At 74.8% G+C, this 54,888-nt stretch carries 57 protein-coding genes, 1 tRNA gene, 1 other RNA gene and 1 riboswitch (1 of these 60 only partly in view); of the genes, 35 read left to right on the top strand and 24 right to left on the bottom strand.

The window, feature by feature from the left end; genetic code table 11:
* The 3 genes in view from ABIE39_RS06590 to ABIE39_RS06580 are tightly spaced (at most 55 nt apart) and all read right to left on the bottom strand, a layout consistent with a single transcriptional unit that may run on beyond the window.
* A protein-coding gene (locus ABIE39_RS06590; RefSeq protein WP_074803200.1) for a phosphatase PAP2 family protein crosses the window boundary here: on the bottom strand, positions 1–278 show its start. 418 nt of this gene lie to the left of the window's left edge; only the first 278 of its 696 coding nucleotides appear in the window; its start codon is at positions 276–278; the stop codon falls past the left edge of the window.
* Complete coding sequence (locus tag ABIE39_RS06585; RefSeq protein WP_175009278.1) at positions 278–976, bottom strand: phosphatase PAP2 family protein; 699 nt, start codon at positions 974–976, stop codon at positions 278–280. Before ABIE39_RS06585 ends, ABIE39_RS06590 begins: the two co-directional genes overlap by 1 nt.
* 55 nt (positions 977–1,031) lie before the next feature.
* Positions 1,032–1,427, bottom strand: a complete 396-nt coding sequence (locus tag ABIE39_RS06580) for a RidA family protein (RefSeq protein WP_074803194.1) — start codon at positions 1,425–1,427, stop codon at positions 1,032–1,034.
* A 191-nt stretch (positions 1,428–1,618) separates the two neighbouring features.
* Between ABIE39_RS06580 and ABIE39_RS06575 the strand changes: the two genes are divergently transcribed.
* Positions 1,619–2,116 (top strand): NUDIX hydrolase, encoded by a 498-nt coding sequence (locus tag ABIE39_RS06575; RefSeq protein WP_354050963.1) that lies wholly within the window; start codon positions 1,619–1,621, stop codon positions 2,114–2,116.
* A 46-nt stretch (positions 2,117–2,162) separates the two neighbouring features.
* Here the strand turns inward: ABIE39_RS06575 and ABIE39_RS06570 are convergent, their stop codons facing one another.
* The 5 genes from ABIE39_RS06570 to ABIE39_RS06550 form a co-directional block, all read right to left on the bottom strand.
* Positions 2,163–2,291 (bottom strand): hypothetical protein, encoded by a 129-nt coding sequence (locus tag ABIE39_RS06570; RefSeq protein ID WP_255179672.1) that lies wholly within the window; start codon positions 2,289–2,291, stop codon positions 2,163–2,165.
* A 192-nt stretch (positions 2,292–2,483) separates the two neighbouring features.
* Entirely contained in the window at positions 2,484–3,716 is a 1,233-nt protein-coding gene (locus ABIE39_RS06565) for an acetyl-CoA C-acyltransferase (RefSeq protein WP_354050961.1), read from the bottom strand.
* 115 nt (positions 3,717–3,831) lie between these two features.
* Positions 3,832–5,073 (bottom strand): acyl-CoA dehydrogenase family protein, encoded by a 1,242-nt coding sequence (locus ABIE39_RS06560; RefSeq protein ID WP_144722003.1) that lies wholly within the window; start codon positions 5,071–5,073, stop codon positions 3,832–3,834.
* 163 nt (positions 5,074–5,236) lie between these two features.
* A complete protein-coding gene (gene pnuC / locus ABIE39_RS06555; RefSeq protein ID WP_209828685.1) occupies positions 5,237–5,947 on the bottom strand; it encodes a nicotinamide riboside transporter PnuC in 711 nt (236 codons plus the stop codon).
* A 150-nt stretch (positions 5,948–6,097) separates the two neighbouring features.
* Positions 6,098–6,221: riboswitch (FMN riboswitch) on the bottom strand.
* Positions 6,222–6,328: 107 nt separating this feature from the next.
* Positions 6,329–7,087, bottom strand: a complete 759-nt coding sequence (locus ABIE39_RS06550; RefSeq protein WP_354050958.1) for a TetR/AcrR family transcriptional regulator — start codon at positions 7,085–7,087, stop codon at positions 6,329–6,331.
* 84 nt (positions 7,088–7,171) lie between these two features.
* Between ABIE39_RS06550 and ABIE39_RS06545 the strand changes: the two genes are divergently transcribed.
* The 3 genes from ABIE39_RS06545 (at position 7,172) to ABIE39_RS06535 (ending at position 12,148) form a co-directional block, all read left to right on the top strand.
* Entirely contained in the window at positions 7,172–7,633 is a 462-nt protein-coding gene (locus ABIE39_RS06545) for an MOSC domain-containing protein (RefSeq protein ID WP_175009272.1), read from the top strand.
* Positions 7,634–7,823: 190 nt separating this feature from the next.
* Positions 7,824–9,395, top strand: a complete 1,572-nt coding sequence (locus ABIE39_RS06540; protein ID WP_354050956.1) for a 3' terminal RNA ribose 2'-O-methyltransferase Hen1 — start codon at positions 7,824–7,826, stop codon at positions 9,393–9,395.
* A complete protein-coding gene (locus ABIE39_RS06535) occupies positions 9,392–12,148 on the top strand; it encodes a polynucleotide kinase-phosphatase (RefSeq protein WP_354050954.1) in 2,757 nt (918 codons plus the stop codon). Before ABIE39_RS06540 ends, ABIE39_RS06535 begins: the two co-directional genes overlap by 4 nt.
* A 42-nt stretch (positions 12,149–12,190) precedes the next feature.
* Here the strand turns inward: ABIE39_RS06535 and ABIE39_RS06530 are convergent, their stop codons facing one another.
* The 3 genes from ABIE39_RS06530 to ABIE39_RS06520 form a co-directional block, all read right to left on the bottom strand.
* Positions 12,191–12,451: a hypothetical protein gene (locus ABIE39_RS06530; RefSeq protein WP_175009269.1), complete on the bottom strand. Its 261-nt coding sequence runs from the start codon at positions 12,449–12,451 to the stop codon at positions 12,191–12,193.
* 177 nt (positions 12,452–12,628) lie between these two features.
* Positions 12,629–12,916 (bottom strand): hypothetical protein, encoded by a 288-nt coding sequence (locus ABIE39_RS06525; RefSeq protein ID WP_354050952.1) that lies wholly within the window; start codon positions 12,914–12,916, stop codon positions 12,629–12,631.
* Positions 12,913–13,548, bottom strand: coding sequence for a TetR/AcrR family transcriptional regulator (locus ABIE39_RS06520; protein ID WP_354050950.1), 636 nt, complete (start codon positions 13,546–13,548; stop codon positions 12,913–12,915). Before ABIE39_RS06520 ends, ABIE39_RS06525 begins: the two co-directional genes overlap by 4 nt.
* 142 nt (positions 13,549–13,690) lie before the next feature.
* On the opposite strand from ABIE39_RS06520, the gene ABIE39_RS06515 reads away from it, so the two are divergent.
* Positions 13,691–15,538 carry an ABC transporter ATP-binding protein gene (locus tag ABIE39_RS06515; protein ID WP_354050948.1) on the top strand — a complete coding sequence of 616 codons (1,848 nt, stop codon included), beginning with the start codon at positions 13,691–13,693 and terminating at the stop codon, positions 15,536–15,538.
* Positions 15,539–15,651: 113 nt separating this feature from the next.
* Positions 15,652–16,251: a dihydrofolate reductase family protein gene (locus ABIE39_RS06510; protein WP_354050946.1), complete on the top strand. Its 600-nt coding sequence runs from the start codon at positions 15,652–15,654 to the stop codon at positions 16,249–16,251.
* A gap of 39 nt (positions 16,252–16,290) precedes the next feature.
* Here the strand turns inward: ABIE39_RS06510 and ABIE39_RS06505 are convergent, their stop codons facing one another.
* Positions 16,291–16,491, bottom strand: a complete 201-nt coding sequence (locus tag ABIE39_RS06505) for a DUF2510 domain-containing protein (protein ID WP_354050944.1) — start codon at positions 16,489–16,491, stop codon at positions 16,291–16,293.
* Positions 16,492–16,627: 136 nt separating this feature from the next.
* Between ABIE39_RS06505 and ABIE39_RS06500 the strand changes: the two genes are divergently transcribed.
* The gene (locus ABIE39_RS06500; RefSeq protein WP_354050942.1) at positions 16,628–16,921 is read left to right on the top strand and encodes a hypothetical protein; all 294 of its coding nucleotides are present in this window, start codon (positions 16,628–16,630) and stop codon (positions 16,919–16,921) included.
* Between the two features lie 33 nt (positions 16,922–16,954).
* Here the strand turns inward: ABIE39_RS06500 and ABIE39_RS06495 are convergent, their stop codons facing one another.
* Together ABIE39_RS06495 and ABIE39_RS06490 are read right to left on the bottom strand one after the other, a co-directional pair.
* On the bottom strand, positions 16,955–17,848 hold the full coding sequence (locus tag ABIE39_RS06495) for an LLM class flavin-dependent oxidoreductase (protein ID WP_354050940.1): 894 nt from the start codon (positions 17,846–17,848) through the stop codon (positions 16,955–16,957).
* Positions 17,849–17,858: 10 nt separating this feature from the next.
* Positions 17,859–18,305, bottom strand: coding sequence for a hypothetical protein (locus ABIE39_RS06490; RefSeq protein WP_209828669.1), 447 nt, complete (start codon positions 18,303–18,305; stop codon positions 17,859–17,861).
* A gap of 49 nt (positions 18,306–18,354) precedes the next feature.
* Here ABIE39_RS06490 and ABIE39_RS06485 point away from each other — a divergent pair, with 49 nt between their 5' ends.
* The 3 genes from ABIE39_RS06485 to ABIE39_RS06475 all read left to right on the top strand — a co-directional run bounded on the left by ABIE39_RS06485 (position 18,355) and on the right by ABIE39_RS06475 (position 21,169).
* On the top strand, positions 18,355–18,654 hold the full coding sequence (locus ABIE39_RS06485; protein ID WP_354050938.1) for a Dabb family protein: 300 nt from the start codon (positions 18,355–18,357) through the stop codon (positions 18,652–18,654).
* Positions 18,655–18,810: 156 nt separating this feature from the next.
* Complete coding sequence (locus ABIE39_RS06480) at positions 18,811–19,734, top strand: LLM class F420-dependent oxidoreductase (protein ID WP_163188720.1); 924 nt, start codon at positions 18,811–18,813, stop codon at positions 19,732–19,734.
* A 100-nt stretch (positions 19,735–19,834) separates the two neighbouring features.
* On the top strand, positions 19,835–21,169 hold the full coding sequence (locus tag ABIE39_RS06475; protein WP_209828665.1) for a uracil-xanthine permease family protein: 1,335 nt from the start codon (positions 19,835–19,837) through the stop codon (positions 21,167–21,169).
* A gap of 78 nt (positions 21,170–21,247) precedes the next feature.
* Here the strand turns inward: ABIE39_RS06475 and ABIE39_RS06470 are convergent, their stop codons facing one another.
* The 3 genes from ABIE39_RS06470 to ABIE39_RS06460 are packed head-to-tail and all read right to left on the bottom strand — an operon-like array spanning position 21,248 to position 22,879.
* Positions 21,248–21,856 (bottom strand): GNAT family N-acetyltransferase, encoded by a 609-nt coding sequence (locus tag ABIE39_RS06470; RefSeq protein ID WP_175009262.1) that lies wholly within the window; start codon positions 21,854–21,856, stop codon positions 21,248–21,250.
* A 50-nt stretch (positions 21,857–21,906) separates the two neighbouring features.
* Positions 21,907–22,557: a LytR C-terminal domain-containing protein gene (locus ABIE39_RS06465; protein WP_043652283.1), complete on the bottom strand. Its 651-nt coding sequence runs from the start codon at positions 22,555–22,557 to the stop codon at positions 21,907–21,909.
* A gap of 25 nt (positions 22,558–22,582) precedes the next feature.
* Positions 22,583–22,879 (bottom strand): type II toxin-antitoxin system VapB family antitoxin, encoded by a 297-nt coding sequence (locus tag ABIE39_RS06460; protein ID WP_021480409.1) that lies wholly within the window; start codon positions 22,877–22,879, stop codon positions 22,583–22,585.
* A 229-nt stretch (positions 22,880–23,108) separates the two neighbouring features.
* Here ABIE39_RS06460 and ABIE39_RS06455 point away from each other — a divergent pair, with 229 nt between their 5' ends.
* From ABIE39_RS06455 to ABIE39_RS06420, 8 genes are all read left to right on the top strand, one after another.
* Positions 23,109–23,246 (top strand): hypothetical protein, encoded by a 138-nt coding sequence (locus ABIE39_RS06455; RefSeq protein WP_163188684.1) that lies wholly within the window; start codon positions 23,109–23,111, stop codon positions 23,244–23,246.
* Positions 23,243–23,332 (top strand): potassium-transporting ATPase subunit F, encoded by a 90-nt coding sequence (locus tag ABIE39_RS06450; RefSeq protein WP_061268977.1) that lies wholly within the window; start codon positions 23,243–23,245, stop codon positions 23,330–23,332. Before ABIE39_RS06455 ends, ABIE39_RS06450 begins: the two co-directional genes overlap by 4 nt.
* Positions 23,332–25,005, top strand: a complete 1,674-nt coding sequence (kdpA, locus tag ABIE39_RS06445) for a potassium-transporting ATPase subunit KdpA (protein ID WP_354050935.1) — start codon at positions 23,332–23,334, stop codon at positions 25,003–25,005. The genes ABIE39_RS06450 and kdpA overlap by 1 nt, the downstream gene beginning before the upstream one ends.
* A gap of 3 nt (positions 25,006–25,008) precedes the next feature.
* Positions 25,009–27,162: a potassium-transporting ATPase subunit KdpB gene (gene kdpB, locus ABIE39_RS06440; protein ID WP_354050933.1), complete on the top strand. Its 2,154-nt coding sequence runs from the start codon at positions 25,009–25,011 to the stop codon at positions 27,160–27,162.
* Between the two features lie 23 nt (positions 27,163–27,185).
* The gene (gene kdpC, locus ABIE39_RS06435; RefSeq protein WP_354050931.1) at positions 27,186–27,800 is read left to right on the top strand and encodes a potassium-transporting ATPase subunit KdpC; all 615 of its coding nucleotides are present in this window, start codon (positions 27,186–27,188) and stop codon (positions 27,798–27,800) included.
* 2 nt (positions 27,801–27,802) lie between these two features.
* The gene (locus ABIE39_RS06430) at positions 27,803–30,316 is read left to right on the top strand and encodes a sensor histidine kinase (protein ID WP_354050929.1); all 2,514 of its coding nucleotides are present in this window, start codon (positions 27,803–27,805) and stop codon (positions 30,314–30,316) included.
* Positions 30,313–31,023 carry a response regulator gene (locus tag ABIE39_RS06425; protein ID WP_086149780.1) on the top strand — a complete coding sequence of 237 codons (711 nt, stop codon included), beginning with the start codon at positions 30,313–30,315 and terminating at the stop codon, positions 31,021–31,023. Before ABIE39_RS06430 ends, ABIE39_RS06425 begins: the two co-directional genes overlap by 4 nt.
* A 132-nt stretch (positions 31,024–31,155) precedes the next feature.
* Positions 31,156–31,650, top strand: a complete 495-nt coding sequence (locus ABIE39_RS06420; RefSeq protein WP_086149779.1) for a hypothetical protein — start codon at positions 31,156–31,158, stop codon at positions 31,648–31,650.
* A 27-nt stretch (positions 31,651–31,677) separates the two neighbouring features.
* Here ABIE39_RS06420 and ABIE39_RS06415 read toward each other — a convergent pair whose 3' ends face one another.
* The 5 genes from ABIE39_RS06415 to ABIE39_RS06395 all read right to left on the bottom strand — a co-directional run bounded on the left by ABIE39_RS06415 (position 31,678) and on the right by ABIE39_RS06395 (position 36,233).
* Positions 31,678–32,505: a hypothetical protein gene (locus tag ABIE39_RS06415; RefSeq protein ID WP_209828653.1), complete on the bottom strand. Its 828-nt coding sequence runs from the start codon at positions 32,503–32,505 to the stop codon at positions 31,678–31,680.
* Between the two features lie 64 nt (positions 32,506–32,569).
* Positions 32,570–34,237: an ABC transporter permease gene (locus ABIE39_RS06410; RefSeq protein WP_354050927.1), complete on the bottom strand. Its 1,668-nt coding sequence runs from the start codon at positions 34,235–34,237 to the stop codon at positions 32,570–32,572.
* Positions 34,234–35,169, bottom strand: coding sequence for an ABC transporter ATP-binding protein (locus ABIE39_RS06405; RefSeq protein ID WP_354050925.1), 936 nt, complete (start codon positions 35,167–35,169; stop codon positions 34,234–34,236). Before ABIE39_RS06405 ends, ABIE39_RS06410 begins: the two co-directional genes overlap by 4 nt.
* Positions 35,166–35,858 carry a TetR/AcrR family transcriptional regulator gene (locus tag ABIE39_RS06400; protein ID WP_209828646.1) on the bottom strand — a complete coding sequence of 231 codons (693 nt, stop codon included), beginning with the start codon at positions 35,856–35,858 and terminating at the stop codon, positions 35,166–35,168. The genes ABIE39_RS06405 and ABIE39_RS06400 overlap by 4 nt, the downstream gene beginning before the upstream one ends.
* 289 nt (positions 35,859–36,147) lie before the next feature.
* Positions 36,148–36,233, bottom strand: a tRNA-Ser gene (locus tag ABIE39_RS06395).
* 167 nt (positions 36,234–36,400) lie between these two features.
* Between ABIE39_RS06395 and ffs the strand changes: the two genes are divergently transcribed.
* The 9 genes from ffs to ABIE39_RS06350 all read left to right on the top strand — a co-directional run bounded on the left by ffs (position 36,401) and on the right by ABIE39_RS06350 (position 46,007).
* Positions 36,401–36,497: signal recognition particle sRNA small type (ffs, locus tag ABIE39_RS06390), an RNA gene on the top strand.
* 530 nt (positions 36,498–37,027) lie between these two features.
* On the top strand, positions 37,028–37,930 hold the full coding sequence (locus tag ABIE39_RS06385) for a MetQ/NlpA family ABC transporter substrate-binding protein (RefSeq protein WP_175009253.1): 903 nt from the start codon (positions 37,028–37,030) through the stop codon (positions 37,928–37,930).
* Positions 37,931–38,100: 170 nt separating this feature from the next.
* On the top strand, positions 38,101–39,306 hold the full coding sequence (locus ABIE39_RS06380; RefSeq protein WP_209828644.1) for a methionine ABC transporter ATP-binding protein: 1,206 nt from the start codon (positions 38,101–38,103) through the stop codon (positions 39,304–39,306).
* The gene (locus tag ABIE39_RS06375; protein ID WP_108049735.1) at positions 39,306–39,968 is read left to right on the top strand and encodes a methionine ABC transporter permease; all 663 of its coding nucleotides are present in this window, start codon (positions 39,306–39,308) and stop codon (positions 39,966–39,968) included. The genes ABIE39_RS06380 and ABIE39_RS06375 overlap by 1 nt, the downstream gene beginning before the upstream one ends.
* Positions 39,969–40,115: 147 nt before the next feature.
* Positions 40,116–43,232: a DNA polymerase III subunit gamma and tau gene (locus ABIE39_RS06370; protein WP_354050922.1), complete on the top strand. Its 3,117-nt coding sequence runs from the start codon at positions 40,116–40,118 to the stop codon at positions 43,230–43,232.
* A gap of 47 nt (positions 43,233–43,279) precedes the next feature.
* Positions 43,280–43,876, top strand: a complete 597-nt coding sequence (locus ABIE39_RS06365; RefSeq protein ID WP_354050920.1) for an RNA polymerase sigma factor — start codon at positions 43,280–43,282, stop codon at positions 43,874–43,876.
* A complete protein-coding gene (locus ABIE39_RS06360; protein WP_354050918.1) occupies positions 43,873–44,739 on the top strand; it encodes a hypothetical protein in 867 nt (288 codons plus the stop codon). The genes ABIE39_RS06365 and ABIE39_RS06360 overlap by 4 nt, the downstream gene beginning before the upstream one ends.
* An 83-nt stretch (positions 44,740–44,822) precedes the next feature.
* Positions 44,823–45,422, top strand: a complete 600-nt coding sequence (gene recR, locus ABIE39_RS06355) for a recombination mediator RecR (RefSeq protein ID WP_021483478.1) — start codon at positions 44,823–44,825, stop codon at positions 45,420–45,422.
* A gap of 15 nt (positions 45,423–45,437) precedes the next feature.
* Positions 45,438–46,007, top strand: a complete 570-nt coding sequence (locus tag ABIE39_RS06350; RefSeq protein WP_061268027.1) for a DUF5063 domain-containing protein — start codon at positions 45,438–45,440, stop codon at positions 46,005–46,007.
* Between the two features lie 41 nt (positions 46,008–46,048).
* On the opposite strand, the gene ABIE39_RS06345 is transcribed toward ABIE39_RS06350, so the two are convergent.
* Both ABIE39_RS06345 and ABIE39_RS06340 read right to left on the bottom strand, forming a co-directional pair.
* Positions 46,049–46,552, bottom strand: coding sequence for an SRPBCC family protein (locus tag ABIE39_RS06345; RefSeq protein ID WP_354050916.1), 504 nt, complete (start codon positions 46,550–46,552; stop codon positions 46,049–46,051).
* Between the two features lie 92 nt (positions 46,553–46,644).
* A complete protein-coding gene (locus ABIE39_RS06340) occupies positions 46,645–47,010 on the bottom strand; it encodes an ArsR/SmtB family transcription factor (protein ID WP_354050914.1) in 366 nt (121 codons plus the stop codon).
* Positions 47,011–47,127: 117 nt separating this feature from the next.
* Here ABIE39_RS06340 and ABIE39_RS06335 point away from each other — a divergent pair, with 117 nt between their 5' ends.
* The 8 genes from ABIE39_RS06335 to ABIE39_RS06300 all read left to right on the top strand — a co-directional run bounded on the left by ABIE39_RS06335 (position 47,128) and on the right by ABIE39_RS06300 (position 54,708).
* A complete protein-coding gene (locus ABIE39_RS06335) occupies positions 47,128–47,943 on the top strand; it encodes a TSUP family transporter (RefSeq protein ID WP_255437278.1) in 816 nt (271 codons plus the stop codon).
* A gap of 96 nt (positions 47,944–48,039) precedes the next feature.
* Positions 48,040–48,570, top strand: a complete 531-nt coding sequence (locus ABIE39_RS06330) for a hypothetical protein (protein ID WP_061268025.1) — start codon at positions 48,040–48,042, stop codon at positions 48,568–48,570.
* A gap of 73 nt (positions 48,571–48,643) precedes the next feature.
* Positions 48,644–49,486 (top strand): DUF4097 family beta strand repeat-containing protein, encoded by an 843-nt coding sequence (locus ABIE39_RS06325; RefSeq protein WP_354050911.1) that lies wholly within the window; start codon positions 48,644–48,646, stop codon positions 49,484–49,486.
* Between the two features lie 36 nt (positions 49,487–49,522).
* Positions 49,523–50,359, top strand: a complete 837-nt coding sequence (locus ABIE39_RS06320; protein ID WP_175009247.1) for an ATP-binding cassette domain-containing protein — start codon at positions 49,523–49,525, stop codon at positions 50,357–50,359.
* Complete coding sequence (locus ABIE39_RS06315; protein ID WP_354050907.1) at positions 50,356–51,120, top strand: ABC transporter permease; 765 nt, start codon at positions 50,356–50,358, stop codon at positions 51,118–51,120. Before ABIE39_RS06320 ends, ABIE39_RS06315 begins: the two co-directional genes overlap by 4 nt.
* Before the next feature lie 157 nt (positions 51,121–51,277).
* Positions 51,278–52,072 carry a formate/nitrite transporter family protein gene (locus tag ABIE39_RS06310; protein WP_209828629.1) on the top strand — a complete coding sequence of 265 codons (795 nt, stop codon included), beginning with the start codon at positions 51,278–51,280 and terminating at the stop codon, positions 52,070–52,072.
* Between the two features lie 139 nt (positions 52,073–52,211).
* The gene (locus tag ABIE39_RS06305; protein ID WP_074804183.1) at positions 52,212–53,549 is read left to right on the top strand and encodes an aspartate kinase; all 1,338 of its coding nucleotides are present in this window, start codon (positions 52,212–52,214) and stop codon (positions 53,547–53,549) included.
* A gap of 25 nt (positions 53,550–53,574) precedes the next feature.
* Positions 53,575–54,708, top strand: a complete 1,134-nt coding sequence (locus ABIE39_RS06300; RefSeq protein ID WP_354050904.1) for an aspartate-semialdehyde dehydrogenase — start codon at positions 53,575–53,577, stop codon at positions 54,706–54,708.
* Positions 54,709–54,888: the final 180 nt, after the last annotated feature.

Below are 54,888 nucleotides of genomic sequence, written 5' to 3'. Positions count from 1 at the left end.
AGCAGCGTGCCGCCGATGATGAACTCGGTCGTGCCGATGAGGGAGAGCACGTCGGTGACGGTGTCCCAGAACGGCGTGCGCCGTTGCTCGAACCACCGGTTGACCGCGACCTCGCCCGGCAGGTCGCCGAGCGGCCCGGTGACGAGGAAGCCCGTCGCGACGATGACCACCCACAGCACCGCTCCCGGGAGGAACGCCCGCAGGCCGACGTCGCGCAGCACCTCCTTCGCCGTGGGGCGGGTCGTGTCGAGCTCGTAGCGGTGCACGAAGGGATGCATCAGACCTCGTTCCTGGGAGTGTCACCGGAGGGACGGCCGGACCGCGCGGCGGTCCACCCGTGGAAGCCGACGGCGGACGCCCCCGCGACCGCGCCGCCGAAGAGGATCCCGCCGACGACGTCGGACGGGTAGTGCGCGCCGAGCAGCACGCGGTCGGCCGCGGTGACGAGGGCGAGCGCCGTCGCGCCGCCGACCACCGCGACGCGGCCACGCCGCCCGAGCAGCGGCCAGACGAGCACGCTGAGCGTCACCCCGACCGCCGCCGCGTTCATCGCGTGACCCGAGGGGAAGCTCGCGCCCGGCACGGTCGACACGGCGTCCTCGAGGACGGGCCGCGCGCGGCCGACGACCTCCTTCGCGCCGAGCCCGAGGGCCCACGCGCCCCAGATGGTCCCGGCCGCCCAGGCCGCACGCGGCCCCAGGCCGTGGCGCCGCCACGCCCAGACGCACACGCCCATCGCGGCGAGGTTCATCCACCGTGCGGCGAGCGCCTCCTGCCCGACGAGGAGCGCGCGCTCGAGCGCAGGGCGCTCGCCGGCGAACCGGGTCGCCGCGGCGACGGCGGCGCGGTCCGCGTCCACGACGACCCCCGACTCCGCGCGCACGAGCCAGGCGAGCGCGAGCACGGGGAGCGAGGCCGCGACCCCGTACGCCGCGGCCCGCCACAGGGCGCGGTACGGGGTCCGGTCGGCTGGCACCCCCGGACAGTAGCGGCACCCCCGTGACGTCGCGCGCGGGAGCGGGTGCCTCGCGTCAGGCGGGGAGCGCCGCGACCGCCTCGATCTCGACGAGCGCGCCCGGCCGCGCGATCCCGACCCGCAGGACGGTCACGGCGGCGGGGTGCGGACCCCAGACCTCGCCGACGGCGGCGAAGCCCTCCATGAGGTCGGCCTCGGGGTCGAGGTAGACGGCGAGCCGCGCGACGTCCTCCGGCCCGGCGCCTGCCTCGGCCAGCACGGCGAGGACGTTGCGCAGCGCCTGCGCCGTCTGGGCCGCGATGCCGCCCTCGACGATCGCGCCGTCCGCGTCGGTGCCGTTCTGTCCGCCGACGTAGAGCGTGCGACCGGTCTCGACGATCGTGCCCTGCGAGAACGCCGGGTTGCGGTGCAGCCCGGCAGGATTGAGGTGCGTGACGCTCGGCGTGGTCATGGTCGTTCCCTCCTGCGGTCCCGGTCCTGGTGCTGCCGACGCTACGCCGTGCCTCCGACAGACCCCGACAGACCCCCGACATGCCCCCGAAGGTCCCCGACAGGCCCCCGGCACGCCCCCGAGACGCCCCCGGCGGGTGGTCCGCGCGGCTCCGACGGGCCGGTCCGGCGTCGGCTGTGTAGGAAGGAGGGGTGAAGCAGTCAGCAGGGCTCGTGCTCTACCGGTTCCGTGACGACGTCGTCGAGGTGCTCCTCGGGCACATGGGGGGCCCGCTGTGGGCGGGCAAGGACGCGGGCGGGTGGACGATCCCCAAGGGCGAGGTGGAGCCGGGGGAGGACGAGCACGCGGCGGCGCTGCGCGAGTTCGCCGAGGAGCTCGGCGTCCCGGCCCCCGCGGCGGAGGCGCCCGACCTCGACCTCGGCACCGTGCGCCAGCGTGCCGGCAAGCTCGTCGCGGCGTGGGCGCGAGAGGCGGACCTCGACGTCACCGCGATCTCCAGCAACACGTTCGCGCTCGAGTGGCCGCCGCGCTCGGGACGGATGCAGGAGTTCCCCGAGCTCGACCGGGCCGGCTGGTTCGCGCTCGCGCGGGCTCGCGGGCTCGTCGTCGCGGGCCAGGTCCCGCTGCTGGACCGGCTGGAGGAGCTGCTCGCGCGCGAGCCGGCGCAGAGCACGACGACCGAGGGATGACGAGAGCCCGGGACCGCGCGGCCCCGGGCCCGTCGAGCGGGAGGCGTCAGCCGAGCAGGTAGGGCGCCGCGGCGAAGCCTGCGGCGAGCCCGACGAGCGCGACGGCGACGGCGGACAGGTGCGAGCGGCGCGCACGGCTCGCGGTACGGCGGGCTGCGTCGGTCACGGTGGTCATGACGGTCCTCTCATGGGGGGCGGTTCCAGGGAGAGGGACCACGTCAGACGCGATCCATGACGCGAAACCCGGCCGTCGTGGCGCGATCTGCGTCACACCGCGGCCGCCGAAACGCGCCAACCCTGGTGCAGCATCGTGCACCAGGGTTGGTCGGCTCGCGCGGCGGAGCCCCGACGGGGCCCGCCCGGAGGGTCAGGCGCGCAGGACGAGCGCGTCCCCCTGGCCGCCGCCGCCGCACAGCGCCGCCGCGCCGACGCCGCCCCCGCGGCGACGGAGCGCGAGCGCGAGGTGCAGCGCGAGCCGAGCGCCCGACGCGCCGACCGGGTGGCCGAGCGCGATGGCGCCGCCGTCGGCGTTGACGACGTCCGCGTCGATGCCGAGGTCCGCGACCGACTGCAGCGCGACGGCGGCGAACGCCTCGTTGATCTCCACGAGGTCGAGGTCCGCCGCGGCGATCCCCTCGCGCTTCACGGCGGCCTCGACGGCCCGCGCCGGCTGGGAGTGCAGCGAGTTGTCGGGCCCCGCGACCTGGCCGGCCGCACCGATCTCGGCGAGCCACGGCAGACCGTTGCGCTTCGCGAAGGCGCGGCTCGCGACGACGACCGCCGCCGCGCCGTCGGACAGGGGCGAGCTCGACCCGGCGGTGATGGTCCCGTCCCGCACGAAGGCCGGGCGCAGGCGCTCCAGGGCCTCGAGCGTCGTGTCGGCGCGCACGCCCTCGTCGTGCTCGACGACGACCGGCTCGCCCCGCCGCTGCGGCACCTCGACGGGGGCGATCTCCTCGGCGAGCCGCCCGGCGTCGCGCGCCGCGGCGGCCCGCTGGTGCGAGCGCAGCGCGAACGCGTCCTGCTCGGGGCGGCCGATGCCGCGCGTCGCGCAGCCGCGGTCGGTGAGCTCGCCCATGACCTCGCCGCTGAACGGGTCGTTCAGGCCGTCGTGCGTGAGCGAGTCGGCCATCGTCACGTCCCCGAACGCGAACCCGGAGCGCGACCCGACGACGAGGTGCGGCGCGTTCGTCATGGACTCCTGGCCGCCCGCGACGACGACGCTCGCCTCGCCCGTACGGACCAGCCGGGCCGCGTCGATGATCGCGGTGAGGCCCGAGAGGCACAGCTTGTTGATCGTCACGGTGGGCACGTCCCAGCCGAGGCCCGCGAGGATCGCGGCCTGGCGCGCGGGGCCCTGCTTGGCGCCCGCCTGCACGACCTGCCCGACGATCACCGTGTCGACCTGCTCCGGCGCGACGCCCGAGGCTGCGAGCGCGCCGCGGATCGCGTGCGCGCCGAGCTCGGCCGCCGAGAGCGAGGCGAGCGCGCCGCGGAAGCGCGCGAAGGGGGTGCGCGCGCCGTGCAGGAGGACCGGGGTGACCTCGTCCTCGGGGGTGACGGCGGCGGCGTCGGGCAGGGGTCTGGCGTCGGTGCTCATGGGACTCCGATCCGGGGAGGGCGAGGAGACGGGGCGAACAGGAAGGAGCCCCGGCGCCGCGAGGAGGGGCGAGCGGCGCCGGGGAGCGGAGGGAGGGCGTGCGCCCTCGGGACCGTCAGACGAACGCGGAGACGCCCGTGATGTCGCGCCCGACGATGAGCGCCTGGACCGACTCGGTGCCCTCGTAGGTGTGCAGGGCCTCGATGTCGGCGAAGTGCCGCGCGACGCGGTTCTGGAGCAGGATCCCGTTGCCGCCGAGCAGGTCGCGCGCGCTCGCCGCGACCTCGCGCGCCCCGCGGGTGCACGTGTACTTCGCGAGCGACGCCTGCGGGCCGGTGAGCGTCCCCGCCTCGTCGAGCCGCGTCATCTGCGCGACGAGGAGCTGCAGCTGCGTGATCGTCGAGAGCATCCGGGTGAGGCGCTCCTGCACCATCTGGTTCGCGGCGAGCGGGCGCCCGAACTGGACGCGCTGCTTCGCGTACGCGACCGCGGCCTCGTAGCACGCGACCGCGTGCCCGACGGCGGCCCACGCCACCCCGAGGCGCGTCGCGAAGAGCACGCGCGAGGTGTCCTTGAACGACCGCGCGCCCGGCAGGGCGTTCTCGGCGGGGACGAACACGTCGTCGAGCACGACGTGCGCCTGCCAGATCGCGCGGAGCGACACCTTGCCTGTGATGGTCGTGCCCGTGTAGCCCGGGGTGTCCTGCGGCACGACGAACCCGTGGACCTGACCATCGCCGTCGTCGCCGACGAGGCGCGCCCACACGACCGTGATGTGGCCCGACGACCCGTTGCCGATCCACTTCTTCTCGCCGTTCAGCACGTAGCCCTCGACGCCGTCGCGCGTCTCCTTGCGCGCCGTCGTCTCGAGCGAGACGGAGTCCGAGCCGTGGGTGGGCTCGGTGAGCGCGAACGCACCGAGGATCTCCCCGCGCGCCATCGGCTCGGCGTACTTCGCCCGCTGCTCGTCGGAGCCGAGCATCTGGATGCTGCGCAGCGCGAGACCGCCCTGGACGCCGCAGATCGTCGCGACGGAGCCGTCGCCGCGCGACATCTCCATGGCGGCGAGGCCTGCCGCGAGCTGGCTCACGTGCGGACGACCGTCGACGTCGACACCGTCGCGCAGCAGGTCGAGCTCGCCCATGCGCTTGACGAGGTCGAACGGGACCTCGGCACGCTCCCAGTAGTCGTCGATGACGGGCAGCACCTCGTCCTGGACGAACTGCCGGACGCGCTGCAGGTGGGCGCGGTCCTCCTCGGTCGCGTCGGCGAACGCGCCGGCGTAGTCGAGGTCGAGCGGGGTCGCGAGGTCGTAGGTGGGCTCGGTGACGCCGGGCATGATCGGGGTGGTGGGCATCGGTGCTCCCCTGGGAGGGCGGCTGCGGTCGGTCGACCGTCCTCGACGCGGTTGCCCGGGGTGCAGGCCCGGCGTCGGCGGCGGTCCCTCCCATAGTGCAGCGATACCCCGTCTCAGTCAATCGAGACGGGGTATCGAGGTGGCTGGTCAGGGAGGTCGCGGGTCAGGCGGGCGCGCCCGCCGCTGCCGCGTCCGCCTCGGCTGCGGCGGCCGCGCGGCGGTTGACGCGCCACCACACGAAGAACCCGACGAGCGTGAACGCGCCGTAGAACACGTACATGAACGCGGACGCGTAGAAGCCGGCCGAGATCAGCAGGGGCACGCCCACGATGTCCACGGCGACCCAGACGAGCCAGAACTCGACCCAGCCCTTCGCCATGCCGTACGTCGCGAGCAGCGAGCCCATGAAGATCCACGCGTCGGCCCAGACGGGCTCGTACGACTCGAGCGCGCGGAACACGGGGGTCAGCAGCGCCGTGCCGCCCACGAGCGCGACGACGAGGAACGCGCGCTGGCGCCACGACGCCCAGCGCGGCACGACGGCGACGCCGTGGCTGTCCGCGTCGGCGTCGCCGAGCCGCGCCTGGGTCTTGCGCCACTGCACCCACCCGTACACCGAGACCACGACGAACATGACCTGGCGACCGGCCTGGCCGAGCAGGTTGACGGGGTTGGGCGTCGCGAACACCGCGCCGAGGAACACCGTGAGCAGCAGCAGGTTGCCGACGATGCCCACCGGCCACGCCCACACCTTGCGCCGCATGCCGCCCAGCGCCGACGCCAGGCCGAACCCGTTGCCCACGATCTCGCGCCACAGCAGGTGCTGGCCGCCGATCGTCAGCTGCGCGTCGAACAGCGCGTGGATCAGGTCCATCGGATGTCCTCGTCCTCCCGGGCACGAGCGCTCCGGGGTGAGGGCGGGCGGCGGGGCCGGGCGACGAGGGCCCGACGGCGTCGCTCACCACGGCGAGACCGCGCCCCGTCGCGCGGGCTCGCGAGAGCCCGGCCGAGGACGGCCGCGCCGCACGTGCTTCCTCCCATCCGGACTGTCACCGTCGGTCCTGGAGTTCCACCAGGTCAACCGCGCGTGGGCGCGGGTCGCGGACTGTCACCGCCGGCTCGGAATTGCACCGACCCCGGAGCACGTTCGTGCGTACTGCGTTCTGCAACCGCCGATGCTACTCGCGCATTCCCCGGGCACGGGACTCGCACCGCACCGTCCCACGGACTGGAAGGCGGGGCGGGGCGGGAGGGGTCAGGCCAGGGCGTCGCGGACGGCGCGCGCGACGTCGTCCGCGACGTCCTGCGCGTCCGCGTCCGCGTCCACCACGGTCACGACGACGCGGCGCGCCGCGGGCACGCCGTCCCCGCTGCGCTCCTGGGCGGCGCCGTCCGGCGCGGCGTACCGGCCGACGGCGGCGCGGCGCAGGTCCGCGAACGCCTCCTCGAGCTGGGGGCGCAGGTCCTGCTCGGGGGAGCGCAGCCACCGGCGCAGGAGCGCGTTGTGCACCGCGACGACGGACGCCGCGAACGCGATGGACGCCGTCGAGCGACGCTCGTCCGGCGGGAGCGCGTCGCGCAGGTACGCCGTGAACGCGCGCTCGTAGCGGTGGGTCGTGACGAGCTCGCGGTCGCGCAGGGCGGGCACCTGCTGGAGGAGCTGCCAGCGGGCCAGGGAGGTCTCGCGCTGCCCGACGTGGTGGTCGAACACCAGCCGCGCCGCGCGGCACACCTCGAGGTACGGGTCGACCGTCGGGTCGGGCGTGAGGTGACCTTCGGCGTCGGGCACGGGCCGCGTCGCGGCGAGCATGACGACGACCTCGTCGAGCAGGAGCTCGTGGTCCGCGAAGACCACGTCCTCCTTGGACCCGTAACGGCGGAAGAAGGTGGCGCGGCTGACCTGGGCGGCGTCGGCGATCTCCTCGACGGTCGTCTGCTCGTAGCCCTTGCGGGTGAAGAGCTCGATCGCTGCGTCGACGGCCTGGGCATGGGTGCGGCTGCGGACGTCGGTCATGCACCGGACGGTACACCGGTACCCGGCGCTCGCCCGGCCCGGGGGCGGTGGCCCGGCGGCGGCGCCGGGTGCGAGGCTGGTGCCATGCCGGACCAGCCCCGCGTGCACGCGATCCACGTCGCGAAGGCCCGTCGGCTGCCGACGCGGGTCGTCGCGTCGGTCGAGGCCGAGGAGGGCAGGGGCCTCGTCGGCGACCGGTACCACGGGTCGAAGCACCGGCACGTGACGATCCAGACGCTCACCGACCTCGCGGCCGCCTCCGCGGACCTCGGGCACGAGATCGACCCCGGTCTCACGCGGCGCAATGTCACGCTCACCCACGGCGACCTGCCCACGAAGCCCGGCTCGTTCCTGCGGATCGGGGACGTCGAGCTCCAGGTGCTGCGGATCGCCGCGCCGTGCCGGCTGCTCGACGACTGGATCGCGCCCGGCGCGATGCGCGCGATGCACGCGCGGGGCGGCGTCGTGTGCCGTCTGCTGTCGTCCGGCACGGTCCGGGCCGGCGACGTCGTGGTGTGGGACGAGGCGGCCGCCGGCGGGGCGTGAGCCCCGGGGCGGCCTCCGGTCCGACGGTGGCCGGGCGCGTGCCGTGGCAGCGGCGCCCGTGCTTCGACGGTAGACCCGGGATGGCCCCCGCGTCGACGGCCGGGGCGGGTGAGACGACGGCCGTCCACAGGCCCGGAGGTCGTCCACAAACCCGGTGCCGTGTGCCCCGCCGGGTGGCACTATGGCGGCCATGCTCGTGACCCTCGCCGCGACGGCGTCCCCCGGGACGCTCGACGACGCCACCGACCTCGGCTACCTGCTGCACAAGCACCCGGACCGGGCGCAGGTGTTCGACCTTCCCGTCGGCCGCGCGCACGTCTTCTACCCCGAGGCGACGGCGGAGCGGTGCGAGGCCGCGCTCTTGCTCGAGGTCGACCCGGTGGGGATCGTGCGGAACAAGCGGTTCGGCGGCGGCGACGCGTTCGCGCTCGCGCAGTACGTGAACGACCGCCCGTACGCCGCGTCGTCGATGGTCGCGGTCGCGCTCGGCAAGGTGTTCGCGACGGCGATGAGCGGCCGGTGCGACGCACGACCGGCGCTCGCGGACGCCCCGATCCCGCTCGACGTGCACCTGCCGTCCCTCCCGTGCCGCGGCGGTGCGGACCTCGCGCGCCGGCTGTTCGAGCCGCTGGGCTGGAGCGTCACGGCGACGGCGGAGCCGCTCGACCCGACGGTGCTGGCGTGGGGCGCGTCGCGCTACGTCGACCTGCGCCTGCGCGGCACCCGTCGGCTCGCGGACGCGCTCGCGCAGCTCTACGTGCTGCTGCCCGTGCTCGACGACGCGAAGCACTACTGGGTCTCGACCGACGAGGTGGACAAGCTCGTGCGCGCGGGCGGCGGCTGGCTCGCGGACCACCCGGAGCGTGCGCAGATCCTGCGCCGCTACCTCGCGCACCAGCGCCGCTACGTCGAGGACGCCACCGCGCGTCTCGCCGCGCTCGACGGGGACGTCCCCGAGGAGGACGCCGCACCCGCCGCCGGCACGCCGGCCGGCGCCGTCGCGTCGTCCGACGTCGGCCCGCAGGGCGCCCCGACGCGGGCCGGCGCCGTCACGGCGGGCGACGCCGAGGGTACGCCGGAGCCGCCGCTCGCGCGGCAGCGGGCCGACGCGGTGCTCGCCGCCCTGCACGACGCCGGGGCGCGGACCGTCGTCGACCTCGGGTGCGGCGAAGGCGCGCTCCTGCGCCGCCTCGCCGCGGACCGGACCTTCACGCGCGTGCTCGGGACCGACGTGTCGGCGCGCGAGCTCGAGCGGGCGGCGGCGCGCCTGCGCCTGCACGAGGCGAGCGACGCGGAGCGCGAGCGGGTGCGGCTCGTGCAGTCGTCGCTCACGTACGTCGACGACCGGGTGGCGGGGTTCGACGCCGCGGTGCTCATGGAGGTCGTGGAGCACGTCGACCCGTCGCGCCTCGACGCGCTCACGGCCGCGGTGCTGGGCCACGCCCGGCCGCGGACCGTCGTCGTGACGACGCCGAACGCCGAGTACAACGTCCACTACCCGAACCTGCTGGACGGGCCCGGGCGCGCGCTCGTGCGCCATCCCGACCACCGGTTCGAGTGGACGCGCGCGGAGCTGCGCGCGTGGGCGGACGCCGCGGGGGAGCGCTACGGGTACGCGGTCGAGCTGCGCGACGTCGGCCCCCTCGCCCCCGACGTCGGGGCGCCCACCCAGATGGCGGTGCTGACCCTCGTCGGGGACGCGGCGTCGCCCGACGCCGCGCGGGCCCCGGCCGCGGCACGGACCACGGAGGAGACCCGATGACCGGGCAGGCGACCGAGAGCGCGAGCCCGACCACGGGCGCGACGCCGACCCCGGCCCCGACCACAACCTCGACCCCGACCCCGACGCGCGAGCTGCGGGTGCCCGCGTCCAGCCTCGTGGTGCTCGTCGGCGTGTCCGGCTCGGGGAAGTCGACCTTCGCGCGCGAGCACTTCGGGCCGTACGAGACGGTGTCGTCGGACGTGTGCCGCGGGCTCGTGTCGAACGACGAGAACGACCAGGCGGCCACGCGGGCGGCGTTCGAGGTCCTGGAGACCATCGTGTCCAAGCGGCTGGAGGCGAACCTGCTCACCGTCGTCGACGCGACGAACGTGCAGCGCGAGGCCCGCGTGTCGCTCGTCGCGCTCGCCCGCGCGCACGACGTCCTGCCCGTCGCGATCGTCCTCGACGTGCCGGAGAAGGTGGCCGTGGAGCGGAACGCGGCGCGGGCGGACCGCGGGTTCGGCGCGCACGTCGTGAAGCGCCAGCGCGCGGCGCTGCGGTCGTCGCTGAAGAGCCTCCAGCGCGAGGGCTTCCGCACCGTGCACGTGCTGCGCGGGGCGGACGAGGTGGCGGCGGCGCGCATCGTGCGCACGCCCCTGCTCACCGACCGTCGCGACGAGCATGGTCCGTTCGACGCGATCGGCGACGTGCACGGCTGCCTCGACGAGCTGGTGACGCTGCTCGGGGCGCTCGGCTACGCCGTCGTGCGCGACGACGCCGGCCGGCCCGTCGACGCCGCGCACCCCGAGGGCCGGCGCGCGATCTTCCTCGGCGACCTCGTCGACCGCGGGCCCGACTCCCCGGGGGTGCTGCGGCTCGCGATGGGCATGGTCCGTGCGGGGCACGCGCTCGCGGTGCCGGGCAACCACGAGCACAAGCTCGTGCGGGCGCTCGGCGGGCGCGACGTCACGGTCTCCCACGGCCTCGAGACGACGCTCGCGCAGCTCGCCGAGGAGCCGGAGGAGTTCCGGCGCGAGGTCGAGTCGTACTGCCGCGAGCTCGTGTCCCACCTCGTGCTCGACGACGGCCGCCTCGTGGTCGCGCACGCCGGGCTGAAGGAGTCCTACCAGGGCCGCGCGTCGGGCCGCGTGCGCAGCTTCGCGCTGTACGGCGACACGACCGGCGAGACCGACGAGTTCGGCCTGCCCGTGCGCTACCCGTGGGCCGACGACTACCGCGGCCGCGCCACGGTCCTCTACGGGCACACGCCCACCCCCGAGGCCGAGTGGGTCAACAACACGATGTGCCTCGACACCGGGTGCGTCTTCGGCGGGAAGCTGTCCGCCCTGCGCTACCCGGAGAAGGAGGTCGTGCAGGTGCCGGCCGCACGCGAGTACTACGCGCCGGCGCGCCCCTTCCTGCCCGACGGCGCGGCCGGCCACGGAGCGCCCGCGCGCGCGGACGACCTGCTGAGCGTCACGGACGTGCTCGGCCGCCGCGGCGTCGAGACGGCGACGCACGGGCGCGTGACCGTGAGCGAGGAGCAGGCGGCGGGGGCGCTCGAGGTGATGAGCCGGTTCGCCGTGGACCCGCGCCTGCTGCTCCACCTGCCGCCGACGATGAGCCCGGTCGCGACCTCGACGCTGCCCGGCCTGCTCGAGCACCCGGACGGCGCGTTCGCCGCGTACGCGCGCGACGGCGTCGACCGCGTGGTGTGCGAGGAGAAGCACATGGGGTCGCGCGCCGTCCTGCTCGTCGCGCGCGACTCGGGGCCGGGTGGCTCCCGCGTCGTCGCCGAGCGGTTCGGGATCGAGGCGCCCGGTGCCGTCCACACCCGCACCGGGCGGTCGTTCCTCGACGGCTCGACGACGGAGCTCCTCCTCGCGCGGGTCGCCGCGGCCCTGGAGGCGGCCGGGACGTGGGACGCGCTCGGTGCCGACTGGGTCCTGCTCGACGCCGAGGTGCTGCCGTGGTCGCTCAAGGCCGACCAGCTCCTGCGCGACCAGTACGCGAGCGTCGGCGCGGCCGCGCGAGCCGTCATGCCCGCGGCGCTCGGGGCCCTCGCCGCGGCCGAGGCGCGGGGCGTCGACGTGGGCGACCTCCGTCGCCGGACGGCGCGGCGCGCGACCGACGCCGGGCTCTTCGTCGAGGCGTACCGGCGTTACCGCTGGGACACGGGCGCGGCCAGTGCTGCGGGCACAGGCCCGGTCGGTGACGGTGCGGGCGCCGACCCGCTGCGAGGCGTCCAGGTCGCCCCGTTCCAGGTGCTCGCGAGCGGGACGGCCGGGAGGCCGGGCTCGCCGGAGATCACGGGAGCGACGTACGCCGACCGCGACCACCTGTGGCACCTCGGCGTCGCGGACGCGCTCGTCGCCGCGGACCCGGCGCTGTTCCGGGCGACGCGGCGCGTGGTCGTCGACCTCGCCGACGACGCGTCGCGCGCCGAGGGCACGACGTGGTGGGAGGAGCTCACGGCGACCGGGGGAGAAGGGATGGTCGTCAAGCCGCTCGCCAACCTCGTGCGGCGGCGCGGGGCGCCGGGCAAGGGCGGCGGGCTCGTCCAGCCCGGCCTCAAGGTCCGCGGTCGGGAGTACCTGCGCATCATCTACGGCCCCGAGTACACCGAGGAGCGCAACCTCGAGCGCCTGCGCGAGCGGTCGCTGGGACGCAAGCGCTCGCTCGCGCTGCGCGAGTACGCGCTCGGTCTGGAGGCGCTGGACCGGGTCGCACGCGGCGAGCCGACCTGGCGCGTCCACGAGCCGGTGTTCGCGGTGCTGGCGCTGGAGTCGGAGCCGGTCGACCCGCGGCTCTGAACCGGGTCGCCCCGCAGCGGGCGCCTCGGGGGCCGGGGTGGGTCAGCCGCCGAGGAACGCCTTCATCGCGAGGGTCGAGAAGAGCACCGCGCCGGCGGCGACGGCCAGCGCGACGACCCAGCCGTTCGCCCGCTCGACCGGGGGGACGGCGGGCCGGCGCGCGGGGGCGGCGCCCCGGCGTCGGGCACGGGACGCGCGGCGCGCGGTGAAGCGCAGGCCGCGCGCGGCCGCGTGGGTGGACGGCTGCTCGGGTGAGCCGTCGTGGGCGGGGAACGCGGTGTCCCGGGCGGGGGTGGGGGTCACGGTGCGCCTCCGGAGGTTGGCCGGCGCCGCTGACCGGCGCCGTACGGCCAGTCTTCCCCGCGGCGCACCTCGGGCGCGTCGCCCGTCCGGTGGATCCTGCGGCCCACCGGGGTGCGACCTCCGGATGACGAGCGCGTGCTCCTCGTGGCCCGGTGGGTGCACCCCGCCGCACGACGGTCAGCGCGGCGCGTTCTCCTGGTACCGGGGCCTGCCGCCCCGGGCGGCGCGCTGGAGGTAACGGACCTCGCGCAGCGCGACGGCGGCAGCGACCACCAGGGGGACCCAGGCCCAGACGCGGCCGCGCAGCACGAGCACGAGGCACACGACCGCGACGACGATCCCGCCGAGCACGGTCGCGACGCTCGCCCAGCGCACGCCGGTCCGGACGTCGTCGGCGCGTTGCCACCAGCGGCGCATCCGCTCGCCGAGGCCGGGGCGGGGTGCCGGCCCCGGTCCGGCGCTCATGCGCGGGCCTCGCGCGTGAGGGCGACGCCCTCGATGCTGCGGACGGCCATGCGGAGCGCGTCGGCGCGCGAGATCTCGCCGTCGTCGGCCATGGACCACGCGTTGAACAGCATCCACCACAGCGTGCGGACGATCCACGCCACGCTGAGCTGGTCGTCGACGACACCGGCCTCCTGCCCGCGGCGCAGCAGCTCCCGCACCGGCTCCTCGGCCTGCTCGGCCTCGGCCCAGAACGCGGACTCGGCGTCGGCGAGCTCGGTGAACAGCACCATGTACCAGGGGCCGAGGTCGAAGTACTCGAAGGCGAGGCGGCGCAGCGCGGACGCCGGGGGCCCGTCGTCGAGCCGGGCGGCGGCGATCGCCGCGCGCGTGCGCTCGACGGTCTCGGCGCCGATCGCCTCGACGAGGTCGGCGCGCTCGGGGAAGTAGCGGTGGAGCGTCGTGCGGCCCACCTGGGCGGCCTGCGCGACGTCGGCGAGCGACGCGGACTTGTCCGTGCTGAGCACGGAGACCGCCGCGTCGAGGATCGCGCGCCGGGTGCGGGTGCGGGTGCCGCTCGGGGGCGGCGCGTCGGGAGCCGCTCGGGAGGGCGTGGCCGCAGGGGTGCCCCGCGCGCTCGTTCGTGCCGTCACGCGGCCCACGATAGCCCTCGTCGTCGCGGAACGCCGCTTGTCACTCGTGGAACAATCGTGTTCCACTAGGGGTGTCGAGCGCTCCGGTGCGCGACCGCCCGCACCGCGTCAACGACAGTTGACACGAGAGAGGATGTCAACCATGGTTGACGACATGTCCCCGACCGCTCCCAGCGGCCCCGAGGCTTCGCCGACTCCTCCCGACGGCACGCCCCGCCCGTTCCTCCCGCGCCTCGCGGTGCTGTGGCAGTTCGTCCGCCCGCACCGCCGGACCCTCCTGCTCGGCCTCGTGCTCGGTCTCGGCACGACGGCCGCGACCCTCGCCACGCCGATGGTCACCAAGTGGGTGCTCGACACACTCGGCACGGGGGCGTCGCTGACGCCGGCCGTGCTCACGCTCGTCGGGCTGCTGCTCGTCGGGCTCGTGCTCGGGCTGTGGCAGTGGATCCTGCTCGGCACGCTCGCCGAGCGCGTCGTGCTCGACGCGCGGTCGTCCATGGTGCGGCGCTTCTTCCGCGCGCGGATCGGCGCGCTCACGGGCCGCCCGACGGGCGAGCTCGTCACGCGCGTCACCTCCGACACGGTGCTGCTGCGCGAGGCGGCGTCGTCGAGCCTGGTCAACCTCGTGAACCTGGCGGTGTCCCTCGTCGGCACGGTGGTGCTCATGGGTGTGCTCGACCTCGTCCTGCTGGGCACGACCCTCGGGGCGATCGTCGTCATCGGCGTCCTCGTCGGCGCCCTCATGCCCCGCATCGCCAAGGCGCAGGAGAAGGCGCAGGAGTCGCTCGGCAGCCTCGGCGGCACGCTCGAGGGCGGGCTGCGCGCGATCCGCACCATCAAGGCCAGCCGCGCCGAGGGGCGCCAGATCGACCGGGTGCTCGACGACGCCCAGGACTCCGCGCGCCACAGCGTGCGGGCCGTGCGGACCGAGGCGGTCGCCTGGAGCATCGCCGGGGGCGGCATCCAGCTCGCGATCATCGTCATCCTCGCGCTCGGCGCGTGGCGCGTGGACCAGGGTCTGCTGGCCGTGTCGAGCCTCGTCGCGTTCCTGCTCTACGCGTTCCAGATCGTCGAGCCCGTCACGGGGCTGACGATGAACGTCACGCAGCTCCAGGCCGGGATCGCCGCCGCAGGCCGGATCCGCGAGGTCCAGGCGATCGAGCCGGAGGAGGACGACGACCCCGCCGCGCGTCGTCCTGCCGGGGTGGGCCCGGCGTCGGGCACGGTGGCTCCCCACGACGCGCCGCGTTTGTCGCTGCGCGGCGTCACCGCGCGCTACCTCCCGGGCGGCGAGCCCGTGGTGCGCGACCTCGACCTCGACGTACCCCCACGCGGCCAGGTCGCGATCGTCGGCCCGTCCGGGGCGGGCAAGACCACGACCTTCTCGCTCCTGCTGCGCTTCCTCCAGCCCGAGTCGGGGCAGATCCTCCTCGACGGCGTCCCCTACGACGACCTGACCTTCGACGACGTGCGGCGCCGCTTCGCGTACGTCGAGCAGGAGACCCCCGTCGTGCCGGGCACCATCCGCGAGAACCTGCGCCTCTCCGACCCCGCCGCGACCGAGGAGGCGATGTGGGCCGCGCTCGCGCAGGTCCGGCTCGAGGCCAAGGTGCGCTCGCTCGCCGACGGCCTCGACACGTCGCTCGTCGGGACGACCGTCTCGGGTGGAGAGCGCCAACGCGTCGCCCTCGCGCGCGCCGTCCTGCACGCGCCCGACGTGCTGCTCCTCGACGAGGCCACCGCACAGGTCGACGGGCTCACCGAGGCCGCCGTGCACGCCGTCATCGAGGACCTGGCCCGCGACCGCGCCGTCGTGACCATCGCGCACCGCCTGTCCACGGTCATCGACGCCGACGTCATCCTCGTCATGGAGGACGGGCGGGTCCGGGCACGGGGTACGCACCCCGAGCTCCTCGCGACCGACGAGCTGTACCGGGAGCTCGTCGCAGCCCTCCGCATCGCCACCGAGGAATCGCCCGCGCCGCGCTGACCCCGGCGCGCGCCGCGGGCTCGGCGTGGGCGATGAGTTCCGCGGCCGGGGACGGTCGGACGTGTCGGCAGGACGGACGACGGCGGTCGCGCACCGCGGAGGGCGAGGGTGGCATGGGGAACGTGACGTGCGACGTGGCGGTGTCGGTGGACGGGTACTCCTCGCGCCCCGACCAGACGCAGGAGCACCCGTTCGGCGCGGGCGTGGACCTGCACCGGTGGATGTTCGAGACGGCCGACGAGAACGCGGCCGAGATCGCCGCGATCGTCGACGCGGGAGCGTTCGTCATGGGCAGGAACATGTTCACGCCCGGGCGAGGGGAGTGGGACCCGGGCTGGCGGGGCTGGTGGGGCCCGGAGCCGCCCTACCACGCGCCGGTGTTCGTGCTCACGCACCACCCGCGCGAGCCGCTGGTCATGGAGGGCGGGACGACGTTCTTCTTCGTCACCGACGGCATCGGGTCCGCCGTCGCGCAGGCGCGGGCGGCGGCGGGGGACCGGGACGTCGCCATCGCAGGCGGGGCTGCGACCATCAACCAGGTGATCACGGCGGGGCTGCTCGACGAGCTCCGGCTGCACGTCGTGCCCCAGGTCCTCGGCCACGGCGACCGCGTGCTCGACGGCGTCCCGCCCCTCGCGCTGGAGACCGTCGCCGTCCGCGCGGCGTCCCAGGTCACCCACATGACCTACCGGGTGCGGGGGCCGCTCGGCTGACGGGTCTCGTGGCGCACGGCTCGCCCGGCGCGCGGGGCCTCAGCCGAGCACGGCGAGCAGGAGCGGCGCGGCGACGACGAGCACGACGACCGACCCCAGCACGAGGACCCGCCGCCACGGTCCGACGTCGTCCCGCGCCCGGCGGTCGCGCGTCCGGTCGGTCCACGACGCGCCGTCGTACCAGCGCTCGCTCCCCGAGCCCGGTGCGTCCGCGTACCACCCCGCCGGTGCTTTGCGCACGTCGCCTCCTCGCGTCCCGGTCCGGTGAGCCCTCGCACGACATGTGTCGCGGGCCCTCTGTCTCTGACACGCAGCGACGCCCCGAGAGGTTCCATGTGACCGAGAGAACGGGGGAGAGGTGCGGCACACTGTGCGCGTGGAGGACACCCCTGAGGCGCCCAGCGGCCCCGAGCTCGACCCCGCCGGGGCATGGGGTCTCGTGATCAGCCTCGTGCTGGGCGGGGTCGCCGCCGTGCTGTCGCTCGTCGGCTACCTGGTCGACCTGCCGCCGTGGCTCGTGGGTGTCTGCCTGGGTGCCGCGGTCCTCGGGGGGATCGCCGCCGCCGTCTTCTCCGCACGCCTGGCGCGCCTCGAGCAGAGGTCGGCCGGGCGTGTCCTGTGGGAGACGGTGACCGCCCCGGTCCGGTTCGTGCTCGACGTCCTGTTCTAGCCCGTCAGCGCCGAGGCGCGACGGCCTCGCGCCCTACAGCCCGGCGACCTGCGCGGCGCCGTCCGTCGCGATCTGCTCGAACACGCGCTCGTCGGCCGCGAACTGGGTGCCCGGGATGGGTCGGTGGACGACGATCTCCGTGATGCCGGCCTCCGCGTAGCCGTGCGCCGTCTCGACGAAAGCGTCGACCGAATCCAGCGCCGGGTCGGGCGTGAAACCCGTGAGCAGGATGCGTTCTACCGACCCCGGGTCGCGACCGGCGTCGCGGCACGCGGCGTCGAGACGCTCCACCTGGTCGCGGACGGCGGCGCGCGACTGCGCCGGGGTCGCGTCGTCCCCGAGGCGGCCGTCGCCCGTCGTCACCCACGCCTGCCCGTAGCGCGCGGCCAGCCGCAGCCCGCGCGGGCCGGTCGCGGCGATCGCGAAGGGCACCCGGGGCGACTGGACGGGACCCGGGATGGTCCGCGCCTCGTGCGCCCGGTAGTGCCCCTCCTCGTGGGTGACGGCGGGCTCGGTGAGCAGGCGGTCCAGCAGGATCGTGAAGTCCCGCAGCCGGTCGGCGCGCTCCCGGGCCGACCACGGCTCGCCGCCGAGCACCGTCGCGTCGAAGCCCGTCGTCCCCGCGCCGAGGCCGACGGTCACGCGTCCGCCCGACAGGTCGTCGAGCGTCATGACGTCCTTCGCGAACGTCACCGGCTCCCGGAAGTTCGGCGACGACACGAGCGTGCCCAGCCGCACCCGCTCGGTGACGCCCGCCGCGGCGGCGAGCGTCGGGACCGCGCCGAACCACGGGCCGTCGCGGAACGACCGCCACGACAGGTGGTCGTACGTGTAGGCGGCGTGGAACCCAAGGTCGTCGGCGGACCGCCACACGTCCCGGCCCTCACGCCACGGGTAGATCGGCAGGATCACGGTGCTCACGCGCATGGTCGCCAGCCTAGGGACAGCGGCCCACGCTGTCCGCCTGCCGGGTGTATCGCACGAACGGCGTGGTCGTCCCCTCCGGGCACAGATCGACGTCCGTGGCGAGCGCCCGGCCCGTCTGCGCGAGGAAGCGGCAGACCGCGTCGAGGGTGCGCTGGTCGTGGATCTCTCGGGCATCGACGTCGAAGGTGATCTCGTCGTCGGGCCACAGGAACAGGTTGACGGACACGCCGGGGTCGGGCCGGACGAGGACCGCCGGGAGCTCGTGGTCCGCGGCGCGACGGGGTGCCCCGCCGCCCCACGGCCGACCGTCCCGCTCGACCGGCCAGCCGAGCACCTGGTACCGCTCGACGAGCCGCGCCCCGTCGGGTGCCCGGCTGCCGCGCACGTACCCGTCCGGCAGGCGCCCCTCGACGCTCTCGTCGAAGAACCTCGCGACGTCACGCCAGAGGATGCGCACGCGGCGAGACTAGCGGGCGCCGGTCACGTGCCCCGTCTACCGTGGCGAGGTGATCCAGCACACCGTCGCCTTCCGCCTCGTCCACCCCGCCGACAGCGCGGAGGAGGCCGAGTTCCTCGGCACCGCCCGCGCGACGCTCACCGGGGTCCCCGGTGTCCGCGACTTCACCGTCTCGCGCCAGGTGAGCCCGAAGAGCCCGCTGACGTTCCAGTTCTCGATGGTGTTCGACGACGACGCCGCGTACGCCGCGTACGACGCCCACCCGGACCACCGCCGCTTCGTCGCCGAGCGATGGGTCCCCGAGGTCGCGGAGTTCCAGGAGCTCGACCTCGTCCCTCTGACCGACTGACCGCACCGCGTCCGTCGTGGTCCGCGAGGTAGGACGTCCGGACGCGAGGTAGAGCTCCGCGCGTCCTCGTTCGTGACCGCACGTCCTACCTCGCGGAGCGGGCGTCGTGCGGGCGGGGGCGGGCGCGCGGTGTGGCAGGGTGACGGCATGACCCAGATCGACCTGCGCATCTTCACCGAGCCCCAGCAGGGCGCGTCGTACGACGACCTCCTCGCTGTCGCGAAGGCCACCGAGGACCTCGGTTTCGACGCCTTCTTCCGCTCCGACCACTATCTCGTCATGGGCGACGGCGACGGGCTGCCCGGCCCGACCGACGCGTGGACGACGCTCGCCGGCCTCGCCCGCGAGACGAGCCGCATCCGGCTCGGCACCCTCGTGTCGTCGGCGACGTTCCGCCACCCCGGCGTGCTGGCGATCCAGGTCGCGCAGGTCGACCAGATGTCGGGCGGCCGCGTCGAGCTCGGCCTCGGCGCGGGCTGGTACGCCCGCGAGCACGAGGCGTACGGCATCCCGTTCCCGGAGAAGCGGTTCGGGATCCTCGAGGAGCAGCTCGCGGTGATCACCGGGCTGTGGGAGACGCCGGTCGGCGAGACGTTCTCGTTCAGCGGCGAGCACTACACGCTCACGGACTCCCCGGCCCTGCCGAAGCCCGCGCAGGAGCGCGTCCCGGTGATCGTCGGCGGCCACGGGCCTCGACGCACCCCGGCGCTCGCGGCCCGGTACGCCAGCGAGTTCAACGCCGCGTTCCCCGACCCGGGCGTCCTGCCCGACCGGTTCGAGAACGTGCGCGCCGCGTGCCTCGACGCCGACCGCGACCCCGACTCGCTCGTGTACTCGGCGGCGTTCGTCGTCGCGGTGGGCAAGGACGAGGCGGAGTTCCGCCGTCGGGCCGACGCGATCGGGCGCGAGCCCGACGAGGTGCGCCGCAACGGCCTGGCCGGCACGGTCGGCGAGGTCGCGGACAAGATCGCGGCCGCCGCGGAGCAGGGCGCGACGCGCTTCTACCTCCAGGTGCTCGACCTGCACGACCTCGACCACCTGGAGCTCATCGCGAGCGAGGTCGTGCCGCAGCTGCCGTGACGTCCGCGTCCGCGGGGGCGCCCGGGAAACACCGCCGTGACGTCGGGCCACTACCCTGCACCGGGGGTTTTTTCACACGGGCTTCACGGACGGGAGAGACATGAGCGCCATCGGGTGGCGGTTGCACGGCAACGGGAAGACGGTCCGACCGGGGGACGTCGTCGACCCGGACGAGCGTCTGACCTGGCCGCGGACCATCGGGATCGGGATGCAGCACGTCGTCGCCATGTTCGGCGCGACGTTCCTCGTGCCGCTCCTCACGGGCTTCTCGCCCGCGACGACGCTCTTCTTCTCGGCGATCGGCACGGTCGGGTTCCTGCTCATCACGCGGAACCGCCTCCCGAGCTACCTCGGGTCGAGCTTCGCGTTCATCGCGCCGATCGGCGCGGCGACCGCGTCCCAGGGCCAGTCGGTCGCGGTCGGTGGGATCCTCGTCACGGGCCTCGTGCTCGCGGCCGTCGGCCTTCTGGTCCACGTCGCGGGCGCGCGGTGGATCGACGTCGTCATGCCGCCGATCGTCACGGGCACGATCGTCGCGCTCATCGGGCTCAACCTCGCCCCGGCCGCGTGGGGCAACTTCCAGCAGGCGCCGGTCACGGCCGTCGTCACGCTCGCCGCGATCATCCTTGTGAGCGTCCTGTTCAAGGGGATCCTCGGGCGGCTGTCGATCCTCGTCGGCGTGGTCGTCGGCTACGTCGTGGCCGTGATCCAGGGCGAGGTGTCGTTCGACGCGGTGCGGAAGGCTGCCTGGTTCGGGCTCCCGGAGTTCGTCACGCCGACGTTCGACGTGGCCGTGCTCGGCCTGTTCGTCCCGGTCGTGCTGGTGCTCATCGCGGAGAACGTCGGGCACGTGAAGTCGGTCGCCGCGATGACGGGCAAGAACCTGGACGACCTCACCGGCCGCGCGCTCTTCGCGGACGGCCTCGCGACGACGTTCGCGGGGATCGGCGGCGGGTCGGGCACGACGACCTACGCCGAGAACATCGGCGTCATGGCCGCGACGCGCGTCTACTCGACCGCGGCGTACTGGGTCGCGGCGGCGACCGCGCTGGTGCTCTCCCTGTCGCCGAAGTTCGGCGCCCTCATCGCGACGATCCCGGTCGGCGTCCTGGGCGGCGCCGCGACGATGCTCTACGGCATGATCGGCATCCTGGGCGCACGCATCTGGGTGCAGAACAAGGTCGACTTCTCCGACCCGGTCAACCTCACGACGGCGGCCGTGCCGCTCGTCGTCGGCATCGCCAACTTCACGTGGGCCGTGGGCGACCTGACCTTCGAGGGGATCGCGCTCGGCACCGCTGCGGCGCTCGTGATCTACCACGTGATGCGGAACCTCTCGCGGTGGCGCGGCACGACCCAGGAGCCCGCCAGCCCGGCGTCGGCCCCCGGGGGCGACGAGCCCGCCGTCCACGAGGCGGTCGAGGACGCCCGCTGACGCGACGCGCGTGAGCGGCCTCCACGGAGGCTCCACGGAGACGACGGCCCGGCGAGCACCAGCCCGCCGGGCCGTCGGCTAGAGGCGCAGGCCGAGGACGAGGCCCTCGGCGACGTCCAGCCGGGTGAAGCCGAGGTGCTCGTAGAAGCCGATCGCGGACGCGTTGTCCTCCGCCACGCCGAGGTGCACCCCGGGCGACCCGGCGGCGCGCAGGGCGTCGAAGAGCACCTCCATGAGGCGGCGGCCGTTCCCGCCGCCCTGGGCCGACGGCAGCAGGTCGACGTGCAGGTGCGACGGGTAGTCGCCGAGCACGGACGGGTCGGTGCGGTGCGGGCGGTGGATCTGCTCGACGAGCGCCTCGTCGCGCGACCCCGCGGGGAAGCTCCCGAGGGGGTAGCGCGCCCGCAGCGGCGGCCACCACTCCCGCTCGCACCGGTCCTCGAACGCGGCGGTGTCGCGGGCGCCGAGCACGTAGCCGGCCACGACGCCGTCGGCCTCGACGACGGACGCCAGGCCCGGCTCGAGCGCGAGGTACGCGCCGAGGTAGACCTCGCCGAGCAGGCGCGGGTCGGTGTAGAGCCCGCTCGCGTCGGCGCCGGACGCACCGGTCCGCAGGCAGATCTCGTACAGGCGGTCGACCTCGGCGGGGTCGGTGGTCCGGGCGGGCCGGAGGGGCAGGGTGCTCATGGGTACCGTTCGGCGGTCAGGAGGCCCGGCGGGCGCCGGGCCGGGACGTGCTAGCCCTCGGCGGGGGGCACGGGCAGCGGGCGGGGCGTGATCTCCTCGATCGGCACGCACCCCGCGCGGCTCTCGAGCGGGACGTCGCCGGACAGGCCGACGAGCTCCGGATCCACGATGTTCTCGAAGTCGGCGCCCACGTAGAGGTCGACGGTCGCGTCCTCGCGCGCGTCGAGCACGAGGCCCGGGTTCTCGTAGTGCGCGGCGAGGGTGTACGCCTGCGCGACGCCCGCGGCACCGAAGTGGATCTGCGTGCGCGACACGACGTCGGACTTCCCGTCGCCGTCGAGGTCCGGGGCGTTGCCCGTCGAGAGCACCGCGAACCCGCGCGACGTGAGGATGTCCTGGTTGAGCCGGCCCAGCGGGTCGTCCTTGCCGGACGCGTTGTAGACGTTGACCTGGATGTCGCCCGTGGCGACGGGCAGCGTGCCGTCCGCGAGGCAGGGGACCTTGACGTCCGCGAGGTCGTCGACGGCCTCGGGCGAGGACAGCTCCCGGTCGAACGGCGCCTCGATCGCCCCGGTGTACACGGCGAGGGCGCCGATCCCGACGACGGCGAGCGCCGCGATGAGCAGCCCGAACACGACGGCCTGGCGCTCGTGCATGCGCCGGCGGCGGACGGCGCGCGCGGTGTCGGGGCGGAGTGTCACGCCAGCAACCTACCGGACCGGCCGCTCATCGCAGCGTCAGCACGCGCGCGTGCAGGATCGCCCGCTGCTGCAGGGCGGCGCGGACGGCGCGGTGCAGGCCGTCCTCGAGGTAGAGGACGCCGTCGAACTCGACCACGTGCGCGAAGAGGTCGCCGAAGAACGTGGAGTCCTCGGCGAGGAGTGCGTCGAGGTCGAGCGTGCGCTTGGTGGTGACGAGCTCGTCGAGGCGCACCTGACGCGGGGGCACCTCCGCCCAGTCGCGGGCGGTGACCCGGCCGTGGTCCGGGTAGGGGCGCCCGTCGCCGACGGCCTTGAAGATCATGCGGGACATCCTAGGTGCCCGACGGCGGCCGCCGCCCCCGATGGCGGGGTGCCGGTCACGCAGTCGTCACGAACTCCCCACGGGAACCGACGGGCTCGTCCGCGACCGCCCGGACCGGGCGGGGGCCGTGAGGAGATCGTTAGCGTCGCGCCCCGCGCCGTATGGGTCCCGTGAGGACGGCCTCCGGCGCCTCGGGGCGGGTGTTCGATCGTCGTCGGCGCCCCGTCCGGTGGGCGCCCGGCCGCCCGACAGGGGGCCGTCGGTCTCGACCTGGGGACGTCTCGTGCTCGACATCGTCTACGTGCTCGGCGTGATCGCCGTGTTCGTGCTGGTCGCCGGAATCGGGAAGGCGGTGGAGAAGCTGTGATCGTGCTCGAGCTCCTCGCCGCGGCTCTCGGTGCGGCGGCGATCGTGTATCTCGTGGTGGCGCTCGTGAGACCGGAGCGTTTCTGATGACCTGGATCTTCGCGCTCCTCGCGCTCGGGACCGTCGCCCTGGTCCTCGCGGCGCTCTACCGCCCGCTGGGCGACCACATGGCGCGGGTCTACTCCACGCCGAAGGACTGGCGGGTGGAGCGTGGCCTGTACCGCGTCCTGGGCGTCGACCCCCGCTCCGAGCAGACGTGGCCCGCCTACCTGCGCAGCATCCTCGCGTTCTCGGCCGTGGGCCTCCTGCTCCTCTACCTGCTCCAGCGCACGCAGCAGTGGCTGCCGTACTCGCTCGGGCTGCCCGCGCCGTCGGAGCACCTCGCGTTCAACACGGCCGCGTCGTTCGTGGGCAACACGAACTGGCAGTCGTACTCGCCGGAGCAGACGCTCGGGTACACCGTGCAGCTCGCCGGGCTCGCGGTGCAGAACTTCGTGTCCGCGGCGGTCGGCATGGCGGTCGCCGTCGCGCTCGTGCGGGGCTTCGCGTACCGCCGGGTCGGGACGATCGGGAACTTCTGGGTGGACCTCGTGCGCGGGTGCCTGCGCATCCTGCTCCCGATCTCCCTCGTGGGCGCGGTCGTGCTGCTCGTCGGCGGTGTCGTGCAGAACTTCGACGGCTTCACGCAGGTGACGACCCTCGCGGGCGGCACCCAGAGCGTGCCGGGCGGGCCGGTGGCCTCGCAGGAGGTCATCAAGCTGCTCGGCACGAACGGCGGCGGGTTCTTCAACGTGAACTCGGCGCACCCGTTCGAGAACCCGTCGGCGTGGACGAACGTCGTCGAGGTCCTGCTCATGCTCGTCATCCCGTTCTCCCTGCCGCGCACGTTCGGCCGCATGGTCGGCGACGACCGGCAGGGCTACGCGATCCTCGCGACGATGGGCGTGCTCTTCGTGGCCTCGTTCGTCGCGCTGACCGCGCTGGAGTCCGCCGGTAACGGCACGGCGCCGCAGCTCGCCGGGGGTGCGATGGAGGGCAAGGAGGCGCGGTTCGGGATCATCGGCTCGACCCTCTTCGCCACGACGAGCACCACGACGTCGACCGGCGCGGTCAACTCGATGCACGACTCCTACACGGCGCTCGGCGGGATGCTCCCGCTGCTCAACATGATGCTCGGCGAGGTCGCGCCGGGCGGCGTCGGCTCCGGGCTGTACGGGATGCTCGTGCTCGCCGTCATCGCGGTCTTCATCGCGGGCCTGCTCGTCGGGCGCACGCCGGAGTACCTGGGCAAGAAGATCGGGCCGCGCGAGATCAAGCTCGCGAGCCTCTACATCCTCGTCACGCCGACCCTGGTGCTCGTCGGCACGGCCCTGAGCTTCGCGATCCCGCCCGTGCGCGAGAGCGTCGAGACGGTGTCGATCTGGAACCCCGGCGTGCACGGCACGACCGAGGTGCTGTACGCGTTCACGTCGGCGGCCAACAACAACGGGTCGGCGTTCGCGGGTCTCACCGCGAACACGCCGTGGCTGAACACCGCGCTCGGGGTCGCGATCCTGCTCGGCCGGTTCGTGCCGATCGCCCTCGTCCTCGCGCTCGCGGGCTCGCTCGCGCAGCAGGACAAGGTGCCTGCGACCGTCGGCACGCTGCCGACCCACCGCCCCCAGTTCGTGGGGCTCCTGATCGGCGTGGTGGTCCTCCTCACCGCGCTCACGTACTTCCCCGTTCTCGCGCTGGGTCCCCTGGCTGAAGGGCTGCTGTAACCCATGTCCACGCTCACCCACCCGTCCCCGCGCGCCGTGCACCAGCCGGCCGCGACCACCGGCGGCCTGTTCACCTGGTCGCAGGTGCGCCAGGCGATGCCCGGCGCGTTCCGCAAGCTCGACCCGCGCCAGATGTGGCGCAACCCCGTGATGTTCCTCGTCTGGGTCGGGGCCGCGCTCACCACCGTGATCGCGGTCGTCGAGCCGTTCCTCGGCGGCCCGGAGGAGTCGGGCGGCACGCCCGTCCCCGGGTCCTTCACGGCGGTCATCGCCGTGTTCCTCTGGCTCACGGTCCTCTTCGCCAACCTCGCGGAGTCGGTCGCCGAGGGCCGCGGCAAGGCCCAGGCCGACTCGCTGCGCCGGACCCGCACCGCGACCGTCGCGCACCGGGTGACCGCGTACGACGAGACGGCCGACCCCGGGGCCCTGCGCGCCCGCGCGGTCGAGGTGTCCTCGGCCGACCTGCGGCTGGGGGACGTCGTCGTCGTCGAGGCGGGGGAGCTGGTCCCCGGCGACGGCGAGATCGTGTGGGGCATCGCGTCCGTCGACGAGTCGGCGATCACGGGCGAGTCCGCGCCGGTCATCCGCGAGTCGGGCGGCGACCGGTCCGCCGTGACCGGCGGCACGCGCGTCCTGTCGGACCGCATCGTCGTGCGCGTCACCTCGATGCCGGGCGAGACGTTCGTCGACCGGATGATCGCGCTCGTCGAGGGCGCGAGCCGGCAGCGCACACCGAACGAGATCGCGCTGAGCATCCTCCTCGCGTCGCTGTCGATCGTGTTCGTCGTGGTCGCCCTCACGCTCAACCCCGTCGCGTCGTACGCGGCGAGCCCCGTGAGCGTCGCCGTCCTCGTCGCGCTCCTCGTCTGCCTCATCCCGACGACGATCGGCGCGCTGCTCTCGGCGATCGGCATCGCGGGGATGGACCGCCTCGTGCAGCGCAACGTGCTCGCGATGTCCGGCCGCGCGGTCGAGGCGGCGGGCGACGTCACGACCCTGCTGCTCGACAAGACGGGCACCATCACCTACGGCAACCGGCAGGCCGCGCGGTTCGTCGCGCTGCGCGACGTCGACGAGCGCGAGCTCGTCCGCGCCGCCGCGCTGTCCTCGCTCGCGGACCCGACCCCGGAGGGGACGTCGATCGTCGAGCTCGCGCGTCGCGGGGGCCTCGACGTCGGGCCGACCGCGCCCGGCGAGATCGTGCCGTTCACGGCGCAGACCCGGATGTCGGGTATCGACGAGCCGGACGGCACCCAGATCCGCAAGGGCGCCGGGTCGGCCGTGACGGCGTGGGTCGAGGAGGGCGGCGAGCGGGCGGCGTCGAGCGTCCTCGCGGAGCTGGACGACGTCGTGGAGGAGGTCGCGCAGTCGGGCGGCACGCCGCTCGTGGTCGCGGTCCGGACGCCGGACGGCGTGAGCCGCGTGCTCGGCGTCGTCCACCTCAAGGACGTCGTGAAGGAGGGCATCGCGGACCGCTTCGCCGAGCTGCGGTCGATGGGCATCCGCACGGTGATGATCACGGGCGACAACCCGCTCACCGCCGCCGCCATCGCGCAGGAGGCCGGCGTCGACGACTTCCTGGCCGAGGCCACGCCCGAGGACAAGCTCGCGCTCATCCGCGCCGAGCAGGAGGGCGGCAACCTCGTCGCCATGACGGGCGACGGCACGAACGACGCGCCCGCCCTGGCGCAGGCCGACGTGGGGGTCGCGATGAACTCCGGAACGTCGGCCGCGAAGGAGGCCGGCAACATGGTCGACCTCGACTCGGACCCGACGAAGCTCATCGACGTCGTGCGCATCGGCAAGCAGCTCCTCATCACGCGCGGGGCGCTCACCACGTTCTCCGTCGCCAACGACGTCGCGAAGTACTTCGCGATCATCCCCGCGATGTTCATGGGCGTGTTCCCCGGCCTCGAGGTGCTCAACGTCATGGGCCTCAGCTCGCCGTCGTCGGCGGTGCTGTCGGCGATCGTCTTCAACGCGATCGTCATCGTGCTGCTCATCCCGCTCGCGCTGCGCGGCGTGCGGTACCGGCCGGCCGACGCCTCGACGATCCTCGGGCGGAACCTCCTCGTCTACGGCGTCGGCGGCCTCGTGGCCCCGTTCGTCGGCATCTGGCTCATCGACCTGGTCGTGCGCCTCATCCCCGGCTACTGACCCCGACGACCAGGAGAGACCTCATGAACACCACGACACGCAGCACCGGGCGGGTCGTCTGGGTCGCGACCCGGGCGATGCTCGTCCTCACCCTCTTCCTCGGCGTCGGGTACACGCTCGTCGTCACCGGCGTCGGGCAGCTCGTCCTGCCGGCGCGCGCCGACGGGTCGCTCGTGCACGACGGCGCGGGCCGGGTCGTCGGGTCGGCCCTGCTCGGGCAGGCGTTCGCCGACGCCGACGGCGACCCGCTGCCCGAGTACTTCCAGCCCCGGCCGTCGGCCGCGGGCGACGGGTACGACGCCGCGGCGTCGTCGGGCTCGAACCTCGGCCCCGAGAACGAGGACCTCGTCGCCGCGATCACGGAGCGGCGCGCCCAGGTCGCCGAGCTCGAGGGCATCGACCCCGCCGACGTCCCCGTGGACGCGCTCACGGCCTCGGGCTCCGGCCTCGACCCGCACATCAGCCCGGCGTACGCCGCCGTCCAGGTCGACCGTGTCGCGACGGCGCGCGGCCTGACCACCGCGCAGGTCGAGGAGCTCGTCGCGCGGCACACTGGGGGGCGTGCGCTGGGGTACCTCGGCGAGCCGACGGTGAACGTGCTCGAGCTCAACGTCGACCTGGACCGGATCGGAGGCTGAGCATGGCGCGCGGACGGCTGCGGGTCCTCCTCGGGGCGGCACCCGGCGTCGGGAAGACCTACGCCATGCTCGAGGAGGGCCGCCGTCTGCGCGACGAGGGCAGGGACGTCGTGGTCGCGGTCGTGGAGACCCACGGCCGCGCCGCGACGGCGGCCATGGCAGAAGGACTCGAGGTGGTGCCGCGCGTCCGCGTGACCCACCGGGGCGTCGAGCTCACGGACCTCGACCTGTGCGCCGTCCTCGCGCGGCGCCCCGACGTCGCGCTCGTCGACGAGCTCGCGCACACGAACGCGCCGGGTCTCGACCACGAGAAGCGCTGGCAGGACGTCGACCGGCTGCTCGACGCCGGGATCGACGTCATCTCGACCGTCAACATCCAGCACATCGAGTCGCTCAACGACGTGGTCGAGAAGATCACGGGCGCCGTGCAGCGCGAGACGATCCCCGACGCCGTCCTGCGCGGCGCGGACCAGATCGAGGTCGTCGACCTCGCGCCCCAGGCGCTGCGCGACCGCCTCGCGGGCGGGTACGTCTACCCGGCCGAGCGCGTCGACGCGGCGCTGTCGAACTACTTCCGCCTCGGGAACCTCACCGCGCTGCGCGAGCTCGCGCTGCTCTGGCTCGCCGACGAGGTCGACGCGGCGCTCCAGCTCTACCGGACCGAGCACGGGATCGACAGCACGTGGGAGGCGCGCGAGCGCGTCGTCGTGACGCTCACGGGCGGCCCGGAGGGGGAGACGCTCGTGCGGCGCGGCGCCCGGATCGCCGCGCGCTCGGCGGGCGGCCAGCTCCTCGCGGTGCACGTCACGACGCAGGACGGCCTGCGCGACGCGGCCCCCGGCGCGCTCGCGCACCAGCGCGCGCTCGTCGAGCAGCTCGGCGGGACGTACCACCAGGTGGTGGGCGACGACGTCCCCACCGCGCTCGTCGAGTTCGCCAAGGGTGTCAACGCCACGCAGCTTGTCATCGGGGTCTCGCGCCGGGGTCGGCTCGCGTCGGCCCTCAGCGGCCCCGGCATCGGGGCGACGGTCACGCGCGAGGCGGGCAACATCGACGTCCACATCGTCAACCACGCCGCCGCCGGGGGAGGGGCGCGCCTGCCCCGCTCGGGCGGCGCGCTCACCCTGCGGCGTCGCGTCGCGGGGTTCGTCCTCGCCCTCGTCGGGGGACCGCTGCTCACCTGGCTCCTCGTCACGGCGCGCGACGAGGACACGCTCGTGACGGACGTCCTGGCGTACCAGCTCCTCGTCGTCGTCGTCGCGCTCGTCGGGGGCGTCTGGCCCGCGGTCTACGCCGCGGTCCTGTCGGGCGTCACGCTCGACTACTTCTTCGTCGAGCCCCTGCACACGATCACCGTGGGCGAGCGGTTCCACCTCGTGGCCCTCGTCCTGTACGTCGTCATCGCCGTGCTCGTGAGCGTCGTCGTCGACCGCGCGGCGCGCACGACCCGGGCGGCCCGGCGGGCGGCCGCGGAGTCCGAGGTGCTCGCCACCGTCGCGGGCAGCGTCCTGCGTGGGCAGGACGCCGTGCAGGCCCTCGTGAGCCGGGCGCGCGAGGCGTTCGGCATGGCGGGGGCGCGGCTGGTCGTCTCCGGGACGGAGCTCGCGGCCGACGGCGACCCGGGGCCGGGCGCGCCCAGCACGACGGTGCGCGTGGACGAGCGGGCCGACCTCGAGCTGTTCGGTCCGGACCTCGCGGCCTCGGAGCGGCGGCTGCTCAACGTCATCGCGGTGCAGCTCGAGGCGGCGCTCGAGCACAGCGACCTCGCGGAGGTCGCGAGCGAGATGGGCCAGCTCGCCGAGTCCGACCGCGTGCGCAGCGCCCTGCTGTCGGCGCTGAGCCACGACCTGCGCCGCCCGCTGAGCGCCGCGACCGCCGCCGTGAGCGGCCTGCGCTCGACCCGCGGCGCGCTCAGCCCTGCCGACCGGGACGAGCTGCTCGCGACCGCCGACGAGAGCCTCGACGCCCTCGGCACGCTCATCACCGACCTGCTCGACGTGAGCCGGCTGGAGGCGGGCGTCCTCGGGGTGTCGCGCTCCGAGGTCGAGCCGGCCGACGTCGTGCTGCCGGCCCTGGACGAGCTCGGCCTGGGGCCGGCCCAGGTCGAGCTCGACCTCGAGCTCGACGTCCCCGCGGTCGTCGCCGACCCGGTGCTGCTCCAGCGCGTGCTCGTCAACCTGCTCGCCAACGCGACACGGCACTCGCCGCCGGGCGAGCGGGTACGGATCTCGACGAGCGCGTTCGGCGGGTCGGTCGAGATCCGCGTCGTCGACCACGGCCCGGGCATCCCGCCCGAGCGGCGCGAGGACGTGTTCGTGCCGTTCCAGCGCCTCGGCGACACCGACAACACGACCGGCCTCGGGCTCGGCCTCGCGCTGTCGAAGGGGTTCGTCGAGGGCATGGGCGGCACGCTCACCCCGGAGGACACCCCCGGCGGAGGGCTCACCATGGTCGTGGCCCTGCCCGCCGCGGGCCCGACGCCCCACCCCGACGCCCCGGAGACCAGCGCGCCATGAAGATCCTCATCGCCGACGACGACCCGCAGATCCTGCGCGCCCTGCGCATCACCCTCACCGCGCAGGGCTACGAGATCATCACGGCGACCTCGGGCTCGCAGGCGATCGCGCGCGCGATCGACCACCGCCCGGACGTCCTCATGCTCGACCTCGGCATGCCCGAGCTCGACGGCCTCGACGTGATCCACGCCGTCCGGGGCTGGTCGGACGCCCCGATCCTCGTGGTGTCCGGGCGCACGGGCGCCGCCGACAAGGTCGAGGCCCTCGACGCGGGCGCCGACGACTACGTCACGAAGCCGTTCTCCATCGAGGAGCTGCTCGCCCGCATCCGCGCGCTCACGCGCCGTGTCGCGCACGAGGACTCCGCCCCGGTCGTCGTGCTGGGCGACGTGACGGTCGACCTGTCGGCCCACAGCGTCGTGCGCGTGCGCGACCGCCAGACCGAGCAGGTGCGGCTCACCCCGACGGAGTGGCAGGTGCTGGAGCGGCTCGTCCGCAACCCGGGCAAGCTCGTCACGCGGCAGACGCTGCTCACCGAGATCTGGGGCTCCCAGCACGTGAGCGACACGGGCTACCTGCGCCTGTACGTCGCGCAGCTCCGCAAGAAGCTCGAGCCGGAGCCGGCGGCCCCGCGCTACCTGCTCACCGAGGCGGGCATGGGCTACCGCTTCGAGCCGGACCCGGGCTCCCCGACCGCGGCGTCCTGACGCCGGCCGGCGAGCAGCCTCCCCGCGGGCGGACGGCCCCGCCCGTCGGGAGGCCGTGAGGATCCGGGCGCGGGCCGTGTGCGTTCCGTCAGGCCTGGTTCCCGCCCCCGCCGCGCGCGGTAGACCGGAGTCATGACCCTCGTGCACACCGCGTTCTCCGCCCGGCTCGCCGCGCTGCGCGGCGCTCCCTCGTCGGCCTGGCCGGGCGGCACCGTCCTCGCCCCGCACGACGTGCTCGTCGACGGGACGAGCCTCGCCGCCTGCGCCCGGCTGCGCGCGACCCCGACCGTCCACGTGCCCGCGAGCGCCGACCCCGGCCGCGTCGGGCGGCTGTGGGAGGCGTCGCCGCGGTGCGTCGTGCTCGCCGGGGTGGAGGACGTCGTCCCGCGCCTCGGCGGCCACCACCGTCAGGTGTGGCTCGACGCCGACCTCGACGCGTGCGGCGCGGTGGTCGAGGAGGCCCGGCTCGTCGGCCGCGTCTCGGCGGCACCCCTGCGCCGCTTCACCGTGCACCCCGCCCCCGGTCGCGCCGGGGGCGTCGCGCGGCTCCCCGAGGACCTGCGGCGTGGTGACGTCGTCGCGGTCCCGTGCCCCGGCGTCGTGCAGGAGCGCGAGCTCCGGCGCTGACCGCAGCCGCGGGTCGTGACGGGACCGCTACGGCGCGGCCGGGCCCGTCGCGTCGTCGACGAGGCGCGCCAGCTCGCGCACGACCGCACCCGGCAGGGCCGGCGGGAAGAGCAGCGCGCGCTGCCGCTCGCCCGCCCGCCAGCCGTCGCACGCGAGCGCAGCGAGCACGAGGGACGACGGCGCGCCCTCCTCCCGCCACGCGCGCAGCACGTCCGCGTGGACGGTGTGCTGACCCTCGGGCACGTCGTCGCGCGCGACCCCGCCGAGGGCGTAGAGGCGCAGGAGCGCCGCCGCCTTGCGCGAGTCGTCGAGCGCCGCGACCGACGCCGCGACCGCGGCGCGCGACGGGTCGAGCCGCAGCGGCGAGAGGTCGTCGAACCCGGACTGCACGACCTCGATCGCGACGTCGTCGACCAGCGTCTCCGCGTCCCCGAACATCGACCGCAGGGTCGACTCGCTGCGGTCGCACCGCCGCGCGACCGCGGCGAAGGTGACGTTCTCGACCCCCTCCTCGAGCGCGACCCGCAGCACCGCGTCCACGAGCGGGCGCTCGTCGTCGCGGAACGGGTCCTCGTCGAGCTCGACGTCGCGGAACACGACGGCGCGCGCGGGCGGCCGGACGTCGGCGTACCGGGAGAGGTCGTCGACCAGCTCGTCCCACTCCGTCTCGGTGAACCGGTACGCGTCCTGGTACAGGCCCAGCCACGTGCCCTCGAGCGCGAGGGCCGCGACCCAGGTGCGCGGCTCGCGGGCTCCCGCACCCTCGGTCGGCTCCCGCGTGGGGATCGCGTCGACCCACTCGTGCAGGGTGGCCCTGGCCGAGCGCGTCGCGTCGCTCCGGTCGGGCGTGGACATGACCGTCACCTCCGTGGTCGGAAAAGGTGGATCGAGCCTAGCCGGAGCCCACGACGGCCACGCGTCAGGGGCGTGGGACGTCGCGGCGGCGGAAGCCCGCGAGGCCCAGCGCGACGAGCACGACGGCGAGGAGCGTGAGCCAGACGAAGGGCCACGGCTCGGCGGCCGCGCCGGGGAGCTGGGGCACGTGCCAGAAGGGCGAGATCCCGCTCGCCCACGACGGCAGGTCGAGCAGGGCGCCGAACATCGTCACGACGAACGAGTAGGCGAGGAGCGCCCACGCGAGCGCCGCGAGGCCCGGGCGCGACCCGAACGCCGCGACCGCGACCCCCGCGACGACCGCGATCGCGGGCAGGTACGCGAACGACGCCGCGAGATAGTCGCCGAGGCTGAACGCGTCCTCCCCGACGCTCAGCGCGCCGAGCCACAGCCCGACGGCGCTCACGGCGAGCAGGACGCACGTCCCGGCCAGGGTCACGACGAGCTGGCCCGCGAGCCACCGCACGCGCCCGACGCCCGTCGCGAGCACCGGCTCGAGCCGCCCCGCGGTCTCCTCGCCCCGCGCGCGCTGCGCCGAGGCGACGGCGAACCCGCCCGCGCCGAGCCCGAGGAAGAGGGCCATGACGGCGACGAACCCGCCCACGAGGTCGGACGCGTCGCCGATCATCTGCGCGATCTCGGGGTTGTCCGCGACCATGTCGCCCACCGAGTCGACGAACGTCCCGCACGCGAGCGCCGTGACGCCGACCCCGACGGCCCACGCGAGCACGGACGCGCGCTGCTGGCGCCACGCGAGGGCGAGCGGGCTCGCGAGCCACCGGGCGGCGTCGGGCCGGCCCGCGCGGGGCGGGACGAGCCCGGCGCCGAGGTCGCGCCAGGCGGCGAGCGCCGCGCCCAGGGCGAGGAGCAGCACCACGAGCGCGACGGACAGGCCGAGGGGCCACCAGCGCAGGTCGACGAACGCCCGGATCTGCTGCGCCCAGCCGATGGGGGAGAGCCACGAGACCCAGCTCCCGTGCTCCTCCTGCACGTCGCCGACGGCGCGGAGCAGGAACGCGACGCCGAGCACGGCGAGCGCGAGCCCGCTCGCGCCGCGCGCGTGCTCGGTGACCTGGCTCGTCACGACGGCGACGGCCGCGAACACGAGGCCCGTGACCCCGACGGCGGCGCCGAGCGCGAGGGAGTCCACGGCGTCGAGACCGGTCGCGACGAGCACCGCGCCGGTCGCGAGGGCGATGGCCGCGTTCGCGACGACCGCCGCCACGAACGCCGCGGTCGCGGGCGCGTGCCGCCCCACGACCCCCGCCCGGACGAGCTCGGCCCGGCCGGTCTCCTCCTCGGCACGCGTGTGCCGCACGACGAGGAAGATGCTCATGATCGCGACCGCGACCATGACGGTGAGGGCCATCTCGTTGGCGATCATCGCGCCGAGCGTGTAGTCCTCGATGCCGTACTGCGGCCCGGACAGCATGATGCCCGCGGGGCTCGAGACGAGCGCCGCGCGCGCCTGGCGGTCGGCCGCCGTCGGGTAGAGCGTGTCGAGGGCGACAGCCGCGTACCCGAAGAGGAGCGCGACGGAGGCCGTCCAGACGGGGATGCGGACGCGGTCGCGGCGCAGGACGAAGCGCAGCAGGGTGAGCCAGCCCGTGGCCGCGCGCCCGGGGCGGGGTGGCTCGGGAGCGACGGCGGTCGCGCGACGCCCGCGGGGCGGCGCCGCGGTGGGGGCGCTCACAGCGCACCGGCCCCGTCGAGCTGGGCGAGCTCGTCGCCGTAGTGGCGCAGGAACAGCTCCTCGAGCGACGGCGGCGTGACCGTGACGGACCGCAGCCCGAGGTCGGTGAGCGCGCGCAGCACGGGCTGCACGTGGTCGTTGTCGACGTCGAACCGCGCCCGCGTCCCGTCGGCACCGGGCTCGACGAGGAGGTCGTGCACGCCGTCGAGCGTGTCGAGGGCGGCGGGGTCGCGGTCGGTCACCGCGGTGACCGACGACCGCGTGAGGTGCCGCAGCTCGGCGAGCGTGCCGGACTGGACCGTGCGGCCGGCGCGGATGATCGTCACCGTGTCGCACAGCTTCTCGACCTCCGCGAGGATGTGGCTCGAGAGCAGGACCGACCGCCCCTCCGCCGTGACCTCGCGCACGCACTGCGTGAACACCGACTCCATGAGGGGGTCGAGGCCGGACGTCGGCTCGTCGAGCACAAGCAGCTCGACGTCGGACGCGAACGCCGCGACGAGCGCGACCTTCTGCCGGTTCCCCTTGGAGTACGTGCGCGCCTTCTTCGACGGGTCGAGCTCGAAGCGCTCGAGCAGGAGCGCCTTGCGGCGCGGGTCGACGCGCCCGCGCAGCCGGGTGAGCAGGTCGATCGCCTCGCCGCCGGTGAGGTTCGGCCACAGGCTCACGTCGCCCGGCACGTACGCGAGGCGGCGGTGCAGGTCGACGGCGTCGCGCCACGGGTCCCCGCCGAGCAGCCGGGTGGTCCCCGAGTCGGCGCAGAGCAGCCCGAGCAGCACCCGGATCGTCGTCGACTTCCCGGCGCCGTTCGGTCCGAGGAAGCCGGCGACCTCGCCGGTGCGGACGGTCAGGTCGAGGCCGTCGAGCGCCTGCACGTGGCCGAACGCCTTGCGCAGGTCGTGCACCTCGACGGCGGGGGTCGTGCTCGTCATCGCGTCTCCTCCTGGTGGGTGGTGTGCCGGACGTACGCGTCGAGCAGCGTCGGCTCGACGAAGAGCCCTTCGGTGAAGACCTCGAGCGCGGGCAGCATCACGCGCTCGACGTACTCGCGGAGGTCGGCCTCGGGGTCGCGCGGCTCGGTCCGCTCGCGCAGCGCGCCGTCGACGAGGAGCGAGCCGAGGGAGAGCGAGACGAGGTACCGCGCGCGGGCGGGCTCGTCGCGGCTCGGACGGATCACCCCGGCGGCGACGCCGTCCTCCATGTACTCGAGCGTGACCTGCGTGAGGTGCTCGACGAAAGACCGTGCGAGGTCGCCGCCCGCCTGGAGGCTGCGCAGCGTGTACTCGAACACGGGCGCGTAGTCCTCGATCCCGGCGAGCTGGGTGAACAGCGCCATGGGCCCGGCCGCCGGGTCCTGCGGCGAGATCGCGTCGGTCTTCGCGGCGCGGACGGCGTCGAACACGTACGCGTCGCACGCGCGGCGCAGCCCGTCCTTGGAGCCGAAGTGGTGCACGACGAGCGCGGCGCTCACGCCCGCGTCGGTCGCGATGGCGCGCAGCGGCGCCCCGAACCCGTCCCGCGCGAACCGGGCGATCGCGGCGTCCCGGATCCGGGCGCGGGTCGTGAGGTCGTCGGTGCCCGACGGCGGGGGCGTGCTCGCTGGCGGCTGCTCTGAACGCATGTTCAATAGACTAAACGCGTGTTCAACGGCTGTCCAGCGATCCAGGGAGGTCCCAAGGTGGGCGGATGTGGCGAAGATCCGGGACTCCGGGGCTCTCCACCCCTGCCGTTCCGGGCCGGACACCCGTAGGCTGGGGGGAGCCGTCGGCGGCACCGCCGGCGCCACGTCCCGGCGCGTCGGACCGTCGGGACGTCGAGAGGCCCGTCGCACCTGTGCGACGGGCCTTTTCGGTGTGCGCGTTGCACGACGACGAAGGGCCCGCCGCGAGTGCGGCGGGCCCTTCGATCTGCGGAGGATGGGGGATTCGAACCCCCGAGGGCTGTTAACCCAACACGCTTTCCAAGCGTGCGCCATAGGCCACTAGGCGAATCCTCCTGGCGACGGTCGACGACGCACGGGTGCGCACCGACAGCAGCACAACGAGGATACCGGACGGCGGCTCCCCGACCGAATCGCCTCCGGGAGGCGCTGTGGTGGAACGCGCGGAGGAGCGCGTGGGGGAGCGGGTTTCGAGCGCGGCGCCGACCTGGGCTAGGGTGGGTGCAGACCCCTCGTGCGGCATCATCTCGCCGAACTCCCCCAGGGCCGGAAGGCAGCAAGGGTAGGTGAGCTCTGGTGGGTGTGCGAGGGGTCCTTTGCGTCCCCGGACCCGCTGCGGCCCCTCGCCGGCTGCGCCGTCCGGCCGTTGCGCGGCGGTGCGCGCGTGCAGCGGCGCCTCGGTGCGCAGCGCTGCGGCGAGTCTGACGGAATTACCCCCTTCTGTCCCGATGAGAGCGCCCTTGTTCCCGACATGCGACCACTTTGCGGTCCACATCGTGGACTTTCGCGGCCGGAGATTGGCGTGCGGGCCGCCGTCGTGCCCATGATGTCGGCATGACCCGCCAGCACGTCGTCACCACGACCCCGCGCGCAGCAGCCTGCGCCGGCTCGTCGTGCTGTCGCCGCGTGCGCACCGGGCGAATGTGCGGCTGCTGACGCCGTCGTGACCCGCAGGGAGACCTGCGCCGCACCCGCCGCGTCGTCCTCGACGACGACCGGCTCCCGCTCGCCGCGTGGCTGATGGCCCGCCGGAAGCACCCCGAACCCCACTGCCTCGCAGGGACCCCCCTGCACCCCCGGCCGTGCTGTCGCCACCCGTGACCGCACCGCCGTCGTCGGAAGGAACCCCCATGTCGTTCTCCACCACCCGCAAGCGCCTGACCTGGACCGCGATCGCCGCGACGGCCGCCCTGACCCTCACCGCGTGCGGGGGCGGCGACTCCTCGGGCGGTGCCTCCGGCGAGAGCGGCGACGAGGGCCCGATCCGCGTGGGCGTCGTCGGCGCGTCCGACGACAAGTGGGCCGTCTTCCAGGAGCAGGCCGAGGCCGAGGGCATCGAGGTCGAGCTCGTCGACCTCCAGGACTACACGCAGGCGAACCCCGCGCTGTCCCAGGGCGAGCTCGACGTGAACCAGTTCCAGCACCTGCAGTTCCTCGCGGGCTACAACGTGGACGCGAACGACGACCTGCAGCCCATCGGCGCGACCGCCGTCTACCCGCTCGGCCTGTACTCGACGAAGCACACGTCGCTCGAGCAGATCCCCGACGGCGGCCAGGTCGCCGTGCCCAACGACCCGACGAACCTCGCCCGCGCGCTCCTCGTGCTCCAGGAGGCCGGCCTCGTCGAGCTGAAGGACGGCGGGAGCTCGATCTCGACCGAGGCCGACGTGCTGCCCAGCTCCAAGGTGACCGTCACGCCCGTCGACGCCGCGCAGACCCCGATCCAGCTCCAGTCGGTCGACGCGTCGATCATCAACAACGACTTCGTCGAGGACGCGGGCCTCTCGCCCGACGAGGCCCTGTTCCAGGACGACCCCGACTCCGACGCCGCGAAGCCCTACATCAACGTGTGGGTCGCGCGCGCCGAGGACAAGGACGACGAGACGCTGCTCAAGCTCGCCGAGCTCTCGCACTCGCCGGAGGTCGTCGAGGCCGAGAAGAAGGCGTCGGGCGGCACGGCCGTCATCAAGGAGAACTCGCCGGCGGAGCTCCAGGAGATCCTCGCGGGCATCGAGGCCGACATCCGCGGCTGACCCGGCACGTCCCGGGCGACGGGAGGGCGGGCGCGCAGGACGCGCCCGCCCTCGCGCGCCGTCGTGCCGGGGAGAGACGATGGCAGGCGGACGGCTCGCCCGACGGCGGGCGCCCGACCGCGCCAGGCGGCCCGGCCCTGCGGCCCGGCCTCCGACGAGAGGATTCCGACGTGACCGACGTCCCCCGCGACCCGGGTGGTGACGAGCAGCCCGCGATCGAGCTGCGCCACGTGAGCAAGACCTTCGGCGAGGGCGACGGTGCCGTGCACGCGGTCGACGACGTCTCGCTGTCCATCCGCCGCGGCGAGATCTTCGGCGTCATCGGCTACTCCGGCGCCGGGAAGTCGACGCTCGTGCGGCTCGTCAACGCGCTGGAGACGGTGACGAGCGGCGAGGTCGTCGTCGACGGCCAGGTCATCACGGGCCTGTCCGAGCGCCGCGTGCGCGAGGTGCGCTCGCGCATCGGGATGGTGTTCCAGCAGTTCAACCTCCTGTCGTCGCGCACCGTCGCCGGGAACGTGGCCTACCCGCTCAAGGTGGCGGGCTGGTCGCGCGAGAAGCGCGCGGCGCGCGTCGCCGAGCTCCTCGCGTTCGTGGGGCTCGCCGACAAGGCGAAGGCCTACCCGCGCCAGCTCTCGGGCGGGCAGAAGCAGCGCGTCGGGATCGCCCGCGCGCTCGCGGCGCAGCCCACGATCCTCCTCGCCGACGAGGCGACCTCCGCGCTCGACCCCGAGACGACGCGCGAGGTCCTCGCGCTCCTGCGGCGCGTCAACGCCGAGCTCGGCATCACCATCGTCGTCATCACGCACGAGATGGAGGTCGTGCGCTCGACCTGCCACCGCGTCGCCGTGATGGAGCACGGGGAGGTCGTCGAGACGGGCGACGTGTACGACGTCTTCTCCGCGCCCCGCGCCGACGCCGCGCAGCGGTTCGTCGGCACCGCGCTGCACGACCGGCCGTCGCGCGAGACGCTCGCCCGCCTGCGCGAGCGCCACCCGGGCCGCCTCGTGACGGTCGGCGTGCGCGAGGGCGCGAGCACCGGGACGGACCTGTTCCGCCTGCTGCGCGAGCACGACGTCGACGGGTCCGTCGTCTACGGCGGCATCTCCGAGGTGGGGGAGCGGCCGTTCGGGTCGCTCACCGTCGAGCTCGACGCGCCCGAGGACCGCATCGCGCCGTTCCTCCTCGCACTCGGCGAGCGTGCCGACGTCGTCGACCTCGGGACGGCGGCGCACCCGCTCGACGACCCGCGCGTCGCGCGCCTCGCCGCCGCGCCGGCCGACGAGGACGCCCCCGACCCTGCGGACGACCCGGGCGGACCGTACGGCCTGGCCCGCGAGACCCTCTTCCGCCACGGCAACCTCGGAGGCCGCTGATGAACCGCGACTGGTCCCAGCTGTGGCCGATCCTCGTCGAGTCGTTCGGCCAGACGCTCCAGATGGTGTCCGTCGCCCTGCTCACGGGCGGTGTCGCGGGCCTCGCGCTCGGCATCGCGCTCTACGTGACGCGGCGCGGCAACCTGCTCGCCAACCGCTGGGTGTTCGGCGTGCTCAACGTGCTCGTCAACATCGTCCGGCCGATCCCGTTCATCATCTTCGTCACGCTGCTCGGCCCGGTGACGCTCCAGGTGGTCGGGACGACGCTCGGCACGGAGGCGTTCATCTTCCCCCTGTCGGTGATGACGGCGTTCGGCACGAGCCGCATCGTCGAGCAGAACCTCGTGGGGATCGACCCGGGCGTCATCGAGGCGGCGCGCGCCATGGGCGCGTCGTCGTGGCGCATCATCACGACGGTGCTCGTGCCCGAGGCGCTCGCGCCGCTCATCCTCGGCTACACGTTCCTCTTCATCGCGGTGCTCGACATGTCCGCCATCGCCGGGATCATCGGCGGCGGCGGCCTGGGGAACTTCGCGATCGTCTACGGCTACCAGCGCTACAACTGGGCCGTCGTGGTCGTGACGGTGCTCGTCATCATCGCGATCGTCCAGGTCGCGCAGCTGCTGGGCAACTGGCTCGCGCGCAAGGCGCTGCACCGCTGACCTGCCCTCGCCGAGATCGACCCGCGCGTCCCCCGATCGACCTCCTGAGGGTCGATCCCCGGCGTGCGGGTCGATCTCGTGGCAGCCCGGCGGGACGACGGCGGAGCGACCTCGTGCGTGTGGGTCGCGGCGTCTAGAGTGACCGGGGTGAGCACCGCCCTGTACCGCCGCTACCGGCCCGAGACCTTCGCCGAGGTGATCGGTCAGGACCACGTGACCGCACCGCTCATGCAGGCGCTGCGCAGCGGTCGCGTGAACCACGCCTATCTCTTCTCCGGGCCCCGGGGGTGCGGCAAGACGACGAGCGCGCGCATCCTCGCGCGCACGCTCAACTGCGAGCGGAACACCCCGGAGAGCCCGCTCGACACGCCGTGCGGGCAGTGCCCGTCGTGCGTCGAGCTCGCGCGCGGCGGCCCCGGCAGCCTCGACGTGGTCGAGATCGACGCGGCGTCGCACAACGGCGTGGACGACGCGCGCGAGCTGCGCGAGCGCGCCGCGTTCGCCCCCGCGCGCGACCGGTACAAGATCTTCATCCTCGACGAGGCGCACATGGTGACGCCGCAGGGCTTCAACGCCCTGCTCAAGCTCGTCGAGGAGCCGCCGGAGCACGTGAAGTTCGTCTTCGCGACGACGGAGCCGGACAAGGTCATCGGCACCATCCGCTCGCGCACCCACCACTATCCCTTCCGCCTCGTCCCGCCGGACGTGCTCGGCCCCTACCTCGAGGAGCTCTGCGCGGCCGAGGGCGTGGCGATCGGCAGCGGCGTCGTCCCGCTCGTGACGCGCGCGGGTGGCGGCTCGGTCCGCGACTCGCTGTCCGTCATGGACCAGCTCATCGCGGGCGCCGAGGACGGCGCCGTCGAGTACGAGCGCGCGGTCGCGCTCCTCGGCTTCACCCACGCCACCCTGCTCGACGACGTCGTGGACGCCCTCGCCGCGCGCGACGGCGCGAGCATCTTCCGGGTCGTGGACCACGTCATCGCGACGGGGCACGAGCCGCGGCGCTTCGTCGAGGACGTGCTGGAGCGCCTGCGCGACCTCATCGTCATCGCGGTCTCGGGCGACGAGGCGCAGGCCGTCCTGCGCGACCAGCCAGCCGACCAGCTCGAGCGCATGCGCACGCAGGCGCAGCACCTCGGGGTGGCCGAGCTGTCCCGGGCCGCCGACCTCGTCAACGCCGCGCTCACCGAGATGACGGGCGCGACGTCGCCCCGCCTGCACCTCGAGCTCCTCATGGCCCGCCTGCTCCTGCCCGGGGCGGACGACGGCGCGGCCGGGTTCGCGGCGCGCCTCGACCGGCTCGAGCGCGGGGGCCTGGGCAACGTCGTGGTCCCCCCTGCCGCGGGGACGCCCGCCCCGGGCGACGGCGCCGCTGCCGCCCCGGCCGGGGCTCCGGCCGGCGCGCCCTCCTCGGGCCTCACCGGCGCCGCCGCCGTCCGCGCGGCTCTCCGGCCTGCGCGACCGGCCCAGGCTGCTGCGGCCCTCACGGGCGCGCCGGTCGCGCAGGACCCGACGCCGGTCGGGCGCGTCGAGGCTCCCTCCGCGCCGGAGCAGGACCGCCCGTCCGGCGACGCTGCCGCGTCGCCCGCTGCTGACGGCGTCGCGGCGTCGGCGGCCGACGGTGCCGAGCGCACCGCCGGCCAGACCTCTCGCACCGACCCGCCCGCGCCCGGCGAGGCGACCGCACCTGCCGAGGTGCCCGTCCCCGAGCGGACCGGTCCCGCGCACGGTGGTGCGAGCGCCCGGCCGCGCACCGCGGCGGACAGGACGACCGGCTCGGCGCCCGACACCCCGACCGGCTCGACGCCCGGCGCAGGGCCCGGCTCGGCGCCGGACGAGGCGTCCGCGTCGGCGTCCGACAGGGTGGACGAGGCTCCGGCCGAGCGCGCACGCGACACCGCCGCCCCGGCTGCCGTCGCGTCGCGCGCCCCCGAGGGGCCGCGTCAGGAGACGTCGCGCGAGGAGGCGCCTCGCGAGGAGGCGCCTCGCGCGGCGGCCTCCCACGAGGAGGCGGCCGCGCCGTCCGCTCCGGCAGCGGGTGGTGCGAGCGCTGCCCTGACGACCGAGGAGCTGCGCCGGCGCTGGCCGGAGGTCCTCGAGAACCTCCGCGCGAGCCCCGTGACGTGGTCGCTGGTGAGCGCCAACGCACAGGTCGCGGAGCTCGGCGCCGACGTGCTCTACCTCGCCTTCCCGTCGCCCGGGCTGGCTCGCACGTTCTCGTCGTCCCGGCACACGAGCGCGGTCCAGGACGTCGTCTACCAGACGCTCGGGCTCCAGGTCCGTGTCGAGCCGCGTCTCGACGAGGGTGGCCAGGCGGGCGGCGGCTCGGCACCGTCGTCGGGCCCCGCGCCGGCATCGCCTGCGCCGTCGACGGGCCCCGCACCGGCGCCCGCGCCCGCCGCCCCGGTGCCCGGCGCCCCGGCGCCCGGCACGGCGGCGACCGCCGTGGCGGCCGGTCCCGCCGCGTCCGGCCCCGCGGGGTCCGCCTCGGCGAGCACCGGGGCTGCGGCCCTCCACGGCCCGGGCGGCGCGCAGGCAGGGGTGCCGGTCGCGACCGTCGCGGCGCCGAGCGCTCCCGGCGTGGCCCGCTCCGCGAGCACCTCCCGCCCGGCAGAGGAGGCCGCGGAGGCACACGGGACCCCGCGGGCCGCCGTCGCGCTCCAGGAACGACCGAGCACGGAGACCGCGCCCGCCGCGCCCCCGGCCGGATCGACCGTGGTGGACGCCGCCGACGAGGCGTGGCTCGCCGGGGCGTCGGCCCCGACGCCCGCGCCCGAGTCGCGCGCGGACAGCGCGGACGAGGCGTGGCTCGCGGGGCTGCCCGCGGAGCCGCCCGCCGACCTCGACGACGGCCCCGAGCCGGAGCCCGTGCTCGAACCGGCCTCGGCGCCCACCCCGACCGTCCCGCAGACCTCTGCCCGGACCGCGGCGCCCGCCGCCCCCGCGCCCGGACGCCCCGGCGCGGCGACGCCCGCGGGCCCGCGCCAGGAGGCGCCTGCCCGGACGGCGGCACCGGCCGCTCCGGCGAGCTCGTCGGCAGCGCCGTTGCGCGGCGTCTCCGCCGCGCGCGCGGCGATCGCGGCGGCCCGCGTCCCGCGGACCGAGGAGCCCGCGCGGCGGGGCGAGACGTCCGCCGTCGACCCGATGGACGACCTCCCGTCCGCGGACGACCCCGACATCGTCTCGACGGGCCTCGTCGGGACCGCGCTCGTGGTGAGCCTGCTCGACGGCAAGATCATCGAGGAGATCCAGGACCAGGGCTGACGGGCGCCCGCCGAAACAGCGGGCCGGGTGCCGGACACGAACGGGGTATGAGCCCACCACCCGTGGCGGACCGTGACGAACGGTTCCGCGACCTCTACCGAGACACGTACGCCGACGTGCTCCGCTTCGTGCGGCGGCGCACCGACGACGACCACGCCGAGGACGTCGTCCACGAGGCGTTCGTCGTCGCGTGGCGCCGGATGCGCGACCTCCCACCGACCCGGGACGCCCAGCGGGCGTGGCTGTTCGGGGTCGCGCGCGGCTGCCTCCTCAACGACCGGCGGGCGAGCACCCGACGCGGTGCGCTCGGTGTCCGGCTCGCCGCGCAGCCCGAGCCGCTCCTCCCGGCCCCTGACGAGCAGACGGCTGCGCGCTCCGACCTCGCGGCGGCGTGGCGCCGGCTCACCCCGGACCAGCAGGAGGTGCTCTCGCTGCTCCTCTGGGAGGACCTGCCGTCCGCGGACGCAGGACGCGTCCTCGGCATCTCCGCGGTCGCCTACCGGCTCCGTCTGCACCGTGCTCGCACGGCGCTCCGTCGGCTGCTCGCCCTCGACGAGGGTGCCGACACGGACGGTGCGGACCACCGGCCCGCCGCCCCCCGTGCCCGATCCCTCGACGTCACCGCCCAGGAGGCGCTCCGATGACTCACGACGACCTGACCGTCCTCCGCGGGCTCGACGCCGCCCCCGCGTCCGACCTCTCCGCCGCCGAGGCCGCACGTGCGACCCAGGGCCTCGACCGCATCCTCGCGGGCGAGGAGCCCGGCACGACGGGTGCCCGCGCCGTCGGGCACCTCGCCGTGCAGGCCCGGCGCCGCACGGCGCGCCGGGTCGGCATCCCGGCGGCCGTGGCCGCTGTCGCCGCGGTGGCGTTCGCGGTCCCGTTCGTCGGCCCGGCGCCGCACGCGCTCGCGTCGTGGACGCCCGAACCGGACCCGCTCTCCGCGCAGGACCTCGCCGTGCTCGACGCGGCGTGCCGCGCGCGGGTCGGTTCCGAGCGGGTGGTGACGGTCGACGACGTCGTGCTCGCGGAGCGTCGCGGCTCGTGGGCGGCCGTGATGTACCTGCACGACGACGCACAGGGGCAGACCCTGCAGTCGTCGTGCGTCGGCTACCTGCCCCCGGGCGCGGACGAGGCGGAGGACCTCTCCGCAGCGTCCGCGAGCGGTGGCGGTCTCGTCCCGTCCTCCCGCGGCGTCGCGGAGGGCGCGATGTTCCAGTCGGGCGGCAAGGCCTACCCGTGGAGCCGCGAGCGTCCCGTGCTGTCGATGACGGGCGGGCGTGCCGGCGCCGACGTCGTGGCGCTCACGCTCCGGCTCGCGGACGGGACCGCCGTCGAGACCACGCTCGAGGACGGCCGCTTCGTGGCCTGGTGGCCCGGGCCGATCTTCGACCCGGCGACGGTGGGCGGTCCCGGCGGCGAGGGCGGCCCGGAGCCCGCCATCACCTACGAGGCGACGTACGCCGACGGCACGACGCGGACCGTGACGCCCGAGCCGCCGGGATGACCGCGGCCTGAACGCCGACCCGGCCGTCCGCGAGGGCGGCGGGCCGGGCCCGGCGTGTGGGCCGCGCCCCGTAGGCTGGGGGCGTGTACGAAGGCGCGGTCCAGGACCTGATCGACGAGCTCGGCCGACTCCCCGGCGTCGGGCCCAAGAGCGCGCAGCGCATCGCGTTCCACCTGCTCGCCGCGGACGCGGTGGACGTGCGCCGGCTCGCCGACGCCCTCACCGAGGTGAAGGCGCGCGTCCGCTTCTGCGAGACGTGCGGGAACGTCGCGGAGTCGGAGCAGTGCCGCATCTGCGCGGACCCGCGCCGCTCGCCCGAGGTGATCTGCGTCGTCGAGGAGCCCAAGGACGTCGTCGCGATCGAGCGCACGCGCGAGTTCCGCGGCCGGTACCACGTGCTCGGCGGGGCCATCAACCCGATCGAGAACGTCGGGCCGGGCGACCTGCGGATCGCGGAGCTCATGAGCCGGCTCGCGGACGGGCAGGTGACCGAGGTGATCCTCGCGACCGACCCGAACGTCGAGGGCGAGGCCACCGCCACCTACCTCGCGCGCATGCTCGGCCCCATGGGCCTGCGCGTGACCCGCCTCGCGTCCGGGCTCCCCGTCGGTGGAGACTTGGAGTACGCGGACGAGGTGACGCTCGGCCGGGCGTTCGAGGGCCGACGCCTCGTCGGCGGCTGACGGGAGGCGACGAGCATGGGGGAGATCCACAACGACCCCGACCTGCGGGAGATCGCCGAGGGCATGGCGGAGCAGGCCCGCGCCTACCTCACCACGACGACGCAGGTCGCGTCCGGCGCGGCCCCGGGGGCGGTGCTGCCGCTCCTGCTCCTCGCGCTGTCCGACGCGCTCGCGGCGGGCGCCCGCCTGGGAGCCGTGGGCGACGTCGTGCCGGTCGAGCGCTTCGAGCCCGACGCCGGCCGCGACACGGACGTGGACCCGCTGCGGACGGCGCTCGCGCGGCTCTTCGACGGGTTCGACGACTACGCCGAGATCACCGACCCGCTCGTCGGCGCCGAGGTCGGTGCGGCGTCGCTCTCGGGCGACCTCGCGTGCGTCGCCGAGTGCCTCGCGAAGGGCCTGCAGCACTACGACGCCGGGCGCGAGCTCGAGGGGCTGTGGTGGTGGCAGTTCTCGTACGTCTCGCTGTGGGGGGAGCGTGCCGCGAGCGCGCTGCGCGTCCTGCAGCTCGCGCTCGCGCACCTGCGTCTCGACGTCGAGGACGACGTCGCGACCGAGGCGGAGTACGACGCGCTCCAGTCCTGAGCCGTCGCTCCGGCTGACGCCGTGCCGCGGGCGTCGCGCGGTCAGACGGCGTCGCCCGACCGGCCGTAGTGGTCCGCGAGCCCGGCGAGGTACGGCTCCCACGGCACGGTGGCGGCGTCGCGCCCCTCGCGGACGGCGACGAGCCGGTCGAGGTAGTACTCCCACCCGGGCCCGACGTTCCGGGCGTCGTCGCCGGGGCCGAGGAGCTGGCGGAAGGTCAGCGTCGTGACGCCGTCCTGCTCGGCGAGCTCGAAGGACAGGTGCCACGTCTGGTCGCCCGACGACGTCACCCCGGCGAAGCGGTGCGGCGGCTCGCACCGGGTGATGCGGTACTCCTCGGGCTCGGGGTCGTCGCTCTCGGCCGTCATGAAGAACTCGACGCGGCCGGTCGAGGGGTCGCCCTCCCAGTAGCCGATCCAGCGCGCGAGCCGGTCGGGCTCCGTGAGGCTCGCCCACACGTCGTCGGCGGGGGCGCGGAACGTCCGCGTGACGACGAGCTCGTCGCCCGCGGGGCCGCGCTCGACCGTCCCGCCGGGTTCCGGCACACCGGGTTCCGGCACACCGGGTTCCGGCACACCGGGTTCCGGCGCACCGGGTGCCGTCGGCGCGGGGGCTGGCGAGGGGTTCGTCGGGTCGCTCATGCGCTCTCCTCCTGCTGGGTCGTGCCGCGTTCGGCACGACGTTCTCGGGTGGTGCGGCGGACCTCGAGGTCGAGGCCGTCGAGCGCCCGCGCCGGGACGGGCGGGGCGGGTGCGGTGAGCGCCGCGAGGAACGCGGCGAGCGGGTCGAGCGCGGCGGGCCGCAGCGAGTAGAGGCGACGGCGTCCCGCGACGACGGCCTCGACCAGCCCGGCCTCGCGCAGCACGCGCAGGTGGCGGCTCACGGCGGGGCGGGAGACGTCGCCGCGCACGCGCGCGAGGTCACCCGCGCTGAGCGACCCGGCCCCCAGCGCGCGGAGCAGGTCGCGGCGCACGTCGTCGGCGACGGCCTCGAACACGTCCATCCAGGAAGCGTAACCGCGATGTTACGCATAGGGAAGAGCTTCCTCAGCCGTGGACGGGTCGCGGACCGGTCGTGGACCCGGCCCGGGCGCGCCGCGTCCGCGTGGTACCACTGGGGGGTGCTTCCCGCCCTCTCCCTCCCGGTCTCCGGCGGCCTCGAGATCGACGGCGTGACCGTCCTCCTGCTCGTCCTCGCCGCGCTCACGGCGGGGTGGATCGACGCCGTCGTCGGCGGGGGCGGGCTCGTCCAGCTCCCGGCGCTGCTTCTCGTCCCGGGCATCAGCCCCGTGCAGGCGCTCGCGACGAACAAGCTCGCGAGCATCATGGGGACGTCGGTGAGCGCCGCGACGTACTACCGGCGCGTCGGGCCGGACCTGCGCACGGCCGGGCCCATGGCGCTCGCCGCGCTCGTGGGGGCCGTCGGGGGAGCGGCGCTCGCGTCGCGCATCCCGGCCGACCTGTTCAAGCCGATCATCCTCGTGGTGCTCGTCGGCGTCGCGGCCTACACGATCGCGAAGCCGAGTCTCGGGCACAGCACGAACCTGCGCTGGGAGGGCAACGGCCACCGGTGGGCGGCGGCCGGGATCGGCCTGGTCATCGGCACCTACGACGGCCTGCTCGGACCGGGCACCGGGACGTTCTTCGTCATCGCGCTCGTGAGCATCCTCGGGTACGCGTTCCTGCCGGCGTCGGCGCTCGCGAAGATCGCGAACTTCGCCACGAACGCCGGCGCGCTGATCTTCTTCGTGCCGTACGGCGCGGTGCTGTGGGGGCTGGGCCTCCTCATGGGCGCGGCCAACCTGCTCGGGGCGTACGTGGGCGCCCGGATGGCGGTCGCCAAGGGCAGCGCGTTCGTACGGGTGGTCTTCGTGGTCGTCGTCGGCGCGCTGATCGTCAAGCTCGGGTACGACGTCGTCCGCGACCTCACCGCCTGAGCTCTCCGCACCGTCGGGGTCCGATGCCACCAGTGGTGTCAACGTGTTGTCGCGGAGGGGTTGCAGTGACACCACTCGTGGTGCCATGATGGCGTCATGGACCTCACCCCGTATGTCGACGACCTCCAGAACCGCCTCGCCGCCGCCGCGGACGCCGCCGGGGACGACGGCCGTCGGCTCGCGGAGCGCCTGACCGCACCGCTCGACGCGGCCGTGCGTCTCGTGCTCCTCGACGCGCTCTCCGCCGCGGCGGGGGAGATCTCCGCAGACCTCGCCCCGGGGTCGGTGGACGTGCGGCTGCGAGGCGGTGCCCCCGAGTTCGTGGTCGCCGTCCCCGCCGCCGCGCCCGCCCCGGTCGAGGGCCTCGTCCCCGCGAACACCCCGGCCACGGCCGCCGGGCCCGCGCCGTCCGACGTCGAGGCCGGGGCCACGACCCGCACGACCCTGCGCCTGCCCGACCACCTCAAGACGCAGGCCGAGACCGCCGCCGCCCGCGACGGCGTCTCCGTCAACACGTGGCTCGTGCGCGCGGTCGCCGCGGCGCTCGAGCAGTCCACCGGGCGTCCGGCCGCGCAGGCCCGCCCGCAGCAGCGCGGCTCCGCCCGCGTCACCGGCTGGGTGCGCTGACCACCTCGGTCTCCGTCCCCGCCCCCTCCGACCGCACCTGACACCACCACGACACCACTCCTGGAGCTTCGTCATGCCCACTTTCCCCGCCCCGCAGCCCCTGCCCGTCGTCGTCGACGTGCCGTTCGCCCACCTGCACGTGGTCGCCGGGGACCGCGACGACGTCGTCGTCACGGTCCTGCCGACCGACCCGGCCAAGTCAGGCAGCGTCCGCGCCGCCGAGGCGGTCCGCGTCGACGGCGACGGCAGCGCCCTCACGATCTCCTACCCCGGCTCGTGGAAGCAGTACGTGCTGCCGTTCGCGTCCGGCACCGCCGACATCACCGTCGAGCTGCCCGCGGGCTCCGACGTGCGCGGCAAGGCGGGCTCGCTCTACGCCGAGGGCAGCCTCGGCACCGTCGAGATGGCGCTCTCCGCCGGGGACGCTCGCGTCGAGGACGTCGACCGGCTCGACGTCAAGACCTCGGCGGGCTCCGTGGCGGCGCGTCGCGTGCGGGGCTCGCTGGACGCCCGCGCCAGCGCCGGGTCGGTCCGCGTCGAGGAGGTCCGTGGCGAAGGCACGATCAAGGCGACGAACGGCACGACGACGGTCGGCGCCGTCACCGGCTCGCTCGCGGTGCACGGTGCGCACGGCGACATCGCGGTGGCCCGCGTGAGCGGCACGGTCACGGCCAAGTCCGCGCACGCCGGCATCCGGGTCGGGCGCCTGGAGTCGGGGAGCGTCACCCTCGCGACGTCGTACGGCTCGATCGAGGTGGGCGTGCCCGAGGGGACCGCCGCGTTCCTCGACGCGAGCTCCGAGCACGGCAGCGTGCGCAACCACCTCACGCCCACGGAGGGCCCCGTCGAGGACGAGGCCACCGCGGAGATCCACGCCAGCACCGGGTTCGGCGACGTCGTCGTCCGCCGGCCCTGAACCACCCACCAGAACCCAGGGATCGGAGATCCGCAGATGTCTGCTGACCAGACCCTCGCGCCCGCCGTCCGGGTGCGAGGCATCGAGAAGTCGTACGGCGACCTGCGCGTGCTGCGCGGTGTCGACCTCGAGGTGGCGCGCGGGAGCATCGTCGCGCTGCTCGGGTCCAACGGTGCGGGCAAGACGACGCTCGTGCGGATCCTGTCCACCCTGCTCGCGCCGGACGCCGGCACCGCGACCGTCGACGGGTTCGACGTCGTCGCGCAGCCCGGGCACGTGCGCGAGTCCATCTCGCTGACGGGGCAGTTCGCCGCGGTCGACGAGGTGCTCACCGGACGGGAGAACCTGGTCCTCGTCGCCCGCCTGCGGCACCTCGCGGACCCGGGGCGCGTCGCGGACGAGCTGCTCGCCCGGTTCTCCCTGACCGACGCCGGGGCCCGCCGCGCCGGGACCTACTCCGGCGGGATGCGGCGCCGGCTCGACATCGCCATGAGCCTCATCGGCGACCCGCCGGTCATCTTCCTCGACGAGCCGACGACGGGCCTCGACCCGCAGGCCCGGATCGAGGTCTGGGCCACGGTGCGCGAGCTCGCGCGCGGCGGCACCACCGTGCTGCTCACCACCCAGTACCTCGACGAGGCCGAGCAGCTCGCCGACCGGATCGCGATCCTGCACCGCGGGACGATCATCCAGAACGGCACCCTGGCCGAGCTCAAGGCCCTGCTGCCCCCGGCGACCGTCGAGTACGTCGAGAAGCAGCCCTCCCTCGAGGACGTGTTCCTCGCGCTCGTCGGCGACGCCGGCGACAGCGCCCCCACCGCGGACCGGACGAGCGTCGACGGCGCCCGCCCGGCAGGAGAGGAAGCCCGATGACCACCCACGCCCTGGCCGACACCCGCGCCCTCACGGGCCGCTCGCTGCGCCACGTCCTGCGCAGCCCGGACACGATCATCACGACCGCCGTGACCCCGATCGCGCTCATGCTCCTCTTCGTCTACGTGCTCGGGGGCGCGATCGACACCGGCAGCGGCGAGTCGTACGTGAACTACCTGCTGCCCGGCATCCTGCTCATCACGGTCGCGTCCGGCGTCGCGTACACGTCCTACCGGCTGTTCCTCGACCTGCAGGGCGGCATCGTCGAGCGCTTCCGGTCCATGCCCGTCGCCCGGTCCAGCGTCCTGTGGGCGCACGTGCTCACCTCGCTCGTGGCGAACCTCGTCTCCGTGACCCTCGTCGTGGGTGTCGCCCTCCTCCTGGGGTTCCGGACCGACGCGTCCGTCGGGGCGTGGCTCGCCGTCCTCGGCATCCTCGTCCTGTTCGTCCTCGCGCTGACGTGGCTCGCGGTCGTCGCCGGGCTGTCGGCCAAGACGGTCGACGGCGCGTCCGCCTTCAGCTACCCGCTGATCTTCCTGCCGTTCGTCAGCTCGGCGTTCGTCCCCACGGACAGCATGCCGGGACCGGTCGCGTGGTTCGCCGAGAACCAGCCCGTGACCGCGATCGTCGACACCCTGCGGTCCCTCTTCGCCGGCCAGCCCGTCGGGAGCGACATCTGGGTCGCGCTCGCGTGGCTCGTCGGCATCCTCGTCCTCGCCTACGCGTGGGCGACAGCGGTCTACCGGCGCCGCCTCGGCTGACGACCGAGCGGGACCGACGCCCGGGGGCCGCGCGCGGGAGACCGTGCGCGGCCCCTCGCCGGTCCGCACCCCGGAGCCGACGCGCGGACCTTCGGTCCCGAGCCCGGGCGACCACCGACCCTGTCCGGGAGGTCGCCCGGACGCGAGGATCGAGGTCGTGCAGACCCTCGCCCAGGCGGTGACCACCCAGTCGGAGGCGGCCCGGGAGAAGGTGCTCTTCGCCAGACGTCCCGGGCGCTACCTCGTCGCGGCGATGCTCGCGGGCGCGTACATCGGCGTCGGCGTCGTGCTCATGGTCGCGACGGCGGGCCCGTTCCTCGCCGCCGGGGCGCCCGCCGAGCGGCTCGTCGCCGGGGGCGTGTTCGCCGCGGCGCTGACGCTCGTCGTCTTCGCCGGGGCCGAGCTCGCCACGTCCGCGATGATGGTCCTCACCCAGGGCGTCGCGACGCGCGCCGTCCGCGTGCGCGACGCCGTCGCCACGCTGGGCCTGTGCCTCGTCGGCAACCTGGCCGGGTCGATGCTCTTCGGCTGGGTCGTCACGCAGGCGGGCGTGCTGCGCTCGAACGCGGCGGCGGGCGAGATGGTCGCCTCGATGCTCCGCGCGAAGGCGCACGAGACCGGGGGAGAGCTCTTCTTCCGCGGCGTGCTGTGCAACATCCTCGTGTGCGCCGCGATCTGGGCCTGCGGGCGCCTGCGCTCGGAGGCCGGCAAGGCGGTGATCCTGTTCTGGGGGATCCTCGCGTTCATCGCGTCCGGGTTCGAGCACGTCGTCGCCAACATGACGACCTTCTCCCTCGGGCTCTTCGGCGACCTCGGCCCGACGACGTGGGCCGACTTCGGCCGCAACCTCACCTGGGTGGGCCTCGGCAACCTCGTCGGCGGGGCCGTCGTCGTCGGGCTGGCGTACGTCGTCGTGGCCGGGCCGCGGGCCCGCGTGCTGCCGGAGGTGTGACCCCGGCGGCGGCCTGCCGCGGTCCGCAGGGCGGGACGGGCTTGGCCGGGGCCCGGGACGCGTGCCTATCATCGACCGACCCACAAGCACCCGGCGGGCCGTTGAGAGAGACGGAGGCCGGCGACAGATGGAGCAGCACGTGGCACTTGTCGTGCAGAAGTACGGCGGTTCGTCCGTCTCGGACGCCGAGAGCATCAAGCGGGTGGCCAAGCGCATCGCCGAGGCGAAGCGGGCCGGGAACGACGTCGTCGTCGTGGTCTCGGCCATGGGCGACACGACCGACGAGCTCATCGACCTCGCCCAGCAGGTCAGCCCCCTCCCGCCGCAGCGCGAGATGGACATCCTCCTCACCGCGGGCGAGCGCATCTCGATGTCGCTGCTCGCGATGGCGATCACGAGCCTCGGCGTGAAGGCGAAGTCGTTCACCGGGCAGCAGGCCGGCCTCATCACGGACGCGGTGCACGGCAAGGCGCGCATCGTCGACGTCGTCCCGACGCGCGTGCGCGAGACCCTCGACCGCGGCCAGGTCGCGATCGTCGCGGGCTTCCAGGGCGTGACGCAGGCGACGAACGACGTGACGACGCTGGGGCGCGGCGGGTCGGACACGACCGCGGTCGCGCTCGCCGCGGGGCTCGACGCCGACGTGTGCGAGATCTACACCGACGTGGACGGCGTGTTCACGGCGGACCCGCGCATCGTGCCGTCCGCGCGCAAGATCGACCGGATCACGTACGAGGAGATGCTCGAGATGGCGGCGAGCGGCGCGAAGGTCCTCGCGCTGCGCTGCGTCGAGTACGGCCGCCGGTACGGCGTCCCCATCCACGTGCGCTCGTCCTTCAACGGCAAGGACGGCACGTTCGTCAGCGCGGACGCGTACACCGCGCGCCCCGGCGCGAGCGCCGCCTCCCCGGCCGGCACCGCCGGCAGCACCGCAGACCTTCCCGAGGAGACCGTCATGGAAGACCCGATCATCTCCGGCGTCGCGCACGACCGCAGCGAGGCCAAGATCACCGTCGTCGGCGTGCCCGACGTCCCGGGCACGGCCGCCCGGATCTTCGAGGTCGTCGCGGGCTCGGGCGTGAACATCGACATGATCGTGCAGAACGTGTCGGCAGCCCGCACGGGTCTCACCGACATCTCGTTCTCCCTCCCCGAGGGAGACGGCCCGGCCGCGATGTCCGCGCTGTCGGCGCTGCAGGCCGAGATCGGGTTCGACTCGCTCCAGTTCGACGACCAGATCGGCAAGCTCTCGCTCGTCGGCGCGGGCATGAAGTCGCACCCCGGTGTCTCCGCGAAGCTGTTCGGCGCGCTGCGCGACGCGGGCATCAACATCGAGATGATCTCCACCTCGGAGATCCGCATCTCCGTCGTCACGCGCGAGGACTCGCTCGACGACGCGGTGCGCGCCGTGCACACCGCCTTCGAGCTCGACGCCGCCGACGGCGAGGCCGTCGTCTACGCCGGCACCGGCCGCTGACCCGACGCAGGAGAGGAACCCACCCATGAGCACCCAGAGCACCCCGGGCCTGCACCTCGCCGTCGTCGGCGCGACCGGCCAGGTCGGCGCGGTCATGCGCCGCCTCCTCGACGAGCGCGACCTGCCGGTCGCGAGCATCCGCTACTTCGCGTCGGCGCGCTCCGCCGGGTCGACGCTCCCGTGGCGCGGGACCGACGTCGTCGTGGAGGACGTCGCCGCGACCCCGACCGAGGACCTGCGCGGCATCGACGTCGCGCTCTTCTCCGCGGGCGGCGCGACGTCGAAGGCGCAGGCCGAGCGCTTCGCCGCCGCGGGCGCCGTCGTCATCGACAACTCCTCCGCGTGGCGCATGGACCCCGACGTCCCGCTCGTCGTCTCGGAGGTGAACCCGGGCGCGCTGCGCGAGGCGCGCAAGGGAATCATCGCCAACCCGAACTGCACGACGATGGCCGCGATGCCGGTCCTCAAGCCGCTCGCGGACGAGGCCGGGCTGGAGCGCCTGATCGTCGCGACGTACCAGGCCGTCTCCGGCGCCGGGCTCGCCGGCGCGGAGGAGCTGCGCGCCCAGGCCGTCGCGGGCGCCCAGGCCGAGGCCGCCGCAGCCGACGGGTCCGGCCCGGGCCTCGTCGGTCTCGTGCACGACGGCGGCGCGGTCGCCCTCCCGGAGCCCGCCGTCTTCCCGCGGAACGTCGCGTTCAACGTCGTGCCGCTCGCCGGGTCGATCGTCGACGACGGGCTGGAGGAGACGGACGAGGAGAAGAAGCTCCGCAACGAGTCGCGCAAGATCCTCGGGCTGCCCGAGCTCGCCGTCGCGGGCACGTGCGTGCGCGTCCCCGTGTTCACCGGGCACTCGCTCGCGATCCACGCCGAGTTCGGCGCCCCGATCACGCCCGACCGGGCGCGCGCGATCCTCGCCGACGCCCCCGGCGTCGCGCTCGCGGACGTGCCCAACCCGCTCGAGGCGGCGGGCAAGGACCCGTCGTTCGTCGGCCGGGTCCGCACCGACCAGTCGGTGCCGGGCGGGCGCGGTCTCGTGCTGTTCGTCTCGAACGACAACCTCCGCAAGGGCGCCGCGCTCAACGCGGTCCAGCTCGCCGAGCTCGTCGCGCAGGACCTCGACGGCGTCCGCGCCGCGTTCGTCCCGGCCCTCGCACAGTAGAGCCCCGGGTCACGCGAGGTAGAAGCCCGGTACCGCGGGGTAGAGCCCCGGTCCCGGGGGGGGGGGGGGGGGGGGGGGGGGGGGGGGGGGCCGGGGGGGGGGGGCGGGTGGGGGGGGGGGGGGGGGGGGGTGCGTCGGTCAGGATCGCGCCCTCTGGCGAGGGCGCGCCGGACGCGCCCG

This window comes from Cellulosimicrobium sp. 4261 (assembly GCF_040546915.1).
Classification (GTDB): Bacteria; Actinomycetota; Actinomycetes; order Actinomycetales; family Cellulomonadaceae; genus Cellulosimicrobium; species Cellulosimicrobium cinnabarinum.
The sequence above is the reverse complement of the archived record's forward strand: the minus strand, read 5'-3'. Positions and strand labels throughout refer to the sequence as shown.

Coding starts and splice junctions, on each gene's coding strand:
- ABIE39_RS06315 (WP_354050907.1), top strand. CDS start 50,356: ATGACCACCCACGCCCTGGCCGACACCCGCGCCCTCACGGGCCGCTCG.
- ABIE39_RS06560 (WP_144722003.1), bottom strand. CDS start 5,073: ATGCCCACCACCCCGATCATGCCCGGCGTCACCGAGCCCACCTACGAC.
- ABIE39_RS06525 (WP_354050952.1), bottom strand. CDS start 12,916: ATGAGCGCCGGACCGGGGCCGGCACCCCGCCCCGGCCTCGGCGAGCGG.
- kdpA (WP_354050935.1), top strand. CDS start 23,332: ATGACCTGGATCTTCGCGCTCCTCGCGCTCGGGACCGTCGCCCTGGTC.
- ABIE39_RS06400 (WP_209828646.1), bottom strand. CDS start 35,858: ATGCGTTCAGAGCAGCCGCCAGCGAGCACGCCCCCGCCGTCGGGCACC.
- ABIE39_RS06385 (WP_175009253.1), top strand. CDS start 37,028: ATGTCGTTCTCCACCACCCGCAAGCGCCTGACCTGGACCGCGATCGCC.
- ABIE39_RS06565 (WP_354050961.1), bottom strand. CDS start 3,716: ATGAGCACCGACGCCAGACCCCTGCCCGACGCCGCCGCCGTCACCCCC.
- ABIE39_RS06470 (WP_175009262.1), bottom strand. CDS start 21,856: ATGAGCACCCTGCCCCTCCGGCCCGCCCGGACCACCGACCCCGCCGAG.
- ABIE39_RS06510 (WP_354050946.1), top strand. CDS start 15,652: ATGGGGAACGTGACGTGCGACGTGGCGGTGTCGGTGGACGGGTACTCC.
- ABIE39_RS06550 (WP_354050958.1), bottom strand. CDS start 7,087: ATGACCGACGTCCGCAGCCGCACCCATGCCCAGGCCGTCGACGCAGCG.
- ABIE39_RS06330 (WP_061268025.1), top strand. CDS start 48,040: ATGGACCTCACCCCGTATGTCGACGACCTCCAGAACCGCCTCGCCGCC.
- ABIE39_RS06495 (WP_354050940.1), bottom strand. CDS start 17,848: ATGCGCGTGAGCACCGTGATCCTGCCGATCTACCCGTGGCGTGAGGGC.
- ABIE39_RS06300 (WP_354050904.1), top strand. CDS start 53,575: ATGAGCACCCAGAGCACCCCGGGCCTGCACCTCGCCGTCGTCGGCGCG.
- ABIE39_RS06365 (WP_354050920.1), top strand. CDS start 43,280: ATGAGCCCACCACCCGTGGCGGACCGTGACGAACGGTTCCGCGACCTC.
- ABIE39_RS06475 (WP_209828665.1), top strand. CDS start 19,835: ATGAGCGCCATCGGGTGGCGGTTGCACGGCAACGGGAAGACGGTCCGA.
- ABIE39_RS06420 (WP_086149779.1), top strand. CDS start 31,156: ATGACCCTCGTGCACACCGCGTTCTCCGCCCGGCTCGCCGCGCTGCGC.
- ABIE39_RS06460 (WP_021480409.1), bottom strand. CDS start 22,879: ATGATCTTCAAGGCCGTCGGCGACGGGCGCCCCTACCCGGACCACGGC.
- ABIE39_RS06430 (WP_354050929.1), top strand. CDS start 27,803: ATGGCGCGCGGACGGCTGCGGGTCCTCCTCGGGGCGGCACCCGGCGTC.
- ABIE39_RS06415 (WP_209828653.1), bottom strand. CDS start 32,505: ATGTCCACGCCCGACCGGAGCGACGCGACGCGCTCGGCCAGGGCCACC.
- ABIE39_RS06325 (WP_354050911.1), top strand. CDS start 48,644: ATGCCCACTTTCCCCGCCCCGCAGCCCCTGCCCGTCGTCGTCGACGTG.
- pnuC (WP_209828685.1), bottom strand. CDS start 5,947: ATGGACCTGATCCACGCGCTGTTCGACGCGCAGCTGACGATCGGCGGC.
- ABIE39_RS06535 (WP_354050954.1), top strand. CDS start 9,392: ATGACCGGGCAGGCGACCGAGAGCGCGAGCCCGACCACGGGCGCGACG.
- ABIE39_RS06360 (WP_354050918.1), top strand. CDS start 43,873: ATGACTCACGACGACCTGACCGTCCTCCGCGGGCTCGACGCCGCCCCC.
- ABIE39_RS06545 (WP_175009272.1), top strand. CDS start 7,172: ATGCCGGACCAGCCCCGCGTGCACGCGATCCACGTCGCGAAGGCCCGT.
- ABIE39_RS06515 (WP_354050948.1), top strand. CDS start 13,691: ATGGTTGACGACATGTCCCCGACCGCTCCCAGCGGCCCCGAGGCTTCG.
- ABIE39_RS06540 (WP_354050956.1), top strand. CDS start 7,824: ATGCTCGTGACCCTCGCCGCGACGGCGTCCCCCGGGACGCTCGACGAC.
- ABIE39_RS06320 (WP_175009247.1), top strand. CDS start 49,523: ATGTCTGCTGACCAGACCCTCGCGCCCGCCGTCCGGGTGCGAGGCATC.
- ABIE39_RS06580 (WP_074803194.1), bottom strand. CDS start 1,427: ATGACCACGCCGAGCGTCACGCACCTCAATCCTGCCGGGCTGCACCGC.
- kdpB (WP_354050933.1), top strand. CDS start 25,009: ATGTCCACGCTCACCCACCCGTCCCCGCGCGCCGTGCACCAGCCGGCC.
- kdpC (WP_354050931.1), top strand. CDS start 27,186: ATGAACACCACGACACGCAGCACCGGGCGGGTCGTCTGGGTCGCGACC.
- ABIE39_RS06405 (WP_354050925.1), bottom strand. CDS start 35,169: ATGACGAGCACGACCCCCGCCGTCGAGGTGCACGACCTGCGCAAGGCG.
- ABIE39_RS06350 (WP_061268027.1), top strand. CDS start 45,438: ATGGGGGAGATCCACAACGACCCCGACCTGCGGGAGATCGCCGAGGGC.
- ABIE39_RS06375 (WP_108049735.1), top strand. CDS start 39,306: ATGAACCGCGACTGGTCCCAGCTGTGGCCGATCCTCGTCGAGTCGTTC.
- ABIE39_RS06570 (WP_255179672.1), bottom strand. CDS start 2,291: ATGACCACCGTGACCGACGCAGCCCGCCGTACCGCGAGCCGTGCGCGC.
- ABIE39_RS06425 (WP_086149780.1), top strand. CDS start 30,313: ATGAAGATCCTCATCGCCGACGACGACCCGCAGATCCTGCGCGCCCTG.
- ABIE39_RS06340 (WP_354050914.1), bottom strand. CDS start 47,010: ATGGACGTGTTCGAGGCCGTCGCCGACGACGTGCGCCGCGACCTGCTC.